The organism is Allosediminivita pacifica (genome assembly GCF_003054175.1).
GTDB lineage: Bacteria > Pseudomonadota > Alphaproteobacteria > Rhodobacterales > Rhodobacteraceae > Allosediminivita > Allosediminivita pacifica.
In genome coordinates, this window is sequence record NZ_QBKN01000031.1 from 1 (window position 1) to 51,239 (window position 51,239).

Genomic DNA, 51,239 nt, shown 5'->3' on the forward strand with positions numbered 1-51,239 from the left:
CGAAAACGACCACGACAGCCTCGGCGACACATCAACACTCGCCGACCCCTCCGTCGTCGACGACCTCATCGAACACCGCATGAACAAAGGCTGAGGCGCATCATCATTAACGGGGGCGGGCCAGAGGCCCGCCCCTTTTCGTTTCTAATCAACGCCGCACGGCCAGGCGGCGTTAACCAACAGCCCCGAAACCACCTTCACCGAACCGGCCCCGGGTGGCATCTTGATAAAGCAGAATACCCGATTCCGGTGGGGGCACTGGATGGAGCAGCGTCATGCTGACTGGTACGACCATGAGCTCTTCGCCGCTCTGGACGGGTCAACCTTTCGGCCCGCAGGCGGCACAGGAGCAGCCGAACCCCGATCAGTGGGTTCCGCCGATCACGCAGGCGCGCGACCCTGACGCGCAGCTCAATCACGGCCAGCCGCCCACGCGGTTCTGGCGCCTTGTCGGTGGCGGCCCCGATCCCGCGACCCATATCGCCCCGCCGTCGATCGTCCAGATCCGCATCACGCAGCTCCTGAACGACCAGGTCCCCGCGAACGAGAACGCACGCACGGAGGAGGCCGAGGCCCGCGCCGAAGCCGCCGAGGCCCGGGCCGAGGCCGCCGAGAGCGAGGCCGAGGTGGCCCGCGGCGAGACCACGCGTCCCGCCACCGAGGACACACCGCGCGGCGAAGCCGCAACCCGCACCGACGCCGCCAGCGCCGCTGTCGCCGCACTCGAGGATCGCGCCGCAATCGCCGCCGTCGTCCCTGCCCTGCCGGAAACCCGGGTCCAGCTCTGAATTTTAAGGCGATGCGATGTGCGGATTGTCGCAGCCCATCGCTTTTCTCTCTCCGCGGCTTGCCCTATAACCGCGCCGAAACGGGCGGGATCCCAGATCCCGCACCGCTGCAACTTCCGGCGAGGATCGCATGAGCAACGACAGGCATGACGCGGACGTGGCCTTCATCAAGGCACTGGCAGAACTTCTCCGTGAGAACGACCTCACGGAACTCAGGGTCAAACGCGACTTCGGTGAGGACGACAGCCTCGATGTGCAGGTAAGCCGCAACCAGCCCGTCGCAGCCCCCGCGCCCGTCGCAGCCCCGGCCCCTGCCCCGGTCGCCGCCGCACCGGCCGCTCCGGCCGCCGCCTCTGAGCCCGAGATGCCCGAGGATCCCGCCGCCCATCCCGGCGCGGTCACCTCGCCCATGGTCGGCACGGTCTACATGCAGCCCGAACCCGGCACGCCGTCCTTCATCGCGGTCGGCTCCACCGTCTCCGAAGGCGATACGCTGCTGATCGTCGAGGCGATGAAGACCATGAACCACATCCCCGCCCCCCGCGCGGGCACCGTCAAGCGCATCCTCGTCGAGGACGGCGCTCCCGTCGAATACGGCGCGCCCCTGGTCATCCTCGAGTAAGGGCCCGTCATGTTCGACAAGATCCTCATCGCCAACCGCGGGGAAATCGCGCTTCGCGTCATCCGCGCCTGCCGCGAGATGGGCATCGCCAGTGTCGCGGTCCATTCCACCGCCGACGCCGACGCCATGCACGTGCGCATGGCGGACGAGACCATCTGCATCGGGCCCGCTTCCTCCACCGACAGCTACCTTTCGATCCCGGCCATCATCTCGGCCTGCGAGGTCACCGGTGCCGAAGCGATCCACCCCGGCTACGGCTTTCTCTCGGAAAACGCCCGCTTCGTGCAGGTGGTCGAGGACCACGGCCTGACCTTCATCGGCCCCCGTGCCGAACACATCCGGGTCATGGGCGACAAGATCTCGGCCAAGGAGACCATGAAGAAGCTCGGCGTGCCCTGCGTGCCCGGCTCCGAGGGCGGCGTGCCCGACCTGGAGACGGCCATGCAGCTCGGTGCCGAGATGGGCTACCCGGTCATCGTCAAGGCCACCGCCGGCGGCGGCGGCCGTGGCATGAAGGTCGCCCAGAGCGCCGAGGACATGCAGCGCGCCTTCCAGACCGCGCGTGCCGAGGCCAAGGCCGCCTTCGGCAACGACGAGGTCTACATCGAGAAGTACCTGCAAAAGCCGCGCCACATCGAGATCCAGGTCTTCGGTGACGGCAAGGGCAACGCGGTGCACCTAGGCGAGCGCGACTGCTCGCTCCAGCGCCGCCACCAGAAGGTCTTCGAAGAGGCCCCCGGCCCCGAGATCACCCCCGAGAACCGCGCCCGCATCGGCAAGATCTGCGCCGACGCCGTGGCCGAGCTCGGCTACGCCGGTGCCGGCACCATCGAATTCCTCTATGAGGACGGCGAGTTCTATTTCATCGAGATGAACACGCGCCTGCAGGTGGAACACCCGGTGACCGAGGCCATCTTCGGCGTCGATCTCGTCCGCGAACAGATCCGCGTCGCCGCAGGTCAGCCGCTCTCGTTCACGCAGGACGATCTGCAGATCCTCGGCCATGCCATCGAAGTGCGCATCAACGCCGAGAAACTGCCGAACTTCTCGCCCTCGCCGGGGCAGATCACGCAGTACCACGCACCGGGCGGCCTTGGCGTGCGCATGGACAGCGCCCTCTATCAGGGCTACAAGATCCCGCCCTACTACGACAGCCTCATCGGCAAGCTCATCGTGCACGGCCGTGACCGGCCCGAGGCGCTCGCGCGCCTGCACCGTGCGCTTGGCGAGCTGATCGTGGACGGCGTCGACACCACGGTGCCGCTCTTCCACGCGCTTCTGGCCGAGCGCGACATCCTGACCGGGGATTACAACATCCACTGGCTCGAAAAGTGGCTGGAGCGCACCTTCGAGCAGGGGTAGCGTGCCGCGCATGACCTGCGCGTTTTGCCCCCTCTCATCGGACGACTGGCCCGCTCAGGGCCCGTCCGCGCCGGGGGCAGCGCCATGAGCATGACCCCCGAGCTGCTCCTGCACGCCTATCGCAGCGGCATCTTTCCCATGGCCGAAACCCGCGACGACCCGGACATCTTCTGGGTCGATCCGCGGTGGCGCGGGATCTTCCCTCTGGACGGCTTCCATATCTCTCGCAGTCTTGCCCGGCGCCTGCGGCGCGACGACTACGAGGTCACCCTGAACCGGGCCTTCGAACGCGTGATCGACGGCTGCGCCGACCGCGACGAAACCTGGATCAACGCCGAGATCCGGGCGCTCTACACCGAGCTTCACCGCGATGGGCAGGCCCACTCGATCGAGGTCTGGATGGAGGGCGACCTTGTCGGCGGTGTCTACGGTGTGGTCATCGGCAGCGCCTTCTGCGGCGAGTCGATGTTCTCGACCCGCACCGACGCTTCAAAGATCGCGCTGGCCTGGCTGGTGGACCTGCTGCGCCGGGCGGGCTTCACCCTCTTCGATACGCAGTTCGTGACGCCGCACCTCGCCTCGCTGGGCGGGATCGAGATCAGCCGCACCGCCTATCGCACGCTGCTGGCCGAGGCGCTGGAGCGGCGGGCGGATCTGGCCGCCACACCGCTTGCCGCGTCAGGTCAGGAGGTGGTGCAGCGCAGCACCCAGACGTCGTAGCGTGGGTGATCCATGGGGTTGAGCGCCGGCGATGCGGCAACCATCCAGCCGCGAAAGACCGGCTCGGGCACCCCCGCCTCGCGCACCGTCAGAAACGCATAGGCATTGCCCGAGGGATCGCCCGTCGGGTAGCGGCAGTCGCTCAGTTCGATGTCGATGCGCCCTGTTGTGGCATGACTGCCGGTCTCGAGCGTGACGTCGTTCACCTTGGCGTTGAGCTTGTCCAGCGCACGCAGCACGGCACCCGTGCCGCTTGTGACTTGCTCGCGCTGTCCCGCGGGGGGACGGTTGCGCAGGGCATCCTCGGTCGGCACCCACTGCTCCTGCGGGGCCTGCTGCTCCTGCTCCGGCGCCGGATCGAGCGGAATGACCTCCACCTCGCCCTGCGCCAGCGCGCCGACTGGAAGGGCGCACAACAGCGCCATCGCCATCCATCGCATCAGGAGCCGCCCTCGCCACCCACGAATTTCATGAGAAGGGAAATCAGGCTGACCGCCCCCTGCGTGTCCTGAATCTGGTCGCCCGGGCCATAGTAGAAGGGCGACCCGCCCGGATTGATCTCGACGAAGCTCCCCCCCAGCAGCCCTTCGGAGGCCACCACGATCGCGCTGTCGTCGGGAATCTCGATACCGTCGCGGATCGTCACCGTCGTCTCGGCCCGGTATGTTTCCGGGTCGAGGGCCACGCCCGAGACCGAACCGATCTTCACGCCCGCGAGCCGCACGTCCGTGCCCACGCCGACACCCTCGGCCGACCGGAACGATGCGCTCAGTTGATAGCCATCGCCCGCGCCGCCGAACTCCAGTCCCGTGACCTGAACGGTATACAGTCCGAAAGCCAACGCACCGGCCAGCACGACACCGCCGACCACGACCTCACCGGCCGAATGACTCATTCGGGGCTCCAGGCCTCGTAGTCACGCCGCTCGGCAGGATGCTCCCGCCGGATCGACCCTGCCGGGGCATAGGCCAGCGCCGTGCCGGTCAGGTTTTCCTGGTGCGGTTTCTCCCAGGCGCGATGCGGCAGCGGCTTCTCGGTCGGCGGCTCCTTGTAGGTGTAATGCAGCCAGCCGTGCCAGTCCGCGCTCACCCGGGTCGCCTCGGCCTCGCCGTTGAAGATCACCCAGCGACGCTTGCCGTCCTTGGTCTGGTAGAAGACGTTGCCCTGCTCGTCCTCGCCCACCTTGGTTCCGTGCCGCCACGTGTGCAGCATCGTGCTCAGCGTCGCACCGTTCCACCACGTGACCGCGCGGATGAGATAGTCGATGAACTTCATGGACGACTCCTGTCTGCCTCGGCCTCGTTATGGCGAAACGCCGGCCAAAGGTCCAGTGGTCGGGCTGCCGCATCCCCCTACCCCGCTTCCGAAAATTCGACGCGTTCGCTGGGCGGGCAGGATGTTCTGGCAGCCACCCCGGCCTCATTCATGTGCCACGCTCATGAGTAAATGCAAGTCGGGCTCAGTTATCAGAGATGGGACCCCGCACTACGTTATTTCGCGACGGACCGGCGGCGTCGGCCCGGGTCTCCGACCTGCCGCGGCTGACGCGGCGCGCATGGAACCTCGCAGCGCCGCGAAACGCTGGTCCGGCAACAAGATCGGCTCTTCGGAGCCTTTGAAGAAAGGCAAAACCAATGATCCTTGAAGAGACCTACACACTCTCCAACGGCGTCGAAATCCCAAAGCTGGGCCTCGGCACCTGGATGATCGAGGACGGAGACGTCGCCAATGCGGTCAAGACCGCCGTGGAAATGGGCTACCGCCACATCGATACCGCGCAGGCCTACATGAACGAACGTGGCGTCGGCGAAGGCGTGCGCAACTGCGGCATCGCCCGTGACAACCTCTTCGTGACCACCAAGCTCGATGCCTCGCACAAGAGCTACGAGGACGCCAAGGCGGCCATCGACGGGTCGCTCGAGGAACTCGGCCTCGACTACATTGACCTTCTGATCATCCACAGCCCGCAGCCCTGGGGCGATTTCGGCGGCGACGAGCGCTACTTCGAAGGCAACCTCGCCGCATGGCGCGCCATGGAAGAGGCCTATAACGCAGGCAAGCTGCGCGCGATCGGCGTTTCGAACTTCAAGAAACCCGACCTGCAGAACCTGCTCGACAACGCCACGGTGAAGCCGATGCTGAACCAGGTGCTCGCGCACGTGAGCAACACGCCGTTCGAGCTGATCGACTTCTGCAAGGAAAACGGCATGCTCGTCGAGGCCTACTCGCCCGTCGGCCACGGCAAGATCCTCAACAACGAGGAAATCTCCTCGATGGCCGACAAGTACGGCGTCAGCGTTCCGCAACTCTGCATCCGCTACTGCCTCGAGCTTGGCCTGCTGCCGCTGCCGAAGACCGCGAACCCCGACCACATGCGCAACAACGCCGACGTGGACTTCGCGATTTCGGCAGAGGACATGGAGACGCTCAAGAACGCCGAGCCGATCAAGGACTACGGCGACGCGAGCGAATTCCCGGTCTACGCCCACGCGTGAGCACCGGCGCCAGGACGGCGGCCCCGCCGCCACCCTGATCGATACGAACGCCCGGCTCTCCCGAGGGAGCCGGGCGTTTTCATGTGCGGGACAACCATGAGCCCGGGCCGCCCGCGGTACCGCCAAGTCTGCGGCGACGACCGGGTGCGCTTCCTGACATGCTCTTCCCGATCTGCGACGACCCATGGGGGCCAGCCGTCAGGATGTCCCCCCGTGGCTGCCATGCGCAGCTCTGCGGAGGGCCCTCGAAAGACAACCTGCCCGCCCCGCCGCCATGGCACGACCTCTCGGCACGGCCACTAAAAAGGGGCGGACCCTCACGGATCCGCCCCCGTATTTCGCGATGGAAACCGCCTCAGCTGGCAGAGGCGCCCTCCTTTTTCTGGTCCGCGTAGATCATGAGCGGCTTGGCGTCGGACGTGACGGCCTCCTCGTTCACGACGACCTCGGTCACCTCGGACATGCCCGGCAGCTCGAACATGGTGTCGAGGAGGATGCCTTCGAGGATCGACCGCAGGCCCCGGGCCCCGGTCTTGCGCGCAATGGCCTTCTTGGCGATCGCGCTCAGCGCGTCGTCGGTGAAGGTCAGCTCGGTGTCTTCCATCTCGAAGAGCCGCTGGTACTGCTTGACCAGCGCGTTCTTCGGCTGGGTCAGGATCGTGACCAGCGCTTCCTCGTCGAGGTCCTCGAGCGTGGCGACGACCGGCAGGCGGCCGACGAACTCGGGGATCAGGCCGAACTTCAGCAGGTCCTCGGGTTCGAGATCCTGGAAGACCTCGCCGATGTTGCGCGATTCCTCGTCCCGCACGTCGGCGCCAAAGCCCATGGCGCTCCCCTTGCCGCGCTGCGCGATGATCCGGTCGAGCCCGGCAAAGGCGCCACCGCAGATGAACAGGATGTTGGTCGTGTCCACCTGCAGGAATTCCTGCTGCGGATGCTTGCGCCCGCCCTGCGGCGGCACGGAAGCTACCGTACCTTCCATCAGCTTCAGCAGCGCCTGCTGAACGCCCTCGCCCGACACGTCGCGCGTTATGGACGGGTTCTCGGACTTGCGGGTGATCTTGTCGACCTCGTCGATGTAGACGATACCGCGTTGCGCCCGCTCAACGTTGTACTCGGATGCCTGAAGCAACTTGAGTATAATGTTCTCGACGTCCTCGCCCACGTAGCCCGCTTCAGTCAGCGTGGTCGCGTCCGCCATGGTGAACGGCACGTCGAGGATGCGCGCCAGCGTCTGTGCCAGCAGCGTCTTGCCGCAGCCCGTCGGGCCGATCAGCATAATGTTGGATTTCGCCAGCTCGATGTCGCTGCTCTTGGCCGCGTGGTTGAGGCGCTTGTAGTGGTTGTGCACCGCCACCGAAAGCACCCGCTTCGCCTTTGCCTGCCCGATCACGTAGTCATCGAGCACCTCGGCGATCTCACGCGGCGAAGGCACCCCGTCCGAGGACTTCAGGCCGGCGCCTTTCGTCTCCTCGCGGATGATGTCCATGCACAGCTCGACGCATTCGTCGCAGATGAACACCGTTGGGCCGGCGATCAGCTTGCGCACCTCGTGCTGGCTTTTGCCGCAGAAACTGCAGTAGAGCGTGTTCTTGCTGTCGCTGCCTGAAGTCGTCGCCATATCGTACCTTTCCCGGCCGTGTCGTCGATTTCGGCGCCGTGCCCGGCGCACCTGGCCGCCAAGTTCCGGACAGCTTAGGACACGGGTTTCGCCTCGACAATCCGAAATTTGGCCTCACGCCCGAAGGCGTGAAGCCGGACGTTCACTTGTCGCCCTTGTCGTCTTCCGGGGAGACCCGGCTCGTCACGATCTCGTCGACGTGGCCCCAGTCCACCGCCTCTTCGGGCGTCATCCACTTGTCGCGGTCCAGCGCCTCGCGGACGGTATCGTAGTCCTGGCCGGAATGCTTCATGTAGAGCTTGTACATCCGCTCGCGCGTCTGCTCGATGTGCTTGGCCGAGATCAGGATGTCCGCCGCAGTGCCCTGCGCGCCGCCGGAGGGCTGGTGCACCAGGAACTCCGCGTTCGGAAGCGAAAAGCGCAGGCCTTTTTCGCCGCCGATCGCGATGACCGACCCCATCGAGGCCGCCATGCCGCAGACCAGGGTGGAAACCTTGGGCTTGATGTACTGCATGGTGTCGTAGATCGACAGGCCCGCCACGACCGACCCGCCGGGCGAGTTGATGTACATGCTGATTTCCTTGGACGGGTTCTCCGCCTCGAGGTGCAGCAGCTGGGCAACGATCAGGCTCGACATGCCGTCGTGAACCGGGCCGTTCACGAAGATGATCCGCTCTTTCAGAAGGCGCGAGAAGATGTCGTAGGCGCGCTCGCCGCGGCTGGTCTGCTCCACCACCATGGGCACCAGCGTGTTCATGTATGTGTCTAAGGGATCCTGCATCGCCCACCTGCCGTTTTGCTGAGGATCGGGCCTAAGCCCGAAAAGTTGCTAGAGTCTTAGTTGTGCCCCGGAGCCCCCGCAAGGGGCGGGGGCAAAATCGGCCCGCGCGCGACCGCCCCGGAAACCCTTCAAAACACCGCGAATCGCGCTTGCCAACCGGGGCCTTTCCGGTTAGCAGGCAGGCCTTCACGCGGGGTGACAGCCTTGGAGGCACCCCGCCACATCTTAGGAGTTCTACAATGGCTGACGAGATTCCCGATCTCATCGCCCAGGAACGGACGGGGACAGGCAAGGGCGCCGCTCGTCAGGTTCGCCGCGAAGGCAACGTTCCGGGCATCGTATTCGGTGGCGAGAAGGATCCCCTTCCGATCCAGCTGCCCTTCAACGAGCTGATGAAGCGCCTGAAGGCCGGCCGCTTCAAGTCCACCCTCTTCAACCTCAAGGTCGAGGGCCAGGAAGACGTCCGCGTGATCTGCCGCGACGTCCAGCGCGACATCGTGAAGGACCTGCCGACGCACGTCGATTTCATGCGCCTGCGCCGTGCCTCGAAGATCAACCTCTTCATCCCCGTCGAATTCGTCGGTGAAGACGTTGCTCCCGGCATCAAGCGCGGCGGCGTGATGACCTACGTCCGCCCCGAGGTCGAACTGATCGTGACCGCAGGCGACATCCCCGAGAAGATCGTCGCGGACGTCAGCAAGATGAAGATCGGCGACACGCTGACCATCTCCTCGGTCGACCTGCCGGCCGGCGTCAAGCCGACCATCGACCGCGACTTCGTGATCTGCAACATCACCGCGCCCTCCGGTCTTGCCGCGTCGGATGACGACGAGGACGAGGGTGAGGTCGCAGCCGACGAAGTGCCCGCAGGCGCAGTCGACCAGTCCGAAGAAGCGACCGCAGACGAGTGATCTGCCGCGCCCCGGCGCGACGCTCTCGGACACGCATCAAGGCCCCCGCCATTCCCCGGCGGGGGCCTTTCTCGTTCAGGGGTCTCCGGCACGTCGAGCGCAGCCCGCTACGTTTCCAGCGCCTGCACCGTCTCGAAGACCTCCAGTTCCGGCGGCCCGAGGTACATGCCGGACGAACTGCGTGCCCCGCTGTGCGCCGCGCGAAAGGCCTCTGACTTGGTCCAGGCGACAAAGCTCTCCTCGTCGGCCCACACCGTGTGCGAGGCATAGAGGATGTGGTCCTCCCGCTCCGGCCCCTTCACGAGGTGGAAGCTCTTGAAGCCCGGCACCTCGGTCAGGTGGCTGTCGCGGCTCTTCCACATTTCCTCGAACGCCGCGGCCTGCTCTTTCACCACCTTGAAGCGGTTCATCGTGAGGTACATCTCGTCTCTCCTGCTCTGCTTGGTTGTGAAGCGCCCCGTGGCTGGCCTAGATAGGGGGGCAAGGCCGCTTCGGAGGGCAACGTGCAGATTTTCGTGGGTCTCGGCAATCCCGGGGGCAAATACGCGCAGACGCGTCACAACATCGGCTTCATGGCGGTCGACCGCATCGCCGAGGAGAACGGCTTCGGCCCGTGGAAGGCCAAGTTCCAGGGCCAGCTGACCGAAGGCCGCCTGGGCGGCGACAAGGTCGTGCTGCTCAAGCCCGAGACCTTCATGAACCTTTCGGGCCAAAGCGTGGGCGAGGCCATGCGCTTCTACAAGCTGACGCCCGAGGACGTGACCGTCTTTCACGACGAACTCGACCTCGCCCCCGGCAAGGTCAAGCTCAAGACCGGTGGCGGCCACGCGGGCCACAACGGCCTGCGCTCGATCCACGCCCACATCGGCGAGGCCTACCACCGCGTGCGCCTCGGCATCGGCCATCCGGGCCGCAAGGAGCTGGTCTCGGGCTACGTGCTGCACGATTTCGCCCGCGCCGACGCCGAGTGGCTCGACGACCTCATGCGCGGGCTTGCCGACGGGGCGCCCTACCTCGCCGACGGCGACCGCTCGCGCTTCCAGAACGCCATCGCCCAGCGCATGGGCACCGGCAAACCGGAAAAGCCCGCCCCCAAGCCAAAGGCCGAAGCGGCCCCGAAGGCTGACAGCACGCCCGATCCCGAACCGCAGGACGACCGCAGCCCTCTCCAGAAACTCGCCGACCGCTTTCGCTGAACTTGCCAGTCCGCGCCCGGCGTGAAAGCGTTGCGCGCATGGGGGAAGACACCATGCCACGAGTCCTGCGTATCACGGCGATCGTCCTTGCCGTGCTCATCGGCGCCATCGCCCTGGGCGCCGCATGGAACTGGCAGCAGGTCAAGCGTCTGCACGCGGTCGTGACGCTTTTCGATCCCGAGCGCATCGTCCATAACTTCAGCCACATGGACGAGCTTTTCGCCTCCGTCCCGGTGCTGCGTGGCGACGGCCCCTCCACCCCACTGCCCCCGGGCCGCGACCTCGTGCTGCCCGAAGGCTGGGAGGACTGGCTCGAAGAGCGCAGCGTGACCTCGGTCGTCGTGCTGCACGACGGGACACTGGTGCACGAAAGCTACGAACTCGGCACCGGCGAGAACGACCTGCGGATCTCGTGGTCGGTGGCCAAGTCCTTCCTGTCGCTGCTCTTCGGCGTTGTCCTCGAACAGGGCCGCATCGACAGCCTCGACGACCCGGTGACGAAATACGCCCCCGAGCTCGAAGGCAGCGCCTATGACGGTGCGACCATCCGCAACGTGCTGCAGATGTCCACCGGCGTGGTCTTCGACGAGGACTACATGGATTTCTGGAGCGATATCAACCGCATGGGCCGCGTTCTCGCGCTCGGGCGGTCGATGGACGGTTTCGCCGCGAGCCTCGACGAGACCGACATGGAGCCGGGCAGCGAATGGCGCTACGTCTCGATCGACACCCACGTGCTGGGCATGGTGCTGCGCGGCGCCACCCGGCGCAGCATCCCCGACCTCATGTCCGAATACATCATCCAGCCGCTCGGGGTGGAGCGCGAACCCTACTACGTCACCGACGGCGAGGGCGTGGCCTTCGTGCTCGGCGGGCTCAACATGATGACCCGCGACTATGCCCGCATGGGGCAGATGGTCCTGCGGGACGGCCGGGTCGAGGGCGAACAGGTGGTGCCCGAGGCCTGGATCCGCGAAAGCACGACCGCCTCCGCCAGCACAGCGCCCGGCGCCCTGCGCTACGGCTACCAGTGGTGGATGCCCGCCGATGCCGAGGGCGGCGAACTGCTTGCCCGCGGCGTCTATGGCCAATACGTCTACATTGACCCGGCAAGTGACGTGGTCATCGCCACGACGGGCGCCGACCGGGATTTCCGCAAGGACGGCGCCTTCGATCAGTCACTCGGGATGTTCCGGCAGGTCGCCGATCAGTTGAGCGAGGCGCCATGATACAGAAAGATCCCGAAATCAACGTGCTGGGTGACGCGCTTCATCCCTGCTCGACCGAGCCGATGACCGGTTTCTTCCGCGACGGCCACTGCAACACCTGCGTGCAGGACCAGGGCAGCCACACGGTCTGCGCCGTGATGACCGCCGAGTTCCTCGCCTTCTCGGCCTACGTGGGCAACGACCTCAGCACCCCGCGCCCCGAGTTCGGCTTTGCCGGCCTGAAGCCCGGCGACAGCTGGTGCCTCTGCGCCAGCCGGTTTCTGCAAGCCCACGATGAGGGTTGCGCCCCGAAGGTGAACCTCGACGCCACGCACCGGCGCGCGCTCGACGTCGTTCCCCTGCGCGTGCTTCAGGCGCACTGCGCCGAAGGCTGAGGATCAGGCGCCAAGCCGTTGGCGCCAGACCGGTATTAGGTTCCCCCGTCCCGGAGGATGAGCGCACCCCGCGCCATGGCTCGCGCCGACGCTTTCCTTATTGCAACTTTTAGCGTCATGTTCGGCGACCTATCGGCACTTCCCTGACCTAAATCGAACCTTTGCGCGATTGGGCCCAGAATCTGGCAGCACTGAAGCAGGGCTACACAGCAGCACGGGCAGGACCCGCATGACCGACGAAAGTTTCAGGCAATGGCCGAAGCGTTGGCCCGGCGAGGCTGCCGCCCCTCGTTCCGGGCCAGGCGGAGCGCCGACCAGAGAAGCCCTCTACCAAAAAAAAGAAGAGCGGCCCGCCAAGGCCGCTCCTCCAATCCTGCAAAGGTCCCGAAGGAACTCAGCCCATGTCGAAGCCCAAGTGCTTGGCCACGGCGTAGATGTCCTTGTCGCCCCGACCGCACATGTTCATGCAGATCACGTGGTCCTTCGGCAGCTCCGGCGCGATCTTCATGACATGCGCCAGCGCGTGGCTCGGCTCCAGCGCCGGGATGATGCCCTCCAGCGCGCAGGACAGCTGGAACGCCTCCAGCGCCTCCTTGTCGGTGATCGAGACATACTCGGCCCGGCCCACGTCCTTCAGCCAGGCGTGCTCGGGCCCGATGCCCGGGTAATCCAGCCCCGCCGAGATCGAGAAGCCTTCGAGGATCTGCCCGTCGTCGTCCTGCAGCAGGTAGGTCCGGTTGCCGTGCAGCACGCCTGGGCGCCCGCCCGTCAGCGAGGCACAGTGCTCCATCTTGTCGTCGACACCCTTGCCGCCGGCCTCGACCCCGATGATACGCACATCTGGATCGTCGAGGAACGGGTGGAACAACCCCATGGCGTTCGACCCGCCGCCGATCGCCGCGATGACCGTGTCGGGCAGCCGGCCCTCGGCCTCGTGCATCTGCTCGCGCACTTCCTTGCCGATGATCGACTGGAAATCGCGCACCATCGCCGGATACGGATGCGGCCCCGCCACCGTGCCGATGCAGTAGAAGGTGTCGCGCACGTTGGTCACCCAGTCGCGCAGCGCGTCGTTCATCGCGTCCTTCAGCGTGCCCCTGCCCGAGGTCACCGGCACCACCTCGGCGCCCAGCAGCTTCATGCGGAACACGTTGGGCTGCTGGCGCTCCACGTCGTGGGCACCCATGTAGACCACGCACTTCAGACCGAACTTGGCGCAGACCGTGGCGGTGGCCACGCCGTGCTGCCCGGCGCCGGTCTCGGCGATGATCCGGTCCTTGCCCATGCGCTTGGCCAGGATGATCTGCCCCAGCACGTTGTTGATCTTGTGCGCGCCCGTGTGGTTCAGCTCGTCGCGCTTCATGTAGATCTTGGCACCGCCCAGGTGCTCGCTCAGCCGCTCGGCATGATAAAGCGGCGAGGGCCGGCCGACGTAGTGCTTCCAGAGGAAGTCCATCTCGTCCCAGAAGCTCTGGTCGGTCTTGGCGTGCTCGTACTGTTCCTCGAGTTCGAGGATCAGCGGCATGAGCGTTTCCGACACGAACCGCCCGCCGTAGAGGCCGAAGCGCCCCTTGTCGTCCGGACCGGTCATGAAGCTGTTGACGAGGTCGTCCATCTGCCCTCTCCCACTGCGATGCTGCCGGTCTCTCTACGCCAGCAGACGCCCCGGTGACCAGAGGCAAATCGCGCCTCTGCTCAGGCCGCGGCCCGCTCCAATGCCGGGTAGCGCAGCGCCAGCGTCACCCCCCGCACCACGAAGCAGATCATGAGCGACGCCCAGAGCCCGTGGTTGCCCATCAGCGGCAGCAGCACCGCGACCGAGGCGACGTAGACCGCGAAGGACACCAGCATCATGTTCCGCATGTCGCCGGTGCGCGTCGCGCCGATGAAGATCCCGTCCAGCATCCAGGCCGCCAGCCCCAGCAGCGGCGCCGCCGCCATCCACGGCAGGTAGACCCGCGCCTCCGCCTGCACCTCGGGCGCCTTGGCCAGCAGGTCGATCACCCAGGGGCCTCCGAACCAGAAGCCCAGCGCCAGCCCGATCACCAGCCCCAGCCCCCAGAGCGACGACACCCAGGCCGCCCGGCGCAACGTGGCCAGCGCCCGCGCGCCGATCGCATGGCCCACCAGCGCCTCGGCGGCAAAGGCAAACCCGTCGAGCGCAAAGGCCGTGATCTCGAGGAACTGCAACAGCACCTGGTTCGCCGCCAGCGTCACGTCCCCAAAGTCCGAGGCCAGGAACAGGAAGGACACGAAGACCGCCTGCAGCAGCGCCGAGCGGATCAGGATGTCCGAGTTGACCCGCGCCATGTTCACCAGCCGCGCCCGGTCGAAGACCCGCGCCCAGTCGCGCCAGTCCGGCACACGGAACGCCGCCCGGCACAGCCACAGCCCCATGGCCAGCCCCGACCACTCGGCGATGAAGGTCGCCACGGCCACCCCGCGCACGCCCCAGTCGAAGCCCAGCACGAACAGCAGGTCGAGCGCGATGTTCACCCCGTTCATCCAGACTTGCAGCATCAGCACGCCCCGCGTCCGCTCGGCCGCGATCAGCCAGCCGATGATGCCGTAGATCGCGATGGCCGCCGGCGCCGACCAGACCCGGATCGCCATGTAGCCGCGCGCCAGATCCTCGACCTCTTCGCTCGCGGGCGCCAGCCGGAAGGCCCCCCAGAACAGCGGCACCTGGCACAGGATCATCACCGCCCCGGCGCCCAGCCCGATCATCAGCGCGCGGGTCAGCAGCGCCGCCACCTCCGGCCCGTTGCCCTGCCCCCGCGCCTGCGCGGCAAGCCCCGTGGTCCCCATCCGCAGGAACCCGAAGATCCAGTAGACCGCCGTCAGCACCATGGCCCCGATGCCCACCGCACCGATCGGCGCCGCCTCGCCGATCTGGCCCACCACGCCCGTGTCCACCAGCCCCAGGAGCGGTACCGTCGCGTTCGAGATCACGATGGGCACGGCGATGCGCAGCACCCGGCCATGCGTGATCTGGCCCGGGTCGCGAACGGGGGTCTCGGCAAGGCTCATGAACGGGCTCCGGGCAATCACAAACCCCGCTGTCCTGCGCCGCGCGGGACCGGTTTGCAAGGCCCCGCCCCCGCCAAGAGAGGAACTTCCGTTTTCGCGACCGCGTTGCCCGTGAACCGCAGGAGGATCAGCAGATGGCCGCGACGAAGACGCGCAACGGCAAGACGACCGGCACCGGCAGCAAACAGACGTCCGGCACCAGCAGGAGGGCAAGCCAGGCCTCCGGCAAGGCGAAATCCGCCAACACCGGAACCAACGGCAAGTCCAATGCCAAGGCCTCCCCCGGCGTCGGCACCGAGAAAGCGACCAAGGCCGAAATCGTCCAGCCGGTCGTGAAATCGGAGGGCCGGGTCGAGGCCTTCCGCGATCTGGCCCGCCGCGTCGCGGCGGGCGACGTGATCATCCCGCCGCGCCTCTTCACCGGGCTAGACCGGCGCAACCATGTCCGCGCCACCCTGCGCGAGGATCACCAGACCCGGATCGAGGACCAGTCCCACGGCGCCAAGCAGAAGTTCGAAAAGCTTGCGGGCTCCCGCTTTGCCTTCTTCCGCGGCACGCAGCTGCTCTTCTACCGCGACATGGTGGGCACCGATGGCCACATGCCCACGGTCCTCGCCCTCGGCGACGTGCACCCGGAAAACTTCGGCGTCATGCCCAACAAGGACGGCGTGCCGATCTTCTCGGTCAACGACTTCGACGAAGCGATCTACGCCCCCTTCACCTGGGACATCAAGCGCGCCGCGGTGGGCTTCTGGATCGCCGCCAAGGAGGAAGGCGACCTCGGTCGCGGCCAGCGGCGCAAGGTGGTGCGCGCCTTCGTCAACGGCTACCTTGACGCCATCGAGGGCTACGCCTCGCACGAGACGGAAAAATCCGACGCGTTCCGCATGGACAACTCTCCCAAGGTGATCCGGCGCCTCTTCGAGGAAGCCTGGGAAGAGCGCGAGGAGTGGCTCTGGGACGACTACCTCAAGCCATCGGGCAAGGGCTTCCGCGCCGATGACGAACTTCAGCCCATCTCCTCCCAGATCGAGACCTTCCAGAAGGCGGTGAACGACCTCGCGAAGGCCAACAAGCTCGACGTACCCGACCGCTCGCCCGAGCTGAAGGTCAAGGACGTCTGCGTCCGCCACGGTCAGGGCACCTCCTCGCTCGGTCTGCCGCGCTACTACGTGCTGCTCGAGGGGCCGTCGAAGAACGCCACCGACGACGTCATCGTCGAGTTCAAGAAGGCCCGCCGCTCGGCGCTCGACGGGCTCACGCCCCCCAGCGACTTCCACGCCGGCGACAAGGGCGACCGCATCGCCCACGGCCAGCAGGTCCAGCTCGCCCACGGCGACGTCTTCTTCGGCGCGGTCGAGATCAACGGCGAAAGCTACATGAGCCGCGAACGCGCGCCCTTCCGCGACGACATCGACCTCGACGAGCTCTCCAAGAAGACCTGGCGCAAGTATGCCCATGTCTGCGGCCAGGCCCTGGCACAGGCGCACGCGCTTTCCGACGATCTCGGCCAGGTCGACTACGACGTCGAACCCTCGATCATCGCCGCCTGCCAGCCACGCAAGCTCTTCGTGGAAGACCTGCTGCGCTTCACAGTGGAAACCGCGGACCGGCTCAAGCAGGACCACAAGGCTTTCATCGAGGACTTCGAGGCCGGCGCCTTCGACAGCATCGACATGATCTACCGCTGACCCGTGCCGCACCCCCGGGCTTCTTCTTGGCATAAATATTCCGGGGGAGGCCCGCAGGGCCGGGGGCAGAGCCCCCTCTTTCCCCGGCCATCCAAGGAAAACCACTTAAGCCCCGGTTAACGCGATCGGCCAAGCCCTTGATTCAAAACGGCGCGCCTAACCGTCCCTGCCCGGGACAGGCCTTTCAGCCCTCGTCGCGCGGCATCAGGAAATGCGCCGTCGCCTCGGCGATGGGGCGTGCCCGGTTGTCCTGCCAGGCCATGGCCCGGACCGAGGCATAGCGCCGCCCGGCGCGGGTCACCTGGGCGCGCGCATAGGCATCCCGTGGCAGGCCGGAACGCAGGAAGTCCACGGTGAAATCGATGGTCTTGGGCAGCCGCGGCAGGCTCTCGGGACCAAGGCTCGCGGGATCGAGCGCGCCGGATTCGATGTCCTCCCAGAGCCAGGACCAGCTCAGCGAGATCATCGCCGTCACCTCGAGGAAGGCCGCCGTCACGCCCCCGTGCAGCGCCGGCAGCACCGGGTTACCGATCAGCTTCTCGTCGTAGGGCAAAAGCGCCGTCAGCTCGTCGCCGCGCCGGTCGAAGCGGATGCCGAGGTACTGGATGTAGGGCACGCCCTCCACCAGCGCCGCGAGCGCCGCGTCGCGCCGCTGCTTGACCACCTGCACGGGATCGGGGGCCGGTCGGGACATCACGCGCCCTCCACGGTGAAGACGCCCGTCGCCGCGGCCACCGGCCGCTCGCGATCCTCGTCGAAGGCCTGCGCCCGCACGAACGCCACCGAGCGGGTCACGTGATGACAGGTGGCCCGTGCCACGATCGCCTGCCCCGGCGTCGCGGTCCGCATGTAGTCGATCCGCAGGTCGATCGTCGCCGTGGTCGCCGGTGCCGAGGGGTGGCACATGACCGCCGCCCCGCCGCAGGTGTCCATCAGGGCCGAAACCGCGCCGCCGTGCATGACCCCGCTCGCCGGGTCGCCGACGAAGCGCGCGTCGTATGGCATGCGAATCTCCGCCACCCCCTGGCCAATCTCGGTGATCACCATCCCCAGCGCCCTGGCGTGGGGAATCGTCTCGACGAACTGGCGCGCGATCCGCGTCTCGTCGGCCCTGCGGCTGTCATCACTCATCGGCTGCTCCCTCTGCCCCGGTTATCGCGCTCCCCAAACGACATCGCAAGGCCGCCGCATATTGCCCTTCGCCCTGTGGTTGCCTAGGTTTCCGGCGAGGGGGAAAGGAATGTCCGAGACACGGCTCAGTTTCAAGGAAATGTGCGCACGCTTCGACGTGACGCCGAGGACTCTGCGCTACTACGAATACATCGAGCTGCTGAACCCGGAACGCGAAGGCCGCTCGCGCTACTACGGCCCGCGCGAGATCGCCCGCATGAAGCTCATCCTGCGCGGTCGGCGCTGGGGCTTCCAGCTCGAGGATATCCGCCAGTGGCTGATGATCTACGAGGAACAGGGCAACGAGGCCCAGATGCAGGCCTGGCTCGAACTCTCGGCCCGCCAGCTCGAGACCCTGAAGGAAGAGCAGCGTCAGCTCGCCACCGCCATCGACGAACTCCAGGCCACGCGCGAGGATGTCGAGCGGCAGATCCGAGATGGCCGCAAGCACGAAGGCTAGGCGGGAACCCGCGCCCGGGAAGTGACGCGGCGGCATGGTCGCGCCGTTTTTACCGGCCGGTCAAATTTCCCTCTCGAATCTTGGGACCCCAAGGTATATCCGGCGCGTTACCCGAACAAGTAACCCTGTGACTTCCATCGGAAATCCACCGCTGCGAGATGCTCTTGGCGCTAACAATGTTACCGGCAACACGGCATGACCTTGCCTGATCTTACGTCAGCCCAAAAGTGACGCAGCGTCCCGGTTACGTCAACCACGACCGGCATTGTAAGGAGGTGCGAGAAGCTGCACCTCCGCCGGCCAGCCGACCGACGCGAGGACCCACCAAATGAAAGACGACCAGGTGATGACGATCCGTGAAATGTGCGACGCCTTCGGCGTAACACCCCGGACGTTGCGCTTTTACGAGCAGAAGGAACTGCTGTTCCCGATCCGCGAGGGCCAGAAGCGGCTCTTCACGCGACGCGACCGGGCACGGCTCAAGCTGATCCTGCGCGGCAAGCGCTTCGGGTTCAGCCTCGAGGAAATCCGGCAGCTGCTGGACCTCTACCACCAGGGCGACGAGCAGAAGACTCAGCTCGAACGCACCTACGAAGTCGCCAAGGAGCGCCTCGCGGATCTCGTCCGCCAGCGCGACGAACTCAACGCCGCCATCGGCGAGCTCGACGACCAGATGAAATGGGCGGAACGCATGCTCGCGTCGATGGACAACCAAAAGCGCGCGGTGGGCTGAGGAGGCCGCCGCCGACCACCGCAGGGAGAGAGACCACCATGCCCGTCTACAAGGCCCCCGTCACGGACCAGATGTTCGTGCTGCACGACGTGCTCAGGATCGCGGAGCAGGAAATCCCCGGCTACGCCGATCTCGACCGCGACACGACACAGGCCATCCTGGACGAGGCCGCGAAGCTCTCCGAAAACGTGCTCGCCCCCCTCAACCCGGTGGGCGACGCGCAGGGGTGCAAGCTGGAAAACGGCGTCGTCCGCACGCCCGACGGCTTCAAAGACGCTTTTGACCAGGTGCGCGACGGCGGCTGGACGGCGCTGGACTGCGATCCCGACTACGGCGGCCAAGGTCTGCCCTACGTGGTCGCCACGGCGGTGGGCGAGATGTTCTCGTCCGCCAACATGGCCTTCAACATGTACCAGGGCCTGACCCACGGCGCCTACAACGCCATCCACGCCCACGGCAGCGAAGACCAGAAACGCACCTACCTGCCGAAGATGGTCAGTTGCGAATGGGGCGGCACCATGAACCTGACCGAGCCGCACTGCGGCACGGACCTCGGGCTCATCCGCACCAAGGCGGTGCCTCAGGATGACGACACCTACAGCATCACCGGCCAGAAGATCTGGATCTCGGCCGGCGAGCACGACATGTGCGACAACATCATCCACCTGGTGCTCGCCAAGCTGCCCGACGCGCCCGAGGGCACCAAGGGCATCTCCCTCTTCATCGTGCCCAAGTTCATGGTGAACGAGGACGGCAGCCTCGGCGACCGCAACAGCCTCTCCTGCGGCGGTCTCGAGGAGAAGATGGGCATCCACGGCAACGCCACCTGCGTGATGAACTACGACGGGGCCAAGGGCTTCCTCGTGGGCGAGCCGCATAAGGGCATGCGCGCCATGTTCACAATGATGAACGAGGCCCGCCTCGGCGTGGGCCTGCAGGGCTACGCCCAGGGCGCGGTCGCCTACCAGAACGCGCTGGCCTTCGCCCAGGACCGCCTGCAGGGCCGCGACGTGACCGGCACCAAGAACCCGGAAGGACCCGCCGATCCCATCATCGTGCACCCCGACGTGCGCCGGAACCTGATGGACCAGAAAAGCTTCATCGAGGGCGCCCGCGCCTTCACCTACTGGGGCGCCGAGATGATCGACCGCTCGCATCTGGCCGGTGACGCCGATGCCGAGGGCATGATCTCGCTGCTCACCCCGGTCATCAAGGGCTTCCTCACCGACAAGGGCTTCGAGACCACGGTGCTCGCGCAGCAGACGCTGGGCGGCTCGGGCTTCACCCGCGAATGGGGTCTGGAACAGTTCGTCCGCGACGCCCGCATCACCATGATCTACGAGGGCACCAACGGCATCCAGTCGCTCGACCTCGTGGGGCGCAAGCTGGCGCAGGACGGCGGCAAGCACGTCATGGCCTTCTTCGACATGGTCAAGGGCTTCATCGCCGAGAACAAGGGCACCGACGCCGACATCGACGCGCAGTTCCTCGAGCCGCTCAAGAAGGCCAGCAAGGACCTCCAGGCCGCCGGCATGTACTTCATGCAGAACGGCATGAAGACCCCCAACAACGCGCTCTCGGGCTCCTACGACTTCATGCACCTCTTCGGGCACGTCTGCCTCGGGTTCATGTGGTCCAAGATGGCGCTTGCCGCCAAGGCAGGCCTCGCCTCGGGCAGCGGCGACGCCGCGTTCTACGAGACGAAACTGGCCACGGGGCGGTATTACATGGCCCGTCAGCTGCCCATGACCGGCACGCACCTGGCCCGGATCGAGACCGGCGCGGACACGGTCATGGCGCTCGACGCCGCCAGCTTCTGAGCCCGCGGGGCCCGCGCCCCGCCCGGAAGCAGAACGATCAGCATCGTCCGTCGCATGCGCGACGGGCGGGCACTTCGGAGGGAGGACCGGATGCCGCGCGACTGGAGGACCGACGAGCACGAGATGCTCGCCGAAATGACAGCCAAGTTCATCGAGACCGAATGGACGCCGCTCTTCGACAAGTGGCGCCGGCAGGGCATGATGGACCGCGAGACCTGGCAGCAGGCGGGCGCGCTCGGCCTGCTCTGCCCCTCGATCCCCGAGGAATACGGCGGCGCCGGCGGCGACTTCGGCCACGAGGCGGTGATCCTCGCGGAAGGCTCCCGCGCCAACCTCGCCTCCTGGGGCCACGGCATCCACTCCGGCATCGTCGCCCACTACATCCTCGCCTACGGCACCGAGGACCAGAAAGCCCGCTGGCTGCCCAAGATGGTCAGCGGAGAGCTCGTGGGCGCGCTCGCCATGACCGAGCCGTCCACTGGCTCGGACGTGCAGGCCATCCGCACGCGGGCCCTGCGCGAGGGCAACGCCTACCGGCTCAGCGGCCAGAAGACCTTCATCACCAACGGCCAGCACGCCAACCTGATCGTGGTCGCCTGCAAGACCGATCCCGAAGCGGGCGCGAAGGGTATCTCGCTCGCCGTGGTTGAAACCGACGGCGCCAGCGGTTTCCAGCGCGGCCGCAACCTCGAGAAGATCGGCTGCCACGCCTCCGATACCTCCGAGCTCTTCTTCGACAATGTCGAGATCCCGCCCGAGAACATCCTCGGCCAGCAGGAAAGCCAGGGCTTCTACCAGATGATGCAGCAGCTGCCCCAGGAGCGCCTCATCATCGCCTGCGGCGCGGTGGGTGCCATGGAAGGCGCGCTCGATCGCACCCTGGCCTACTGCAAGGAACGCGAAGCCTTCGGCGGCCCGCTCACACAATTCCAGAACACCCGCTTCAAGCTGGCGGAGTGCAAGACCAAGGTGACCATCGCCCGCAGCTTCCTCGACGAATGCATCGGCGAGCTGATCGACGGCAGCCTCAGCGTCGAAAAGGCCGCCATGGCGAAGTACTGGATCACCGAGATGCAGGCCGAGGTGCTCGACGACTGCGTCCAGCTGCACGGCGGCTACGGCTTCATGCAGGAATACGTGGTCGGCGAGATGTGGACCGACGCCCGGGTGCAACGCATCTACGGCGGCACCAACGAGATCATGAAGGAACTGATTGCGAGGTCGCTCTGATGATGGCGACCGACAGCTCGATCCCGACCGGCGGACGCCTCCGGCGGGAGTATTTTCGCCAAGAAGAAACAGAGGGGCCGCGCATCGGACCCTGTGCAGGCGGGCTGCATGCCGACCCCTCTGATGCCCGCGCCGTTCGACCGGCCCGGGGCTTCTCCTTGGGCGGTCATCGGCTCTCCAGCCTGTCCCGCACCGCCGAGAAAAAGACATTAACGTTAATCCAGCGTTACTTCCGCGCGGCTTCTTCTTGGTCAAAATACTCCGGGGGGAGTCGCGGCAGCGACGGGGGGCAGCGCCCCCCTACCCCGTCCACGCCCAAAGCCACCGGAGACACAGCGCGATGACCATGAAACTTTACTGCTTCGGCGAGTCCGGCAACGCCTACAAGGCCGCCCTGCCGCTCGAGCTTTCGGGCCTCGACTGGGAGCCGGTCAAGGTCGACTTCTTCGGCGGCGAGACCCGCTCCGAGGCCTACCGCGAAAGCATCAACCCCATGGGCGAGGCGCCGGTGCTGGTGGACGGAGACGAGCGCATCACGCAGTCCGGCGTGATCCAGACCTATATCACCGAGAAGTCGGGCAAGTTCGGCGGCGAGACCCCGCGCGAGGCGCGCGAGGTGCTGCGCTGGGTCTTCTGGGACAACCACAAGCTCAGCAGCCAGGCGGGCGCGGCGCGCTTCATGCTGAACTTCCTGCCCGCCGACAAGCGCCCCGAGGCCGTCACCGACTGGCTCCAGGGCCGGCTCAACGCCGCCTACGCCGTGCTCAACGCCCACCTGCAGGGCCGCGACTGGGTGGTGGGCGATGGCCCCACCAACGCCGACTTCTCCTGCTGCGGCTATCTCTTCTACCCCGAGCCCTTCGGCTTCGCGCGCTCGGACTGGCCCGAGATCGACCGCTGGCTTCGCAACATCCAGTCGCTCGACGGCTGGAAACACCCCTACGACCTGATGCCCGGCTCCCCCGCGGACCGGGCGTGACCTGGAGGCAGACCATGCAAGACGCTTACATCTACGACGCCGTTCGCAGCCCCCGCGGCAAGGGCCGCAAGGACGGCAGCCTGCACGAGGTGACCTCGCTGCGGCTTTCCGCGCAGGTGCTCAACGCCGTGAAGGACCGCAGCGGGCTCGAAGGCGCCGCGGTCGAGGACGTGATCTGGGGCAACGTCACCCAGGTGGCCGAACAGGGCGGCTGCCTCGCCCGTTCCGCCGTGCTGGCCTCGGACCTCGACGAGGGCATCCCCGGCCTCTCCATCAACCGCTTCTGCGCGTCGGGACTCGAGGCGGTGAACCTCGCGGCCAACCAGGTCAAGGCCGGCGCAGGCCACGGCTACATCGCCGGCGGGGTCGAGATGATGGGCCGCGTGGCCATGGGCAGCGACGGCGCCGCCATCGCCGTGGACCCCAGCCTCGCCATGGAATCCTACTTCGTCCCGCAGGGCATCTCGGCCGACATCATCGCGACCGAGTACGGCTTCTCGCGCGATGACGCCGACGCCTTTGCCGTGGAAAGCCAGAAGCGCGCCGCCAAGGCTTGGGAGGAGGGCCGCTTCGCCAAGTCGGTCATCGAGGTGAAGGATCAGAACGGCCTGCCGATCCTCGACCACGACGAATACATGCGCCCCGGCACCGACATGCAGTCGCTCGGCAGCCTCAAGCCCTCGTTCAAGGAAATGGGCGAGGTCATGCCCGGCTTCGACCAGATCGCGATGATGAAGTACCCGCACCTCGAGCGGATCAACCACATCCACCACGCCGGCAACAGCTCGGGCATCGTGGACGGCGCGGCGGCGCTGCTGATCGGCGACAAGGAATTCGGCGAAAAGCACGGGCTCAAGCCCCGCGCCCGCATCCGCGCCAACGCCAAGATCGGCACCGATCCCACCATCATGCTCACCGGTCCCGTGCCGGTCACGGAAAAGATCCTGCGCGAAAACGGCATGTCCATCAGCGACATCGACCTCTTCGAGGTGAACGAGGCATTTTCCTCGGTCGTGCTGCGCTTCATGCAGGCCTTCGATGTGGATCATGCCAAGCTCAACGTGAACGGCGGCGCCATCGCCATGGGCCACCCGCTGGGCGCCACCGGCGCGATCATCCTCGGCACCCTGCTGGACGAGCTCGAACGCTCGGACAAGGAGGTGGGCCTCGCCACGCTCTGCATCGCCTCGGGCATGGGCGCTGCCACGGTGATCGAAAGGGTCTGATGACCATGCGCCGAGCGCAAGCAGAGGCAATCTTGATGCCGGGGCGGGCCGGTCCCTGCCCCGCAGTACGGAGCGCCGCGCGATGAGCGGGCACACCGGCACCCCGGCGCAGGGGAAGGGCGCACCTGCTGCCGGCCGGCGCGATGCCGTCGCCGCGGTCCGTGCCCAGTACCAGGCCGTGCTGGACGACATGAGGACCGCGCTCGAGGCCGGGGACACCGCGGCCTACGCGCGTCATTTCTCACTTCCGCTGGTGACCTCGAACATGGACGGCTCCGTGCGGACCGAAACCGCCGAGGAACTCAGCGAGGTCGTGGCAGACTACCTCGACATCTACGCCCGGCGGGGCATCGCGCGGGTCGAACAGCGTTGCGAAGCCGCGCGCATCGACCCGTCGGGCTGCCTCGAGGGCTACCACCTCACCCGCTTCTTCGGCGAGGGCGCCAACGGCACCGAGGTGGCACACAGCCGCTTCGTCATGACCCGCGAGGATGATGCCTGGAAGGTGATCCGCCTCGAGACCGGTCTTGAACGCAGCATGTGGCCGATGCGGCCGGACCGCTTCGAGCCGATCCCGGGCCGCGACCTAACGGACGACCAGTTCACCGCCTACTCGATCGTTCAGGCGATGCTCAACATTACCACGCTGCACGTGCTCAACGGCGATGCCGAGGGCTTTGCCCAGGGCGCGCTCTTCCCGATTTTCGTGCAGTCCCGGCAGGGCCGCTACACGATCGACGACATCGAGGCGCTTCGGAAAGACATGGCGCTCTATCGCGAGGAGTTCCAGATCCACGGGGTCGACGACGTCTATCGCCCGCTGAAAAGCGCCGAATTCGTCGGCCCAGACAAGATCACCGGGACCTACCGGACCTACATCCTCAGCCGCGGGGGGCTGGTGGTCGAACCCTACGAGAGCGCGCTGACGCTTCAGCGCTGCGAGGACGGACGGTGGCGCACGACCAGCATCATGCACGGGCTGGGGCACCTGAACTGGAGATAGATACCCCGGCGCCGGCTGGTCCGCGCGCCGGAACCGTTTCGCCCGCCCGAGGGGCGCGGCACCAACCTTGAACCTGACGGGAGACAGGACATGAGCGATTTCACGATGGAAACCGGCGCCGACGGCGTCGCGGTCATCACCTGGGACGTGGCCGGCAAGTCGATGAACGTGCTGAGCCTCGAGGGCCTGAAGACCCTCGACGCGCTGGTGGACGAGGCGCTGGCGGACGAGGCCGTGAAGGGCATCGTCATCACCAGCGCCAAGGACAGCTTCGCCGGCGGCATGGATCTCAACATCATCGCCAAGATGAAGGACGACGCGGGCGACGAACCGGCGCGCGGGCTCTTCGAGGGCATCATGCAGATGCACACCGTGCTGCGTAAGATCGAGCGCGCGGGAATGGACCCCAAGACGCTGAAAGGCGCGAAACCCGTGGCCGCCGCCCTGCCCGGCACTGCGCTCGGCATCGGGCTGGAAATCCCGCTCGCCTGCCACCGCATCTTCGCGGCCGACAACGCCAAGGCCAAGATCGGCCTGCCCGAGATCATGGTCGGCATCTTCCCGGGCGCGGGCGGCACCACGCGCCTGTCGCGCAAGCTCGGCGCCATGGGCGCCTCGCAGTACCTGCTCGAGGGCAAGCTGGTCGAACCCAAGAAGGCCAAGGGCGCGGGCATCATCGACGAGGTCGCCGAGGACCCGCTTGCCGCCGCCAAGGAGTGGGTGCTGAACGCCAAGGACGCCGACTGCGTGAAGCCCTGGGACCAGAAGGGCTGGAAGATGCCCGGCGGCGCGCCCTACCACCCCTCGGGCTTCATGACCTTCGTCGGCGCCTCGGCCATGGTCAACGGCAAGACCAAGGGCGTCTACCCCGCCGCCAAGGCGCTGCTCTCGGCGGTCTACGAAGGCGCGCTCGTGCCCTTCGACACGGCGCTGAAGATCGAGGCGCGCTGGTTCGTGAACGTGCTGATGAACCCCTCCTCCTCGGCCATGATCCGCTCGCTCTTCATCAACAAGGAAGCGCTCGAGAAGGGCGCCAACCGCCCCTCCGTTCCCGACGAGAAGGTGAAGAAGGTCGGCGTCATGGGCGCGGGCATGATGGGCGCGGGCATCACGCTTGTCTCGGCGCAGGCCGGCATCGAGGTCGTGCTCATCGACCAGAAGCAGGAGGCGGCGGACCGCGGCAAGGCCTACACCGCCGATTTCATGGACAAGGGCATCAAGCGCGGCAAGGCGACCGAGGCCAAGAAGGACGAGGTGCTCTCCCGCATCACCGCCACCACGGACTACGACGCCCTCAAGGGCTGCGACCTCATCATCGAGGCGGTATTCGAGGACCCCAAGATCAAGGCCGAGGTAACAAAGGCCGTCGACGCGGTGACCGGTGACGACTGCATCTTCGCCACCAACACCTCGACCCTGCCCATCACCGAGCTCGCCAAGGCCTCGAAGAATCCCGAGCAGTTCATCGGCATCCACTTCTTCTCGCCGGTCGAGAAGATGGCCCTGGTCGAGATCATCAAGGGCAAGCAGACCGGCGACCGGGCCGTGGCCAAGGCGCTCGACTACGTGCGCCAGATCCGCAAGACGCCCATCGTCGTCAACGACGCGCGCTTCTTCTACGCCAACCGATGCATCATCCCCTACATCAACGAAGGCATCCGCATGGTCTCCGAGGGCGTCTCGGCGCCCATGATCGAGCAGGCCGCCAAGATGGTCGGCATGCCGCTGGGGCCGCTGCAGCTCGTGGATGAAACTTCCATCGACCTCGGCGCCAAGATCGCCCGCGCCACCAAGGCCGCCATGGGCGACGCCTACCCCGACGAAGCCGTGGACGAGGTCATCTTCTGGATGGAGGGCGAAGGCCGGCTGGGCCGCAAGGCCAAGGCGGGCTTCTACGACTACGACGAGGCCGGCAAGCGGCAGGGCCTCTCGCCCGCCGTCTTCCAGCACTACCCCACCGCCGACACCCAGCCCGACCTCGCCGAGGTGCAGCACCGCCTGCTCTTCGCGCAGGTGCTCGAAGCCGTCCGCGCGCTCGAGGAAGGCGTGCTCGAGGATATCCGCGAAGGCGACGTGGGCGCCATTCTCGGCTGGGGCTTCGCCCCGTGGTCGGGCGGGCCGTTCTCCTGGCTCGACATGGTCGGCGCGCCCTGGGCCGCCGAGCAGTGCGATATCCTGACCGAGAAGTTCGGCCCCCGCTTCACCTGCCCCGCGCTCCTGCGCGAGATGGCCGAGAAGACCCAGAGCTTCTACGGCCGCTTCGGCCCCGAGGGCCAGAAGGCGGCCTGACGGTCGGCACTTGAAACGCGAAGGGGCGCGACCTGCGAGGGTCGCGCCCTTTTTGCAGGCGAGTGCGAGCCGCGCATAGCCCCCGCGCGCGGGGGCGATCCGAACCGCCGTTCCTCTCGCTTTATCTACGCACCCCCGAAAGACCTCGACACGAGGGACCCAGCCTCACCAAATCGCCGCCGCATGGGGGCGCGGTCATGCCGGAGGCATGCCTTCGGCATGACGATGCGCGGCGGGGCTGACACCCCTCGATTCCGCGCGGGGAGCTTCGCGCTCAGCCCTTGTTCCGGGCGGATCAGCGCACTGCATCGGAAGGACAACCCGCCGCTTCATCCCCCCGCCCCGACGCGCTACACTCCCCGCAACGAGGCAGGCAGAAAAACAGGAGCGGAAAATGAAACAGGCAGCCGCACTCGCACTCTCCGTCGCGACAGCCGTCACGGCACTCGCCACCCCGGCTTCGGCCGCGTGGCGCGACGTCTATGAAGTGGCCAACGTGGAAGGCGACGACCTGCTCAAGATGCGCGCCGGTCCCGGGACCGGCTACGTGGTGCTGCTGGGGCTGCCCAACGGCACGCCGCTGATCGTGCACGACTGCATGCAGACCGGCAGCACCCGCTGGTGCGACGTCTCGCTTGAACAGGCCCGCAACGTACGCGGCCATGTCTCCTGGGCCTACATGCGCAAGCGCTGACTCACTCCCCCTGACCGGCCAGCCGCTCCATGCGGTCGAACTGCGGCGCCATGGTGCACCAGCGGTCCTCGACCGCCACCCAGTGCACCTCCCGATCGGTGGCCTGCAGGATGAAGCGGCCCGGTTCGCTGGCGACCGCGCCGAGGGGCAACAGGTTGATGAAAAGCGCAAGCGCCTCCGCGCTGAGACACATGGGCCCTCTCCTTCCCCGGCCCCTGCGGGGCCGCCAGGGGAATCCTGACCGGTAAATAACCTAAGGTAAATCTGCATGCCTCCTCCTCACGCAGAGGTGTTGCGCATGCGGACCTTCCGCCAGCGGCCAGACCGCGCGACCGGTCAGGCGCTTGTCCGGCCAGTCACGGCGCCACCAGCACACCACAAGAAAAAAGGGCGCGCCGATCCCGGCACGCCCCTTCGCTCACCATCGGGCCTGTCAGCCCGCCGGATCAGAACTCGTATTTCACCGAGGCCTGCCAGCGGTTCGCGTCGAAGCTGTCGCCGTCGAACTCGCGGCGGGTGCCGTTGATGTACTCCACGCCCATCGTCACCGGCTCGACCGGCTTGTAGGTCGCGGTGATGTGCACCGTCTCCAGTTCCTCGGTGTCGTTGGCCGCACCGGCGTCGATCTCGCGGTAGCCCCAGGCGCCCGACAGCGTGATCTTGTCGGTCACCGCCTGGCTCAGCTGGATCTGCGCGGCATCGGTCTCGACCGCGTCCCCGTCGTAGATGTCGTCGGTCGGGAAGACCATGTAGCTGCCGATGCCCTCACCGTGGATGTAGTTGGCAACGACCGAGCCGCCCTGCCAGAGACCGGCCGCCCCCGAGAGCGCGATGCCGTAGCCGCTTTCGCCCTCGATCTCGCGCGACACGACGCCAAGCCGGACGGAGGTGTCATCGTTGAAGGTGTATTGCGCCGCCGCCGTCACCGCGAAGCGGTCGGACTCGCCGTTCGGGTCATCCTCGACCGAGACCGAGGCCTCGACCGCGTCCATCGGTTCGAAGGTGTAGCGCAGCTGGGTCTCGCGCGCGAAGGGAATGCCCGCGGGGCCCTGGAAATCCAGCGTCACCGGGTAGGTCGCCAGCGGCATCCAGTTGGTCCAGTTCTTACCGGCCTGTAGGCCCATGAACTCGCCGTAGGCCAGCCGCAGGCGGAACTCGCCGCCGCCGTCTCCGTAGAAGTCGCCCTCGATGGTCGCGCCCATGTCGCCCATTTCGGTGGGCAGCGTGGCGTTCAGGCCCAACCGCGTCTCGTAGGCGATGGCATCCTGCGTGCCCTCGTCCTCGGGCCCGTCCGGCAGGCCGGCCGATCCCAGCGAAAAGATCGTGTTGCCCAGATCATAGTCCTCGTCGGCAAAGAAGTCGGCCTTCGCGTAGCCGTAGAAGTCCAGCGTGGCGCCCGCGGGCGTTTGCACGGAAGTGGCGTCTCCCTGCTGCGACTCCAGTTGCGCGACACGACGCTCGAGTTGGGCGATGCGGCCCTGCGGGTTGGCCTCCTGTGCCATGGCAAGGCCGGGAAGGGTGGCTGCCAGCACGCCGCCGGCGAGCGCGGTGCGCGCTACGAGAGAGTTCTTCATGATGTGCTCCGCTCTGGGGATGATCGCTCCGTCCGTCCGCGACGCGACGGACACGCGACCTCAAGGAACCGCCGGTTCAGACAGTTCCGGGTTCCCGACGTTGCCTCAACGGAATCCGGAAAAGTGCCGTCATCCCCGTGTTACCTTTGCAACAACCCCTTGACAAGATTGCCATTATTTTCGGCAGAGCGTGAACAAGGACCCCATGGATCAGTCGGCGGACAGCGCCGCGAAGCGTTCCATCCGGTCGATCTGCGGCGCCATGGTGCACCACTTGTCCTCGTGCGCGACCCAATGCGCCTCGCGGGTCTCGGCGTGGATCACGACGCGGCCCGGCTCCGATCCGATGATCGCGGCGGGCAGCAGGTTGAGAAAGAGGGCGAAGGCCTCGGCGGAGATGCACATGGGACGGATCCTCGGCGGTTGCATGAAACCGCTGCGTCCTCCAGCACAGCGCGCCGGGACGATGATCTCCGGCGGCCCCATGATGCTGCGCTGCAGCATACCTCGCAAGCGATGCGCGCTGATATTGCTCTCGAACGTGCCAGGTTTCTGAAGGTTTGGTTAACGATTGCGCTGTCCAGGCCTGATGCCGAAGGTGGGACCGGTTTCAACCGGTCCTGCGGGCTTCAAGCCACGGGACAATCCTAACAAACGATGAATACGCTTGCTTAACCCATTGATTTCTATAAGGCGCCCAGATGTCCCGGCCCGGGACATGCGCCCACCGCCCCCCGATGACAGGCTGGTGAATGACCCACGCCGGTGATTGCGCACGGGCAGAATTTCGCGCAATATGATCCCCGAGCAGCACGTTGGCAGAGACGGGAAAACCCGCGGCTGGCGGAAAACGGCGGCGAATGCCGCGCAGAAGGACAGGTGACATGCGCAAAGCGGTGATCTTGATGACGGCCGGGCTGGCCCTTGCAGCCTGCGGCGGCGGCAACCGGGTCGATCGGTTCAACAGCGCCCCGAGGGTGCTCTACGCCAGCGGGCCGATCAAGTCGGCCTGCCAGAGCTCCGGACGCACCCAGGCCTCGAGCGCGCTCTGTGGCTGCATCCAGGCCGTGGCCGACACCACCCTCACCGGCGGCGACCAGCGCAAGGCCGTCCGATTCTTCCGCGAGCCGCACGAGGCGCAGGTCGTGAAGATGTCGAAGACCGCCTACGACGACGAGTTCTGGGACCGCTACGAAGATTTCGCCAACCGCGCCGAGCGCAGCTGCCGCGCCTGAGCGGCTCAGCCCGCAGCGACCCGTTTCGTCTTGGGTAGCCGCTCCTCCGCGGTCAGCGCGTGCCCGACCATGCCCTCGGCCCGGCTGATCGCCGCCGTGGCGCGTGCCAGCTCGGGCAGCGCCTCGGGATCGACCCGCTGCCAGGTCACCGTCTTCAGGAACTTGTGGACCGAGAGCCCGCCGGTATAGCGCGCCGCCCCGCCCGTGGGCAGCACGTGGTTCGTCCCCGACGCCTTGTCCCCGAAGGCGGTCGTGGCGTCATGGCCAAGGAATAGCGACCCGTAGGCCGTCAGGTTCTCCAGCCACCAGTCGGTGTCCTCGGCCATGACCTGCAGGTGCTCGGGCGCGTAGGCATCGGCAGTCTTCGCCATCTCCTGACGGTCCCGACACAGCAGCACCTCACCGCAGCCCTCCCACGCCGCCTCGGCCGCGCGGCGGTTCTCGTCCGGCAGCCGGGCGAAGGTTGCGGGCATGCGAAGCAGGACCTCGCGGGCGAGCGGCTCGTGATCGGTCAGCAGCCAGACCGGAGAGGTCGCGCCGTGCTCGGCCTGCCCGACCAGATCTAGTGCCACGCGGTCAGGATCGGCGCTCGCATCCGCGCAGATGAGCAGGTCCGTCGGCCCCGCCACCATGTCGATCCCGATCGGCCCGTAGAGTTGCCGCTTTGCCTCGGCCACGTAGGCGTTGCCCGGCCCGGCCAGCACGTCGGCGGGCGGCTGACCGAACAGTCCGAAGGCCAGCGCCCCGACGCCCTGCACGCCGCCGAGGCACAGGATGTCATCCGCCCCCGCCAGATCCATCGCGTAGAGCACCTCGGGCGCGATCCCCGCCCCGCCGCGCGGCGGCGCGCAGGCCGTGACATGCGTCACGCCCGCCGCCCGGGCGGTGGCGATGGTCATCAGCGCCGAGGCGATATGGGCGTAGCGCCCGCCCGGCACGTAGCAGCCCGCCGAATGCACCGGGATCTGCCGCTGTCCGGCGACCAGCCCGGGCCGAAGCTCCACCTGCATGTCCGCGGCACTGGCGCGCTGCGCCTCGGCAAAGCGGCGAATATTGTCGTGCGCATAGGCGATGGCCGCGCGCAGCCCCTCGGGCAGCGCCCGCGCCGCGGCGGCGCGGCGGCGCGGCGGCACCACGATCTCGCCCTGCCACCCGTCCAGCCGCATCGCATAATCGCGCGCGGCCTCGGCCCCGCCGGACCTGAGCCGCGCCAGCATGATGCGCACGGTATCCTCGATATCCACGCGCGCTTCGGGGGGGAGGGGGCGAGAGGCTTTGAGAACGGTCGGGGCCATTGAAGAAAATTCCTGTTCGGGGCAGTGATGGTTTAAGTTCTGCTTAATCGGAGGGGAACATGCTGACGAAGGGGCTGACACTGCGCGGGCTCGAGGTGTTCGAGGCGCTCGCCGCCACCGGATCGGTCGCGGCGGCAGCGGCTCAGACCGGGCTGAGCCAGCCGGCGGTCAGCCAGCAGATGCGCAACCTCGAAACCGCGCTCGGCACCGACCTTGTCGACCACGGGCGCAGGCCGATGATGCTGACCCCGGCGGGTCGCAGTTTCCTGGCCCGGACCCAGAGCATCCTGCAGCAGCTGCGCCTCGCGCAGAACGAGGTCACCGTGATGGACCTCAGCCACCTGTCCGCGCTCTCGATGGGCGTGATCGACGACTTCGACAACGACCTGACGCCCCGGCTGGTGACCATCCTGGCCGAGAACATGACCGGATGCCGGTTCAAGCTGATCACCGCCCCCAGCCACGAGATTTCCGAGGAGATGCGCGCGCGCCGTCTGCATCTGGCCATCGCCGCCTCGGGCGGCGAGGCGGTGAACGGCATCGTGGAACACCCGCTCGTCCGCGATCCCTTCATCTTCGTCTGCCCCGCAGGCGCGGTCAGCGGCGGGGCGGTCAGGGACGTCATGGGCAAGCTGCCGTTCCTGCGCCACGACCGCGCGCAGCTCATCGGCCGGCAGGTCGAGGCGCAGCTTGCCCGCAACATGATGACCTTCGGCGAACGTTTCGAGATCGGGCCGCACCTGTCGCTCATGGCGCTCGTCGCGCGCGGCGTCGGCTGGACCATCACGACCCCGCTCGGCTACATGCGCGCCGCCCGCTATCACGAGGAAATGGAAGTCCATCCCCTACCCTTCGCGCCTTTCGCACGCACCATATCGCTCTTTGCCGGGACCGACTGGGCCGACCGCGTGCCGCGCGACGTGGCCCAGACCATGCGGATGCTCGTGGCCGAGATGGTCATCGCGCCGGCGCTGACCCGCATCCCCTGGCTCGAAGGGGAACTGAAGGTTCTCGGGGGCTGAAAGGCCGTTGTCGCGCATTGTCGGATCTCCGGTGTTCCGGGTCACCTTGGTGGGCAACAGGACATGCGCAAGGGAGCGAGCCGCTCATTCAGGATCAGGGATCGGCAGATTTCGATAAGCTGAATCTGGCGGGCATTGACCAGGCGAGAGCGCCGGGACGGCATCCGCCATCACCATCCATGCCACCAGGACGGCACAAGTGCGCTAGAGGTCCATCTCCAGGAAGGCCCGCACCGATTGCTCGAAGGCGCGCGGCTCCTCGGCATGCAGCCAGTGCCCGGCGTCGGGCAGCTTGGCAAAACGCGCATGCGGAAAGAGGGCGCGGATCCGGTCGCGGTATTCCGGCAGCACGTAGTCGGACTTGCCGCCCGACAGGAAGAGCGCCGGCCCCTCGAAGCTTCCCTCGATCTCGGGAAATCCGACGATCTTGTCCATCTGGTCGTCGAGAACGTCCAGGTTCAGCTTCCACTGCTTCTCGGTGACGTCCAGCGACTGCGTGAAGAAGGACTGCAGCGTCTTTTCCGGCACCGTCTCGGCCAGTTGCGCCGCGGCGTCCGACCGCTTGAAAACACGCGAAAGATCGACACCGCGCATCGCCTCGATGAAACGAGCCTGGTCGTGGGAATAGGCCACGGGCGCGATGTCTGCGACCACCAGCCGCCGAACCAGCTCGGGCCGGGTCAGCGCGAGCACCATGGCCGCCTTGCCGCCCATGGAATGGCCGACCACGTCCGCCGGCCCACCGTAGTGCTCGATCACCTCGGCCAGGTCACCGGCAAGCGCCGGATAGCTGTGGTCGTCATCCTTGAGGCTGTCACCATGGTTCCGCATATCCGGGGCAAGGACGAGCCCGCGGTCCGAAAGGCGCTTGGCGATCACACCCCAGTTCCGCCCCGAGCCGAAAAGCCCGTGGACGATCAGAAGCGGAGGATTCTGGCCCGGCTGGCCATGCTCGATGGTGTTCAGCATGTCTTCCTCCTATGCCAGCGAACCGCCGTTGAAAAGCGCCTCAGTCACCGCCGCGCAGCCGCAGGAAAAGGCTCTCTTCGTCATCGTTCCGGAAGAAGGGCACATGCGCGGGCGGCCCGGGGTCGTGCAGGCGCGCAGTCACCTCTGCCAGCACGACCTCGGTGATGAACGGGAGATCGAACCGCCGCACCTCGGACAACGGAATCCATTGCAGCAGCGACAGTTCCTCGGACGCCGCCGAGAAATCGTCCGGGTCGGAGGCAAGATGATCCGCGTCGAGAAGGAAGAACCGCGCATCGAAGCGGCGGGGTCGCCCCGGTGGCGTGATGGCCCGGAACACGAACTGCAGTGCCGCGGCATCCGGGACATAGCCCATCGCCGCAAAAGCCTCCCATCCAGGCGGCACTTCTCCGCCCCACTCGCCACGCTGCCCGAGGATCTGTCCCGTCTCTTCGAAAAGCTCGCGGATGCCGGCAGCGGCAAGCGCCTCTGCCCGGCAGTCGGAATTCTCCTCGAGGCGCGCGTTGCACAGGTCACCGGGCGCACCGGCAAGCGTCACCTGCCTGTCGCCGGAATCGACGGCACCCCCGGGAAAGACGACCTTGCGCGGCATGAAGACGGCAGCATCACCGCGCTGCCCCATCAGAACGCGCGGCGCGGTGGCCCTGTCCCTGATCAGGATCAGCGTCGCCGCATCGCGGAGCCCCTGCACCTCGGCAGGTCTCTCGCGCCCGCCTGTCTGCGACCGGTCAGTTGCCTCCCGAGAAGCCATGCATGCCCCTTGCCCACTGGAAGCCCACCATGGCGCCCTTGAAACGGGGCAGAAGATAGAGAGACAACCCGATGGTGCCGACCGCGAAAAGGGTGAAAAGCGTGAGCGGTTCCGGCCGCCAGGTCACGAAGGCCACATGCAGCATCGGCGCCATGATATGCCCCACGACCAGGATCGTTAGGTACGCAGGCCCGTCGTCGGCGCGGTGGTGGAACAGCTCTTCCCGGCAGACGGGGCAGTGATCGCGCACCTTCAGATAGCCGGACAGCATCGGTCCTGAACCGCAGTTCGGACAGCGGCGGCGCCAGCCGTTGCGCACGGCAGGCCAAGTCGCACGATCCTCGTGCGTTTCCACCTCTTCGGTCATAGGGATTCCTCTTCGCTCGCGCGCTGGAGAATGGGGGCGCGAAAGGAAACGCAAAAGGCGGTGCGATGTCCTTGCGGCCGGATGTCACAGATCGAATTTCCACGGCGCAAGGAAAATAAAAGCGACGGAAGCTGCCTGCCCACCCGTGAAAGCTATCAGAGACGCGTTGCCGGACGCGACGCGGATCGCTTGAGTGCAGGAAGGAGAAAACCATGACACGCAAGGCAACCTACCTGGGCAGCGCCCTGATCTTCACGCTGGGACTGGGCCTCGCCGGCGCCGCGCAAGCGCAACGGGGCGACGGCCCGATGGGCCCGAATGTCGAGACCATGTTCCAGCAGTTCGACACGAACGGCGATGAAAACGTCAGCCGCGAAGAGATCGACGCGTTCATGGCGCGGCGCTTCGAGGACGCCGACACCGACGGCGACGGCGTGCTGAGCCCCGACGAGACCTTCGCCGCCGCCGAGGCCCGCCGCGCCGAACGCGAGGAAATGCGCCGCCGCGCCCGGTCGGACGCCATGTTCTCGCGCCTCGATGCGGATGGCAACGGCTCCCTGAGCGCCGAGGAACTCGCCAACCGGCCCGGGCCGGAACGGATGTTCGACAGGCTCGACACCGACGGCAATGGCGAGATCAGCGCCGTCGAGATGGAACAGATGAAGCAGCGCTTCGCCAACCACCGGGGCCGGGACGGTCGCGGCTGGCACCACGGCGGGGACCGCCGCGGCGACCACCAGGGACCGCGCTTCCACCAGCGTCCGCCTGCCGCACCGCAGGGTGACGCGCCCAAGCAGGACAATGACTGACAAGCCGTGGCGCGGGTGGCCTGCCGCCCGCGCCGTTGCGCAAAGGCCCGGGACGGGCTAGCGCAAACCCGAACGCGGAACCCGGATGCCTTATGACTCGATGACCGAGCGCAGCGACGAAGACCTGCTTGCCGCCTATGCCCGCGGCGAGGCAGAGGCCGCACGCGCGCTGACGCAACGCTTCGGCCCCCTCGCCTTCGGCCACGCGGCACGGATGCTGGGCGGGGACCGGGCCGAGGCCGAGGACGTCGCACAGGAAGCCCTGCTGCGGCTCTGGCGCGCGGCTCCGAGCTGGGAGCCCGGAAAGGCCAAGGTCTCGACCTGGCTTTACCGCGTCACGGCGAACCTTTGCATCGACAGGCTGCGCCGGGCGCGAAGCGCACCGCTCGAGGCCGCCCCCGAGCCCGAGGATCCGGCACCCGGCGCGGTGGCCGGACTGCAGCAGCAGGCGCGTGCCGATGCCCTGCAGGCGGCGCTGGACGATCTGCCCGAACGGCAGAAGCAGGCCGTGATCCTGCGCCACATTGAGGGGCTGGGAAACGAAGAGATCGCCGTGGTCATGGACATAGGGGCGCGTGCCGTCGAGAGTCTGACGGCGCGCGGGAAACGCAGGTTGACCGAGCTGCTCGGCGGACGCCGGGCCGAACTGGGATACGAAGACGATGAGTGAGCGCAAGGAAAGCGACGGGCTGGAAAGCTACTTCGAGGCCGCACGCGCCGATCCTCCCATGCCGGGTGGCGACTGGCTCGCACGGATGGAGGCCCGCGCCATCGCGGAGGCACCGCGGGCGCCTGCGCGCCTGCCAGAGCACCCCGGCCTGCTGGCACGGATCCGCGCAAGCCTGGGTGGCTGGCCTGGTATCACCGGGCTCGTCTCCGCCTCGGTCTTCGGTCTCTGGCTCGGCGTGACCGGAACACTGACGGCAGAGGACCTCTGGTCCGGTGAATCGCAACTGCTGGTGCTGGACCCGGTCACGGCCTACGACTTGGCCTGGGCAGAGGAATGATCCGATGAGCAAGCAATCGTCAGGCGTCCTGCGAGGGCGCGTTACCCGGGTCGTGCTGGTGATCTCCCTGGCCCTGAACCTCGCCGTCGTAGGCCTCTTGGGAGGGGCAATCCTGCGGGAGGGCCCGCCACGCCATCACCGGCCACCGCCGGACGTTGCCGGCGCCGCGCCCTATACCCTCGCGCTGGAACCCGACCAGCGACATGCGCTCTGGGGCGAGCTGCGCAGCGAATTCAGGCGTCCGCCGCGCGGCGGCATGTCCGAGACCTATGACCGCGCCGTCGCTCTTCTGAGGGAGGATCCCTTCGACGCAGCGGCATTTGCGGCGCTGCTCGAAGAGCAGGCCTCCGCGGCCGAGGCACGCCGCCAGACAGGTCAGCGGGCGCTGACCAACTACATCGCCGGCCTGCCGGCCGACGCGCGCCTGGCCTACGCCGATCGGCTCGAGGAAAAGCTCGCCACCATCGCGGACCGGTTTCGCGGGCGCCGGGGGGACTGACGCTCAGCTGGTGACGGCCCGGCGCAACGGTTCCACCTGGGCCGGTTCGTAGGGATCCTGGTCGAAGAAGCGCTGTTGCGCGTCGTCGTAGACGCAGGCGGTATTGCGGCCCGACTTCTTGGCCGAATAGAGCGCGCGGTCAGCCCGTTCGAGCAGTTTTTCCGGTGAAAGCCCATCGCGGGGGCCGGCAATGGCCGCGCCGACGCTGACCCCGATCCGGATCCGGGGAAGGCCCGGAAGACTGAACGGCGCCCCGCCGACCATGTCCCGGGCCCGCTCAGCTAGTTCGCGGGCCATGCCCTCGTCGGGAACAGAGTAGCCGAAGACGAACTCGTCTCCCCCGATCCTGGCAAGGAGATCGGCATCACATAGCTTGCGCCGGAAGCGCTCCCCCACCTCGGCCAGCAGGGCATCCCCGGCGGCGTGCCCATGGGTATCGTTCACCTGCTTGAACCCGTCGAGGTCAGCGAGGAACAGCGCGTAGGGGCTTGTGACACCGCCGCCGATACGCCTCGAGAGATGCGATAGCGCGAAACGCCGGTTGTTCAGATCGGTGAGCGAGTCCGTGATGGCTGCGCGCAGGCTGTCGCGCATCCCCGCCCGCAGCCTGTCCCGACGGCGCTTGCGGGCAACCTGTCGCCGGAGCCGCACGGCGAGTTCATCAAGCTCCGGCTCTCCGGAAATCACCTCGCAGGCCCCAAGGTCCAGGGCGCGGGCGGCAGCTGCGGACCGCGAGGGGCCGGCGATATAGATCAGTGACGAATGCCGGGTCGCGCGGTTGGCATGGAGCTGCGAAAGGAGCGCCTCGGCAATGGTGGCTCGCCCGGGATCCTCGGTGATCACATAGACATCCGCCGCACCACTCGCCGCGGTCAGCGCAGCTTCCGGAACCAGGACCTCCACATGGTCGTCAAGCCGGGCACCGAGTTCCTCTTGCAGTCGACCGAGGGCAATGTCGCCCCCACCGCTGACCAGCGCGATCCGCGCCGGACGGTGAAAGGGCGATGCGGGTTCGCAAAAGCCGGCCGCCGGGGGCTGCTCAAACTCGAGGCTCAGCTCGGCCTCGGCAGCCTGCTGGCGCAGAAGGGCGCGGACCCGTGCCAGGAAAAGCTGTTCGTCCAGTGGCCCGGTGAGAACTTCGTCCGCGCCCGCCGCGAGCCAATCCAGCCTGTGTGGCGCGTTCTGTTCGGCATGGCGCAAGATCAGCCGGACGTCGCGCCCCTGCGGCAGTGCGCGCAACCTCTTGCAGAACGTCAGCGCATCGAGATCGGGCAATTCCGACGAGACGACCAGCACGTCGGGGCAGTTCCAGGCGAGGGAGGCCAGCGCGGATTCACCGGTCAGTTCCTGACGCACGTTGTAGAAGGCCGAGGACAGCTTGACGCGCAAAACAATTGAGCTCGTCGGAACGGCATCGACGATAAGAATTGTCCCGCTCATCTGTGCTACGTCTCCTCAACACGTTGCGGTGGGGCCACGCGACGGCTAGGTCGCTTGGCAATCTTTGGAGAAGACTGGTTAACAAAGCATTTCAGGCTGAGGGAAACATGGCGTTGACACAAGATGCAGCAGAGATGATCGGCCTTCAGGCCGTGGCCTGGCTCGCCGGAGAGGACGAGCTCTTGCCGGTCTTCCTCGGCTCCACCGGTGCCTCCGAGCGGGAGTTCCGCGAGAACCTGCAGGACCCCGACTTCCAGGGGGCGGTTCTCGACTTCCTGATGATGGACGATGCCTGGATCAGTGCCTTCTGCGAAGCGGCGGGCCTCGACTACGACGCCCCGCGCCAGGCGCGGGTGATGCTGCCCGGCGGAGCGGAAACGCATTGGACATGAACAGCCCAGCCATCTCCGCGATCCTGTTCGACAAGGACGGCACGCTCTTCGATTTCGCGGCCACCTGGAACGGCTGGGCCGCCAACTTGATCACGCGCCTTTCCGAGGGTGACCCGGCATGCGCCCGGGCGCTTGCGACGGCGCTGCGTTTCGACCTCGCCAAGACAGCGTTCGAACCGGACAGCCCCGTCATCGCCGGCAGCGGCGCCGAAGTCGCCCGGCTGATTGCGGACGCACTCGCCGAAAGCGACACGCAGGCGATCGAGGAGATCCTCTCCGAAGAGGCCGAAACCGCCCCCCTGGCCGAACCGGTTCCCCTGGCGCCGCTGATGCTGCGGCTGCGCCGGAGTGGGCTGAAGCTCGGCGTCGCCACCAACGACTCCGAGGCCGCGGCGCGCTCACATCTATCGCGTGCGGGCATCGACGCGACGCTGCACTTCATTGCCGGATACGACAGCGGGCATGGCGCGAAACCGGACCCGGGGCCCCTGCTCGCCTTCGCCGATGCGATGGGACTGCCGCCGTCTGCCTGTGCCATGGTGGGCGACAGCACCCATGACCTCGCCGCGGCAAAAGCGGCCGGGTTCCGCGCCGTCGGCGTCCTGACGGGCCCCGCGCGGGCCGCCGAGCTAGCGCCCTTCGCGGAGGTCGTCTTCCCCGACATCGGGCACCTCGAGGACTGGCTCGTCCGGCAGCGCCCGCCCTCACCTCTCTGAAAACGACGCAATCCGTCGCGAAACGGCATTCAGCCTCCTCGGCTCGGCGTTCTCCTGAACGTCGGGTCAACAGCAGGGGGCGGCAATGGCACATTCAGAGGCGCAGGCGGCGAGGCGGAGGCGCAGCGGCGGTCGAGCGGGCCACGCCCAGCGGCGCGGTGTCGCCGCGATCGAACAGGCTCCCTGGCGCCAGCCGATCAACATCGACGCCCCGACCGAGCCCATGTCGCCCGAGGCTGTCGGCAGGATGCACGAGGCGGTCATGCGCATCCTCGAGGAAATCGGCATCGAATTCCTCCACCCCGAGGCCGCGCGCCTGCTGGCCGAAGCCGGGGCCGAGGTCACGGGCAGCAATGTCCGGATGGACCGCGGGATGGTCATGGAGCATCTCGCCACCGCCCCCGAATGCTTTACCATCACGCCGCGCAACCCGGACCGGATGATCACTGTCGGCGGCAGATCGCTGCTGTTCGGATGCGTCTCCTCGCCGCCGAACTACAGGGACATGGAAATCGGCCGCAAGGTCCCGGGCACCCGGCGGCACTGCCGCGAGCTGCTCATGCTCTCGCAGTATTTCAATTGCATCCATTTCCTGGGTGGCTATCCGGTCGAACCGGTGGACCTGCACCCCTCAACCCGTCATCTCGACGTGCTCTACGACAAGCTGACGCTAAGCGACAAGCCAATGCACGCCTACAGCCTCGGCCCCGAGCGGATCGAGGACGCAATGGAGATGGTGCGCATCGCGGGCGGCCTCAGCGAAGAGGATTTCGCCGCCACGCCGCGGATGTACACCAACATCAACTCCACCTCGCCGCTCAAGCACGACTGGCCGATGCTGGACGGTTGGATGCGCATGGCACGGCGCGGGCAGGCGCTGGTTGTGACCCCTTTCACGCTGGCCGGCGCCATGGCCCCGGTGACCATGGCCGGCGCCGTTGCCCAGTCGCTGGCCGAGGCTCTGTCGGCCGCGGTCCTCGCACAGGTGATCCGCCCCGGTGCCCCCACCGCCATCGGCACGTTTACCTCGAACGTCGACATGAAAAGCGGCGCCCCGGCCTTCGGCACGCCCGAATACATGCGCGCCACCCAGATGACCGGCCAGATGGCGCGGCACTACCGGCTCCCGATGCGGGCCAGCGGCGCCTGCACCGCCAACGTTCCCGACGCCCAGGCCATGTGGGAGACCGAGCACAGCCTTTGGTCGGCGATCCAGTCGGGCGCCCAGATGGTCTACCACGCGGCCGGCTGGCTCGAGGGCGGCCTCATCGCGAGCCCCGAAAAGTTCGTGATGGATTGCGAGGTGCTGGGGCAGCTCATCCGCTACATGGACACCGAGATATCCGAGGTGAACGATACGACACTGGCCCTCGACGCCATCGCCGAGGTCGGCCCCTCGGGCCATTTCTTCGGCTGCCAGCACACGCAGGACCGCTACACGACAGCATTCCACTCCCCCTTTCTGAGCGACTGGAAGAACCACGAGGCCTGGATGGCCGCGGGCGGCGTCTGGACAGCCGAACGTGCACACCTCGTCTTCCGGAGGATCGTCGAAAGCTTCGAGCCGCCCGCCATGGACATTGCCATCCGCGAAGAGCTCGACAGTTTCGTGGCCCGGCGAAAGGCAGAAGGCGGCGCCCCGACCGAATTCTGATCCCTCCCCTCACGTCTTCGGGATTTTTTGCATCGCTTTGAAGCTGTTGCGGTGATGTTAAGCTCCGTGGCCCAGCCTTGTGAGAAACAGCAGGGCAGAAACACTAACGATGCACGGACTGATCTTTCGAACGGTTCAGGTGTTCCTCCAGGACACCTACGGGGCACGCACATGGCAGGACGTCGTGCGCGCCGCCGCGCTCGACCTGACCGAGTTCGAGGCGATGCTTCACTACGACGACTGGCTCCTCGACGAGGTGCTGGAAGGCGCCGCCAGCGTTCTGGGCAAATCCCGCGCGGCCATTCTCGAGGATGTGGGCACCTACCTGATCTCGCATCCCAACCGCGAGGGGCTCCGGCGCCTGCTGCGCTTCGGTGGCGAGGATTTTACCGAATTCCTCTATTCGCTCAACGACCTGCCGGATCGCGCGCGTCTCGCCGTGTCCGACCTCGATCTACCCGACCTCGAACTCCGCGACTTCGGAAACGGCCGCTTCTGCCTGCAGGTCGCGGGACCCCACGAAGGCTTCAGCTGGGTCCTCATGGGTATTCTCAGGGCGATGGCCGACGACTACGGCACACTCGCCATGCTAGACCACCACGGCATGGCACGCGCCCGCGCGATGATCGATGTGGTAATCGTGCAGCAGGAATATGCGCGCGGGCGAAATTTCGAACTCGGAGCAATGCCCTACGACCAGTCGGCCGCATCATGATGGTCGATCCCGAAATCCTCATGCGGCTTCTGCCGATGCACGCCCGGCTTAATCCCACCGGCCACATCCTGCAGGCGGGCCCGACCCTGACCAAGCTCAGCGAAGGGCGCCGCCTCGTCGGCTGCCGCTTCCTCGAGGTGTTCGAGATCTGCCGCCCGCGGGCGATCAAGTCCATGGAGGCCCTCCTTGCGACCCCGGGACGCAAGCTGCACATGCGCCTCAGGGACAGGCGGCGCACGCAGCTCAAGGGATTTGCCGTCCCCGACGGATCGGGCGGGGCGGTGCTCGACCTCTCCTTCGGGATCTCGGTCGTGGACGCGGTGCGCGACTACGGGCTGACCTCGACCGACTTCTCCCCCACCGACCTCACGATCGAGATGCTCTACCTGGTCGAGGCGAAGTCCGCCGCAATGGAGGCATCGCGCACGCTGAACAAGCGGCTCGAGGGCGCCAAGATCGCCGCCGAGGAACGCGCCTTCACCGACACGCTCACCGGACTTCGGAACCGCCGCGCCTGCGATCACGTGCTCGACCGCCGCCTGCGCAACCGCGAACCCTTCGCGCTGATGCAGGTGGACCTCGACTTCTTCAAGCAGGTGAACGATTCCCTCGGTCACGCCGCGGGCGATCATGTCCTGCGGCAGGTCGCCGGGATCATGCTGAACGAGGTGCGCCAGATCGATACGGTGGCGCGCGTCGGGGGCGACGAGTTCCTCATCGTTCTCGATGGAATCACCGATCACGCCATCCTCTCCTCCATCGCCCGGCGCCTGATCGAACGGATCGAATCCCCGATCCCCTACGAAGGGGAGGAGTGCCGCATCTCGGCCAGCATCGGCATCGCGATAAACCGCGGTGACCAGGCGCGCGACAGCCTCTGTCAGCAGACCGACCTCGCCCTCTACGCCTCGAAGCGCGGGGGCCGTGGACGCCACCAATTCTACAATCGCACTGCCATCGGCGCGCCCGGCCTGCCCCGGGATCCGAGCCTGACCGCCGGTCACCCTGAAGAAGGGTGATTTTTCCGCGTATGGGTCTTGATCCCCCCGAAACAGCGCAGTAGATAGCGCGCCACGGTTGGGGTGTAGCCAAGTGGTAAGGCACCGGTTTTTGGTACCGCGCACCGCAGGTTCGAATCCTGCCACCCCAGCCAATGACCTCAGAGAACTCTATACCTCCCAATGGGATAGCCGTTGATCAAGCGGCCAGCCTCCCGTCTCCACATCGCGGTGGTTCACAAACTGGTTCACATCGGGCGGGGTGTAGACCGCGCGAACCGTCGAGAATGTGAGGCCCCATCTCGTTCAAAAAACGGGATCTTCTACTTCCGATGCCGCTGGCCCGAAAAAATACGCTGCTTCAGCGCGCTCGCGTTTCTGTCGGTTTCGCTACGCACACACCTCCTCGCCGAAGCGGTAAAGCGGTCGGCCGACATGCTCTCCTCGATCGAAGCAGAAGAGAAACACGTGCTCGAAGAACTTCAGGACAATCCCGTCGGCGAAGACCGCGTCCAGGCAATACTGAAAGAGATGGTACGGCGCGCCGTGGTCAGAGGTCGTCGAAGCCCCGGCGGTTGCCCGCCAAGTGCTCTCTTTCCTCAGTCGTCTTGACGACCTGAGGGCCCGCGTGGAGCGGGACTTCGACGACCCTCTCGATGTGGGGCGGGATCTGCTCACCGATCAGGATTGAAGCCGGCCCAGGATGCAATGAGGCCGCCCATGTTGCTGTCGGAGGCGCTCGAGCAAGCCTGCGCAGAGGCCCCCGCGAGACGTGGAGAACAAGATCCGGGACATCGGGAAACTCGCCATGGCGTATCTCGCCGACGTGGCTGTGGCTTCAATCGTGCTCGAGCAGTCCTTCGAGTTCCTGTTCAATGTATGGATGCTGCCAAAGGGCTGGAGAAAAGGTCACGGCCGGAACAGGCATGACAAAATCGGCAAAGACCTGTGTCCCTGAAGAGTTTCGCGACGCCGATACCCAAGACGCTCAGCTGCTCGGGACCATACGCGGAAATCGATGGCCCCGAGTGGTCGATCAGAGACCGCCGAAGTGGAACGCCTTGGTCTCGAGATATTCCTCGATTCCCTCCTGCGCCCCCTCACGTCCGAGGCCAGACGCCTTGACGCCACCGAAGGGGGCCTCGGCATGGCTCACCGCGCCGGTGTTGAGGCCAACAAGACCGACCTCGAGTGCTTCACCGAAGCGGAAGGCGCGGGCCATGTCGGTGGTGAAGAAATACGCCGCGAGGCCGAATGGCGTGCCGTTGGCGATCTTCAGAACCTCTTCCTCGGTTTCGAAGCGGAACACCGGGGCGACGGGCCCGAAGGTTTCCTCGCCCGCGAGCTGCATGTCGGTCGTCGCGCCGGTCAGCACCACCGGATCGGCGAATTGCGGCGCCAGATCGCGCGGCTGCGTCGCGCGGGTGGCGCCCTTCGACAAGGCATCCTCTACATGGGCGTTGATCTTGGTGATCGCGGCGGCGTTGATCATCGGGCCGATGGTGGTGCCGTCCTCGGTGCCCGCGCCGACCTTGAGCGCATCGACCTTTTCCGCCAGCTTCACGACGAAGGCGTCATGGATGCCCGATTGCACCAGCAGACGGTTGGCGCAGACGCAGGTCTGCCCGCCGTTGCGGAACTTGGAGGCCATCGCCCCTTCGACCGCCGCATCGAGATCGGCGTCGTCGAAGACGATGAACGGCGCGTTGCCGCCCAGCTCCAGCGACATCTTCTTGAGCGACGGGGCGCATTGTTCGGCCAGCAGGGCGCCGACGCGGGTCGAGCCGGTGAAGGACAGCTTACGCACCACCGGCGACGAGGTCAGCGCGCCGCCGATGGCCTCGGGGCGGCCCGTCACGCAGTTCAGGACGCCCGCAGGGATGCCCGCCCGCTCGGCAAGAACGCAGAGCGCCAGCGCCGAATAGGGCGTGAAATCCGACGGCTTGATGACCATCGTGCAGCCCGCCGCGAGGCCAGGCGCGACCTTGCGAGTGATCATCGCGTTGGGGAAGTTCCACGGCGTGATGATGGCGCAGACGCCCACCGGCTCCTTCATGGCAAAGATCTTCTTGCCCGGCACCGGCGAGGGGATGATGTGGCCGTTGATGCGGCGCGCTTCCTCGGCGAACCATCGCACGAAGGAGGCACCGTAGAGGATCTCGCCCTTCGCCTCGGCCAGCGGCTTGCCCTGCTCCGTGGTCAGGATCAGCGCCAGGTCGTCCGCATGGGCGACCATCAACTCGTACCATTTCATCAGAAGGTCGGCGCGCTCCAGGTGCGTGCGCGCCTTCCACGCGACCATCGCTTCTTCGGCGGCGGCGATGGCGGCATCGGTTTCCGCAGCGGTGCAATCGGGCATGTGGCCCATCGGCGCGCCGGTCGCCGGGTCGATAACGGCCATGTCGTCGCGGGAGATCCATTCGCCGCCGACCAGCGCCGCCTGACGGAACAGGTCGTTGTCCTTGAGGTTCATCTTATGCTTCCAGTGCGGTTAGAATAGCCGAGGTGATCTCTTCGGTGGTGCTGGCGCCCGGGCGGGTGCCGACGCCCTTGGCGGTCGCGGCCTCGATGGCGGTCAGCACGGCGCTCGCGGCCTCGCTCTCGCCGAGGTGCTCCAGCATCATCGCGCCGGACCAGATCGCGGCGATCGGGTTGGCGATGTTCTTGCCCGCGATGTCGGGGGCCGAGCCGTGCACCGGCTCAAACATCGAGGGCGTACCCTCATCGGGGCAGATGTTGGCGGAGGCGGCAAAGCCGAGGCCCCCTTGAATGGCGGCCCCCAGGTCGGTGAGGATGTCGCCGAAGAGGTTCGACGCCACGATCACGTCCAGATCGGCGGGGTTCATCACCATCTTGGCGCACATGGCGTCGATGTGCATGTGCCGCGGTCCGACGCCCCTCGGTTCGATGCCATCGACGCGCTGTTCGGCCAGATTGGCGAAGTCTACAACTCGATGGGGAGCGAACGGACCTCCCTGCTGACCGCACTGTCCCATGCCGTCATGCTGTCTCTGATCGAGGAACTGCGCCGCTTCACCGGCACCGATACCAATCCGGCGAGTGACCAGCTGAACCGTCATGAACAACAGGCGCAGGCCTTCTGCGAGCTGGTCGAGGCGCACTTCGGCGAGGCCAAGTCCATTCCGGACTACGCGCGGGCCCTGGCCGTTTCACCGCCTCACCTGACGCGCATCTGCAAGCGTATCCTCGGCACCTCGCCGAATGAACTGGTCCGGAAACGCAGGATGCTGGAGGCAACACGCCTACTGACCTACACCAGACTTTCGGTGCAGGATGTGGCCTTGCGCTCGGGTTTCTCCGACGTGACCTACTTCAGCCGGACGTTCCGCGCCGAGACGGGCACGACACCGAGCGCCTTTCGCCAGGCGCGGGATAATTGAATTTGCAAACCCGCGTTCAGAACGGGGATTTCCCTATTGATGGGAATGGGGACAGGCCGTGGCACTGCCCGGCGCTTTCGCTGCCGGTCTCCTCTGTGCCAGACGGGGATCTTCGCGGAACGGTACTCGCCGGCAATTGCTCAGCCCGACGCGCGGCGGGCTGGGCTCTTGCAAGGCTCTGCGCGTCCCGAAGGGAGATCGGTGACTTCCGGGCCATATGTCAGGCCTCCGAATTGGCTCCGCCCGCGGCAAGCACGGTATCCAGCGCATCAAGAAAGCCGGCCCGCTCGGCCTCGCCCAGCGGGAACGAGAGCGCGATCAACCCGCGCGGGGCGAAATAGTAGCCGCGCTCCATCATGCGCAGGTGCAGCAGGCGCAGGCGATCGCGACGCACCTCCGCATCCTCTGCCACCGCGTGGATGTTCATGATCGATCCCATGCCCGTGACGTGGAAGGCGCCACCCCGCGCGGCGAACCGCGCGTTAAGCGCCTCGCGGAAGGCCTCACCGCGGGCGAACAGCGCCTGAAGCGCCTCGGGCGTCAGGTGACGGCGCACCGCCTCCAGCCCCGCAGCCATGGTCAGGCGGTTGTTGTTGAAGGTGCCCGCGTGGGGGATCGCGTCGGGATGGGACGGATCGAAACGCCCCATCACAGCGGCGCTACCGCCGAACGCCCCGAAGGCGAGGCCCCCGCCGAAGATCTTGCCGAGCGTCGTCATGTCCGGCGTGATGCCCAGGCGTTCCTGCGCACCGCCGGGCGCCATGCGGGCGGTCTGCACTTCGTCGAAGATGAGCAGTGCGCCGCTCTCGTTGCAAAGCGAATGCAGCCCCTGCAGGAAGTCCGGCGTGCCGACGACGCAGCCCCCCGCCCCCTGCATGGGCTCGACCAGCACCGCAGCAATGCGATCGCCGGAAGCGGTGAATTCCCGCTCCGCGGCCCGCAGGTCGTTGTAGGGCAGCACGGCGAACTCGAAGGGCATGTTGACCGGGGAATTGCCGCTACCGAAGGTCAGGACCCCGCCGTGGTAGCCCCCGGCAAAGACCACGATCCGCTCGCGCCCGGTCACCAGCCGCGCCGCCGTCAGCGCCATGATGTTCGCTTCGGTCCCCGAATTGGCAAAGCGCAACAGGTCGATGGACGGAAAACGCGCCGCCAGCTCCTCGGCCAGCTCCGCCTCGTAGGGCGTGTGCGACGACAGGCCGAAACCGCCGCGATGCGCCTCGGTCAGGGCCTGTTCCAGCTCCGAGCAGGTGTGCCCGTAGATACCGGCGGTGAACTCGCCGAGGAAATCGACATACTCGTGCCCGTCGGCGTCGGTGATCCGGCAGCCAGACCCTCCGGTGATCGACAGGGGATAGGGCGCGGCCCAGAGCGAACTGCGGGTGTTTCCCCCGGGCAGGACCCGCGCGGCGCGCGCCTGCGCCGCGGCACTTCGCGGCGTACGGTCGAGATAGTCCTGCTCGGCGCGGGCCAGCTCGGCGCTCAGTGTGCCGGCGTGAAACATCATCGTTGCAGCCGTCCCGCGGGAAGCAGGGCGCCGAAGCCGCCCGGTGTCTCTCCGGCAACCATCTGCGCCAGCAGGCTGCCGGTCGTCGGCCCGAGGGTGAAGCCCTGGTGGCCGTGACCAAAGTTCATCCAGAGCCCCGCGTGGCGCGGCGCCGGCCCGACCATGGGCAGCATGTCGGGCAGACAGGGCCGCGCACCGGACCACTGTGGCTCGCGGATGCGCTCGCCGACCTCGATGAGGTCCGAAATCCCCTCTCGCCCACGGTCGAGCTGCCGCGGATCGGGGGCGCTCTGCCGCGTCACCAGCGCAGCGCCCGTGGCAAGGCGCAGCCCGCCGGTCATCGGTGCCGCGACAATGCCGTTGGCCACGTCGAGGAAAGGCCGCAGGGGGGACCGTGGCGCAGCGAAATGCCCGTGATAGCCGCGCTTGTAGATCATGGGGATGCGATAGCCGAACCGCGACAGCACCCGCGGCGACCAAGGGCCCAGCGCGATCACCGCCTGTTCCGCCACGACGGCTCCATCCGCGGTCTCGACCTGCCAGCCCGAGCCCGCCTGCTGCAGGCTGGCCGCATCGCCGGTCAGGATCCGCCCGCCGCGTCGGGCGAAAAGAGCCGCATACCCTTCGGTGAGCGCGCCCGGCGAGGCGCAGCTCCAGCTGTCCGTCCAATGGATGACCCCCGCAGGCGCCTTGAGCAGCGCGGGGTCTTCGCGCGCATAATCCGCGCCATCGACGGCGCGAAAGCGCGTGCCGTAGCTCGCGCTCACCCGCTCGGCATCGGCGACCGCCGCGCCATATTCGGCGGCGTCGCGGTAGAGGGTAGCCAGCCCCTCGCGCGCCATCAGGTTCTCGAGCCCCGCATCCGCGATCAGCGGCGCATGGTCCCGCGTCGACCGCTCGGTGAGCCGGACATAGGTGCGTGAGATCTCGGCATGACGAGCGGGCGTGGAGTTACGGAAATAGCGCCAGAGCGCGGGCAGCATCTCGGCCACGCCGCCCATGGACCAAGTCACGTCGTTGCTCCGTCCCAGCGCGAAGCGCAGCAACGTCAGCGGATCACGCGGCAGGGCATAGGGTTCGGCCGCTTCGGCCTGGATGATGCCCGCGTTGCCAAAGGACGTCTCGCGTCCCGGCGCCTTGCGATCGACAAGGGTGACGGCATGGCCCTCCCCCTGCAGCGCAAGGGCGGTGGAAACGCCGACCATACCGGCACCGAGAACGAGAAAGTCTGCCATGGGAAATTCCGAAACTGTTCAGGGAGCGCCGACACCCGCGGATATCATGCCGGGGCCCGGGGCGTGCGACGCCCCCCCGCGCCGGGGCGCCGCGAAGCGGTATCACGCCTCGGCGATGACCGTGATCTCGACCTTCGCGTCGATCATCAGGCCGCTCTGCACGGTGGTGCGCACCGGCAGCGGGTCCGAGAAGTACTCGGCATAGACCCGGTTGAACTCGGCGAAGTCGCTGGTGTCCGTCAGGTAGCAGGTCGCCGACACCACGTTGGCAAGACCCATGCCCTCGGTTTCCAGCGTCACCTTGAGACGCTCGAAGATGTTGCGCGTCTGAGCCTCGATGCCCGCCGGCACGGTGCCGTCGGCATCAAAGCCGATCTCGCCGGAGAGGTAGAGGGTCGAGCCGATGCGACGGGTCTTGGAGAAGGGGAGATTCATCAGAGGTTCCTTGTGTTCTGAAGGTTGGCGAACCTGCCGGTTCATGTCGGTTCGGTCGGCGCGCGGGCTTTCAGCCCCTCGATCAGCAGGTCGAGCAGCAACTCGAAACTGTCGCCGTAAGGGATATCCGCGCCATTCTGCCAGCGCAGGACGAAGATGCGATTGGAAATGTCGGGCAGCGCGCGTGCGGTCAGCGGATAGCGCTGCGGGTCGATCTGGCCGACGCGCTCGGCAAAGAGCGCCTGCCACTTTCCGCTGTCGCTGCCGGGCCTGGTCACCGGGGCCGGCGCCAGTTCCATGGTGACGAAGCCCGCTAGCCCGCCGACGAGCACGTTGAAGGCCGGGCGCAGGGCATCCCCGCGATACCCGCCTTCCTCCAGGGCCGTCAGGATCGTTTCGACCCAGTCGAGGTTGGCGACGCCGTTGGACTTCATCTGGGCGCCCAGCAACGGCGCGACGGCGGGATGGCGATGCACCAGCGTGCGGTAGTTGCGAAACACCTGCCTGAGCCTGGAATCCCATGGCATGCCGTCATCCAGGCTGGCGGACAGCGAGCCGGTGATCGAGGCCGATATCTCGGCGAACAGGTCTTCCTTCGTGCCACCGACGTGCCAGTAGATCACCGCCGGCGAGACACCCAGCGTGCGCGCCAGTTCCCGCAGCGAGAAGGCCGCAAGCCGGCTTTGATGCTGTAACCGCCCCCCGACGGCATCGCTGTGCCAAGGTGGGATCGCAACAATCCTTAATGGGAGGCGGTCATGTCAAAGATTACC

At 66.8% G+C, this 51,239-nt stretch carries 56 protein-coding genes and 1 tRNA gene; 33 read left to right on the plus strand and 24 right to left on the minus strand.

What is annotated here, in order from left to right; genetic code table 11:
• The first annotated feature begins 275 nt into the window (after nucleotides 1-275).
• The 4 genes from C8N44_RS19115 to aat all read left to right on the plus strand — a co-directional run bounded on the left by C8N44_RS19115 (nucleotide 276) and on the right by aat (nucleotide 3,492).
• Nucleotides 276-788: a hypothetical protein gene (locus C8N44_RS19115; protein ID WP_107978367.1), complete on the plus strand. Its 513-nt coding sequence runs from the start codon at nucleotides 276-278 to the stop codon at nucleotides 786-788.
• A gap of 130 nt (nucleotides 789-918) precedes the next feature.
• On the plus strand, nucleotides 919-1,410 hold the full coding sequence (gene accB / locus C8N44_RS19120) for an acetyl-CoA carboxylase biotin carboxyl carrier protein (protein ID WP_107978368.1): 492 nt from the start codon (nucleotides 919-921) through the stop codon (nucleotides 1,408-1,410).
• Nucleotides 1,411-1,419: 9 nt separating this feature from the next.
• The gene (gene accC, locus C8N44_RS19125) at nucleotides 1,420-2,772 is read left to right on the plus strand and encodes an acetyl-CoA carboxylase biotin carboxylase subunit (RefSeq protein WP_107978369.1); all 1,353 of its coding nucleotides are present in this window, start codon (nucleotides 1,420-1,422) and stop codon (nucleotides 2,770-2,772) included.
• Nucleotides 2,773-2,856: 84 nt separating this feature from the next.
• Nucleotides 2,857-3,492: a leucyl/phenylalanyl-tRNA--protein transferase gene (aat, locus tag C8N44_RS19130; RefSeq protein WP_107978370.1), complete on the plus strand. Its 636-nt coding sequence runs from the start codon at nucleotides 2,857-2,859 to the stop codon at nucleotides 3,490-3,492.
• Here aat and C8N44_RS19135 read toward each other — a convergent pair.
• The 3 genes from C8N44_RS19135 to C8N44_RS19145 form a co-directional block, all read right to left on the minus strand.
• Nucleotides 3,456-3,806 (minus strand): DUF2155 domain-containing protein, encoded by a 351-nt coding sequence (locus tag C8N44_RS19135; RefSeq protein WP_373282733.1) that lies wholly within the window; start codon nucleotides 3,804-3,806, stop codon nucleotides 3,456-3,458. The two genes, aat and C8N44_RS19135, sit on opposite strands and share 37 nt — an antisense overlap.
• 125 nt (nucleotides 3,807-3,931) lie before the next feature.
• Nucleotides 3,932-4,387: an outer membrane lipid asymmetry maintenance protein MlaD gene (mlaD, locus tag C8N44_RS19140; RefSeq protein WP_107978371.1), complete on the minus strand. Its 456-nt coding sequence runs from the start codon at nucleotides 4,385-4,387 to the stop codon at nucleotides 3,932-3,934.
• Nucleotides 4,384-4,767 carry an NADH:ubiquinone oxidoreductase subunit NDUFA12 gene (locus tag C8N44_RS19145; protein ID WP_107978372.1) on the minus strand — a complete coding sequence of 128 codons (384 nt, stop codon included), beginning with the start codon at nucleotides 4,765-4,767 and terminating at the stop codon, nucleotides 4,384-4,386. The genes mlaD and C8N44_RS19145 overlap by 4 nt, the downstream gene beginning before the upstream one ends.
• Before the next feature lie 359 nt (nucleotides 4,768-5,126).
• Between C8N44_RS19145 and C8N44_RS19150 the strand changes: the two genes are divergently transcribed.
• Complete coding sequence (locus C8N44_RS19150) at nucleotides 5,127-5,987, plus strand: aldo/keto reductase (protein ID WP_107978373.1); 861 nt, start codon at nucleotides 5,127-5,129, stop codon at nucleotides 5,985-5,987.
• Nucleotides 5,988-6,342: 355 nt separating this feature from the next.
• Here C8N44_RS19150 and clpX read toward each other — a convergent pair whose 3' ends face one another.
• Both clpX and C8N44_RS19160 read right to left on the minus strand, forming a co-directional pair.
• Nucleotides 6,343-7,608: an ATP-dependent Clp protease ATP-binding subunit ClpX gene (gene clpX, locus C8N44_RS19155; protein ID WP_107978374.1), complete on the minus strand. Its 1,266-nt coding sequence runs from the start codon at nucleotides 7,606-7,608 to the stop codon at nucleotides 6,343-6,345.
• 142 nt (nucleotides 7,609-7,750) lie between these two features.
• Nucleotides 7,751-8,389, minus strand: a complete 639-nt coding sequence (locus tag C8N44_RS19160; protein ID WP_107978375.1) for an ATP-dependent Clp protease proteolytic subunit — start codon at nucleotides 8,387-8,389, stop codon at nucleotides 7,751-7,753.
• A gap of 239 nt (nucleotides 8,390-8,628) precedes the next feature.
• Between C8N44_RS19160 and C8N44_RS19165 the strand changes: the two genes are divergently transcribed.
• Entirely contained in the window at nucleotides 8,629-9,300 is a 672-nt protein-coding gene (locus C8N44_RS19165) for a 50S ribosomal protein L25/general stress protein Ctc (RefSeq protein WP_107978376.1), read from the plus strand.
• 107 nt (nucleotides 9,301-9,407) lie between these two features.
• Here C8N44_RS19165 and hmuQ read toward each other — a convergent pair whose 3' ends face one another.
• Nucleotides 9,408-9,722, minus strand: coding sequence for a heme-degrading protein HmuQ (gene hmuQ, locus C8N44_RS19170; protein ID WP_107978377.1), 315 nt, complete (start codon nucleotides 9,720-9,722; stop codon nucleotides 9,408-9,410).
• A gap of 81 nt (nucleotides 9,723-9,803) precedes the next feature.
• Between hmuQ and pth the strand changes: the two genes are divergently transcribed.
• From pth to C8N44_RS19185, 3 genes are read left to right on the plus strand one after another with little or no spacing between them, the layout of a single operon-like run.
• Complete coding sequence (gene pth, locus C8N44_RS19175; protein ID WP_107978378.1) at nucleotides 9,804-10,496, plus strand: aminoacyl-tRNA hydrolase; 693 nt, start codon at nucleotides 9,804-9,806, stop codon at nucleotides 10,494-10,496.
• Nucleotides 10,497-10,549: 53 nt separating this feature from the next.
• Nucleotides 10,550-11,725, plus strand: a complete 1,176-nt coding sequence (locus C8N44_RS19180; protein ID WP_107978418.1) for a serine hydrolase domain-containing protein — start codon at nucleotides 10,550-10,552, stop codon at nucleotides 11,723-11,725.
• Entirely contained in the window at nucleotides 11,722-12,099 is a 378-nt protein-coding gene (locus C8N44_RS19185) for a DUF2237 family protein (RefSeq protein ID WP_107978379.1), read from the plus strand. The genes C8N44_RS19180 and C8N44_RS19185 overlap by 4 nt, the downstream gene beginning before the upstream one ends.
• A gap of 394 nt (nucleotides 12,100-12,493) precedes the next feature.
• On the opposite strand, the gene trpB is transcribed toward C8N44_RS19185, so the two are convergent.
• On the minus strand, nucleotides 12,494-13,714 hold the full coding sequence (gene trpB, locus C8N44_RS19190; RefSeq protein WP_107978380.1) for a tryptophan synthase subunit beta: 1,221 nt from the start codon (nucleotides 13,712-13,714) through the stop codon (nucleotides 12,494-12,496).
• Between the two features lie 80 nt (nucleotides 13,715-13,794).
• Nucleotides 13,795-15,129 (minus strand): MATE family efflux transporter, encoded by a 1,335-nt coding sequence (locus tag C8N44_RS19195; RefSeq protein WP_107978381.1) that lies wholly within the window; start codon nucleotides 15,127-15,129, stop codon nucleotides 13,795-13,797.
• 134 nt (nucleotides 15,130-15,263) lie between these two features.
• Here C8N44_RS19195 and C8N44_RS19200 point away from each other — a divergent pair, with 134 nt between their 5' ends.
• The gene (locus tag C8N44_RS19200) at nucleotides 15,264-16,820 is read left to right on the plus strand and encodes a DUF2252 domain-containing protein (protein WP_107978382.1); all 1,557 of its coding nucleotides are present in this window, start codon (nucleotides 15,264-15,266) and stop codon (nucleotides 16,818-16,820) included.
• Between the two features lie 184 nt (nucleotides 16,821-17,004).
• Here the strand turns inward: C8N44_RS19200 and C8N44_RS19205 are convergent, their stop codons facing one another.
• On the minus strand, nucleotides 17,005-17,514 hold the full coding sequence (locus tag C8N44_RS19205; RefSeq protein ID WP_107978383.1) for a PaaI family thioesterase: 510 nt from the start codon (nucleotides 17,512-17,514) through the stop codon (nucleotides 17,005-17,007).
• Nucleotides 17,514-17,951 carry a PaaI family thioesterase gene (locus C8N44_RS19210; protein ID WP_107978384.1) on the minus strand — a complete coding sequence of 146 codons (438 nt, stop codon included), beginning with the start codon at nucleotides 17,949-17,951 and terminating at the stop codon, nucleotides 17,514-17,516. Before C8N44_RS19210 ends, C8N44_RS19205 begins: the two co-directional genes overlap by 1 nt.
• A 109-nt stretch (nucleotides 17,952-18,060) precedes the next feature.
• On the opposite strand from C8N44_RS19210, the gene C8N44_RS19215 reads away from it, so the two are divergent.
• The 9 genes from C8N44_RS19215 to C8N44_RS19255 all read left to right on the plus strand — a co-directional run bounded on the left by C8N44_RS19215 (nucleotide 18,061) and on the right by C8N44_RS19255 (nucleotide 28,424).
• Nucleotides 18,061-18,450 carry a MerR family transcriptional regulator gene (locus tag C8N44_RS19215; RefSeq protein ID WP_107978385.1) on the plus strand — a complete coding sequence of 130 codons (390 nt, stop codon included), beginning with the start codon at nucleotides 18,061-18,063 and terminating at the stop codon, nucleotides 18,448-18,450.
• Nucleotides 18,451-18,778: 328 nt separating this feature from the next.
• Nucleotides 18,779-19,183, plus strand: coding sequence for a MerR family transcriptional regulator (locus C8N44_RS19220; RefSeq protein ID WP_107978386.1), 405 nt, complete (start codon nucleotides 18,779-18,781; stop codon nucleotides 19,181-19,183).
• Between the two features lie 38 nt (nucleotides 19,184-19,221).
• Nucleotides 19,222-21,003, plus strand: a complete 1,782-nt coding sequence (locus tag C8N44_RS19225; protein WP_107978387.1) for an acyl-CoA dehydrogenase C-terminal domain-containing protein — start codon at nucleotides 19,222-19,224, stop codon at nucleotides 21,001-21,003.
• A gap of 90 nt (nucleotides 21,004-21,093) precedes the next feature.
• Nucleotides 21,094-22,233, plus strand: a complete 1,140-nt coding sequence (locus C8N44_RS19230; protein ID WP_107978388.1) for an acyl-CoA dehydrogenase family protein — start codon at nucleotides 21,094-21,096, stop codon at nucleotides 22,231-22,233.
• Nucleotides 22,234-22,573: 340 nt separating this feature from the next.
• A complete protein-coding gene (locus C8N44_RS19235) occupies nucleotides 22,574-23,212 on the plus strand; it encodes a glutathione S-transferase family protein (protein ID WP_107978389.1) in 639 nt (212 codons plus the stop codon).
• A 14-nt stretch (nucleotides 23,213-23,226) separates the two neighbouring features.
• Nucleotides 23,227-24,438 (plus strand): acetyl-CoA C-acetyltransferase, encoded by a 1,212-nt coding sequence (locus tag C8N44_RS19240; protein ID WP_107978419.1) that lies wholly within the window; start codon nucleotides 23,227-23,229, stop codon nucleotides 24,436-24,438.
• A gap of 82 nt (nucleotides 24,439-24,520) precedes the next feature.
• The gene (locus C8N44_RS19245; protein ID WP_107978390.1) at nucleotides 24,521-25,441 is read left to right on the plus strand and encodes a nuclear transport factor 2 family protein; all 921 of its coding nucleotides are present in this window, start codon (nucleotides 24,521-24,523) and stop codon (nucleotides 25,439-25,441) included.
• A gap of 90 nt (nucleotides 25,442-25,531) precedes the next feature.
• Nucleotides 25,532-27,730, plus strand: a complete 2,199-nt coding sequence (locus tag C8N44_RS19250; protein WP_107978391.1) for a 3-hydroxyacyl-CoA dehydrogenase NAD-binding domain-containing protein — start codon at nucleotides 25,532-25,534, stop codon at nucleotides 27,728-27,730.
• 394 nt (nucleotides 27,731-28,124) lie between these two features.
• Complete coding sequence (locus C8N44_RS19255; RefSeq protein WP_107978392.1) at nucleotides 28,125-28,424, plus strand: SH3 domain-containing protein; 300 nt, start codon at nucleotides 28,125-28,127, stop codon at nucleotides 28,422-28,424.
• A gap of 1 nt (nucleotide 28,425) precedes the next feature.
• Here C8N44_RS19255 and C8N44_RS19260 read toward each other — a convergent pair whose 3' ends face one another.
• From C8N44_RS19260 to C8N44_RS19270, 3 genes are all read right to left on the minus strand, one after another.
• Nucleotides 28,426-28,617 (minus strand): hypothetical protein, encoded by a 192-nt coding sequence (locus tag C8N44_RS19260; RefSeq protein ID WP_107978393.1) that lies wholly within the window; start codon nucleotides 28,615-28,617, stop codon nucleotides 28,426-28,428.
• Between the two features lie 253 nt (nucleotides 28,618-28,870).
• Nucleotides 28,871-29,998: a DcaP family trimeric outer membrane transporter gene (locus tag C8N44_RS19265; protein ID WP_107978394.1), complete on the minus strand. Its 1,128-nt coding sequence runs from the start codon at nucleotides 29,996-29,998 to the stop codon at nucleotides 28,871-28,873.
• A gap of 210 nt (nucleotides 29,999-30,208) precedes the next feature.
• Nucleotides 30,209-30,403: a hypothetical protein gene (locus C8N44_RS19270; RefSeq protein WP_107978395.1), complete on the minus strand. Its 195-nt coding sequence runs from the start codon at nucleotides 30,401-30,403 to the stop codon at nucleotides 30,209-30,211.
• 479 nt (nucleotides 30,404-30,882) lie between these two features.
• Between C8N44_RS19270 and C8N44_RS19275 the strand changes: the two genes are divergently transcribed.
• Nucleotides 30,883-31,233, plus strand: a complete 351-nt coding sequence (locus C8N44_RS19275; protein ID WP_244641131.1) for a hypothetical protein — start codon at nucleotides 30,883-30,885, stop codon at nucleotides 31,231-31,233.
• 5 nt (nucleotides 31,234-31,238) lie between these two features.
• Here the strand turns inward: C8N44_RS19275 and hisD are convergent, their stop codons facing one another.
• Nucleotides 31,239-32,528 (minus strand): histidinol dehydrogenase, encoded by a 1,290-nt coding sequence (gene hisD, locus C8N44_RS19280; protein WP_107978396.1) that lies wholly within the window; start codon nucleotides 32,526-32,528, stop codon nucleotides 31,239-31,241.
• Nucleotides 32,529-32,587: 59 nt separating this feature from the next.
• On the opposite strand from hisD, the gene C8N44_RS19285 reads away from it, so the two are divergent.
• Nucleotides 32,588-33,550: a LysR family transcriptional regulator gene (locus C8N44_RS19285; RefSeq protein WP_107978397.1), complete on the plus strand. Its 963-nt coding sequence runs from the start codon at nucleotides 32,588-32,590 to the stop codon at nucleotides 33,548-33,550.
• Nucleotides 33,551-33,754: 204 nt separating this feature from the next.
• Here the strand turns inward: C8N44_RS19285 and C8N44_RS19290 are convergent, their stop codons facing one another.
• From C8N44_RS19290 to C8N44_RS19300, 3 genes are read right to left on the minus strand one after another with little or no spacing between them, the layout of a single operon-like run.
• Nucleotides 33,755-34,519 (minus strand): alpha/beta fold hydrolase, encoded by a 765-nt coding sequence (locus tag C8N44_RS19290; protein WP_107978398.1) that lies wholly within the window; start codon nucleotides 34,517-34,519, stop codon nucleotides 33,755-33,757.
• 40 nt (nucleotides 34,520-34,559) lie between these two features.
• On the minus strand, nucleotides 34,560-35,291 hold the full coding sequence (locus C8N44_RS19295; protein WP_158274096.1) for an NUDIX hydrolase: 732 nt from the start codon (nucleotides 35,289-35,291) through the stop codon (nucleotides 34,560-34,562).
• Nucleotides 35,269-35,658 carry a DUF983 domain-containing protein gene (locus tag C8N44_RS19300; protein ID WP_107978400.1) on the minus strand — a complete coding sequence of 130 codons (390 nt, stop codon included), beginning with the start codon at nucleotides 35,656-35,658 and terminating at the stop codon, nucleotides 35,269-35,271. Before C8N44_RS19300 ends, C8N44_RS19295 begins: the two co-directional genes overlap by 23 nt.
• 212 nt (nucleotides 35,659-35,870) lie before the next feature.
• On the opposite strand from C8N44_RS19300, the gene C8N44_RS19305 reads away from it, so the two are divergent.
• From C8N44_RS19305 to C8N44_RS19320, 4 genes are all read left to right on the plus strand, one after another.
• Nucleotides 35,871-36,467, plus strand: a complete 597-nt coding sequence (locus tag C8N44_RS19305; RefSeq protein ID WP_107978401.1) for an EF-hand domain-containing protein — start codon at nucleotides 35,871-35,873, stop codon at nucleotides 36,465-36,467.
• Between the two features lie 85 nt (nucleotides 36,468-36,552).
• Nucleotides 36,553-37,137: an RNA polymerase sigma factor gene (locus C8N44_RS19310; RefSeq protein ID WP_107978402.1), complete on the plus strand. Its 585-nt coding sequence runs from the start codon at nucleotides 36,553-36,555 to the stop codon at nucleotides 37,135-37,137.
• A complete protein-coding gene (locus tag C8N44_RS19315) occupies nucleotides 37,130-37,474 on the plus strand; it encodes a hypothetical protein (protein WP_107978403.1) in 345 nt (114 codons plus the stop codon). Before C8N44_RS19310 ends, C8N44_RS19315 begins: the two co-directional genes overlap by 8 nt.
• A 4-nt stretch (nucleotides 37,475-37,478) precedes the next feature.
• A complete protein-coding gene (locus C8N44_RS19320) occupies nucleotides 37,479-37,973 on the plus strand; it encodes a periplasmic heavy metal sensor (protein WP_107978404.1) in 495 nt (164 codons plus the stop codon).
• Between the two features lie 3 nt (nucleotides 37,974-37,976).
• Here the strand turns inward: C8N44_RS19320 and C8N44_RS19325 are convergent, their stop codons facing one another.
• The gene (locus tag C8N44_RS19325) at nucleotides 37,977-39,413 is read right to left on the minus strand and encodes a diguanylate cyclase domain-containing protein (RefSeq protein ID WP_107978405.1); all 1,437 of its coding nucleotides are present in this window, start codon (nucleotides 39,411-39,413) and stop codon (nucleotides 37,977-37,979) included.
• Nucleotides 39,414-39,520: 107 nt separating this feature from the next.
• Here C8N44_RS19325 and C8N44_RS19330 point away from each other — a divergent pair, with 107 nt between their 5' ends.
• The 7 genes from C8N44_RS19330 to C8N44_RS19360 all read left to right on the plus strand — a co-directional run bounded on the left by C8N44_RS19330 (nucleotide 39,521) and on the right by C8N44_RS19360 (nucleotide 44,846).
• Nucleotides 39,521-39,805 (plus strand): DUF3572 domain-containing protein, encoded by a 285-nt coding sequence (locus C8N44_RS19330; protein ID WP_107978406.1) that lies wholly within the window; start codon nucleotides 39,521-39,523, stop codon nucleotides 39,803-39,805.
• The gene (locus C8N44_RS19335; protein WP_107978407.1) at nucleotides 39,802-40,521 is read left to right on the plus strand and encodes an HAD family hydrolase; all 720 of its coding nucleotides are present in this window, start codon (nucleotides 39,802-39,804) and stop codon (nucleotides 40,519-40,521) included. Before C8N44_RS19330 ends, C8N44_RS19335 begins: the two co-directional genes overlap by 4 nt.
• A gap of 85 nt (nucleotides 40,522-40,606) precedes the next feature.
• On the plus strand, nucleotides 40,607-42,175 hold the full coding sequence (locus tag C8N44_RS19340; protein ID WP_107978408.1) for a trimethylamine methyltransferase family protein: 1,569 nt from the start codon (nucleotides 40,607-40,609) through the stop codon (nucleotides 42,173-42,175).
• A 109-nt stretch (nucleotides 42,176-42,284) separates the two neighbouring features.
• Nucleotides 42,285-42,890 carry a heme NO-binding domain-containing protein gene (locus tag C8N44_RS19345; protein ID WP_107978409.1) on the plus strand — a complete coding sequence of 202 codons (606 nt, stop codon included), beginning with the start codon at nucleotides 42,285-42,287 and terminating at the stop codon, nucleotides 42,888-42,890.
• Nucleotides 42,887-43,909: a diguanylate cyclase domain-containing protein gene (locus C8N44_RS19350; protein WP_308421243.1), complete on the plus strand. Its 1,023-nt coding sequence runs from the start codon at nucleotides 42,887-42,889 to the stop codon at nucleotides 43,907-43,909. The genes C8N44_RS19345 and C8N44_RS19350 overlap by 4 nt, the downstream gene beginning before the upstream one ends.
• Nucleotides 43,910-43,968: 59 nt before the next feature.
• Nucleotides 43,969-44,043, plus strand: a tRNA-Gln gene (locus C8N44_RS19355).
• A 617-nt stretch (nucleotides 44,044-44,660) separates the two neighbouring features.
• Nucleotides 44,661-44,846, plus strand: a complete 186-nt coding sequence (locus C8N44_RS19360) for a hypothetical protein (protein WP_107978410.1) — start codon at nucleotides 44,661-44,663, stop codon at nucleotides 44,844-44,846.
• A gap of 78 nt (nucleotides 44,847-44,924) precedes the next feature.
• Here C8N44_RS19360 and C8N44_RS19365 read toward each other — a convergent pair whose 3' ends face one another.
• Nucleotides 44,925-46,361 carry an NAD-dependent succinate-semialdehyde dehydrogenase gene (locus tag C8N44_RS19365; RefSeq protein ID WP_107978411.1) on the minus strand — a complete coding sequence of 479 codons (1,437 nt, stop codon included), beginning with the start codon at nucleotides 46,359-46,361 and terminating at the stop codon, nucleotides 44,925-44,927.
• A gap of 1 nt (nucleotide 46,362) precedes the next feature.
• On the minus strand, nucleotides 46,363-46,767 hold the full coding sequence (locus C8N44_RS19370) for an isocitrate/isopropylmalate family dehydrogenase (protein ID WP_373282731.1): 405 nt from the start codon (nucleotides 46,765-46,767) through the stop codon (nucleotides 46,363-46,365).
• Between C8N44_RS19370 and C8N44_RS19375 the strand changes: the two genes are divergently transcribed.
• Nucleotides 46,768-47,289 (plus strand): helix-turn-helix transcriptional regulator, encoded by a 522-nt coding sequence (locus tag C8N44_RS19375; protein ID WP_146178878.1) that lies wholly within the window; start codon nucleotides 46,768-46,770, stop codon nucleotides 47,287-47,289.
• Between the two features lie 220 nt (nucleotides 47,290-47,509).
• Here the strand turns inward: C8N44_RS19375 and C8N44_RS19380 are convergent, their stop codons facing one another.
• The 4 genes from C8N44_RS19380 to C8N44_RS19395 form a co-directional block, all read right to left on the minus strand.
• Nucleotides 47,510-48,796, minus strand: coding sequence for an aminotransferase class III-fold pyridoxal phosphate-dependent enzyme (locus tag C8N44_RS19380; protein ID WP_107978413.1), 1,287 nt, complete (start codon nucleotides 48,794-48,796; stop codon nucleotides 47,510-47,512).
• Nucleotides 48,793-50,031, minus strand: coding sequence for an NAD(P)/FAD-dependent oxidoreductase (locus C8N44_RS19385; RefSeq protein ID WP_107978414.1), 1,239 nt, complete (start codon nucleotides 50,029-50,031; stop codon nucleotides 48,793-48,795). Before C8N44_RS19385 ends, C8N44_RS19380 begins: the two co-directional genes overlap by 4 nt.
• 102 nt (nucleotides 50,032-50,133) lie before the next feature.
• A complete protein-coding gene (locus C8N44_RS19390; RefSeq protein ID WP_107978415.1) occupies nucleotides 50,134-50,466 on the minus strand; it encodes a RidA family protein in 333 nt (110 codons plus the stop codon).
• 41 nt (nucleotides 50,467-50,507) lie between these two features.
• Nucleotides 50,508-51,206 (minus strand): TetR/AcrR family transcriptional regulator C-terminal domain-containing protein, encoded by a 699-nt coding sequence (locus C8N44_RS19395; protein ID WP_107978416.1) that lies wholly within the window; start codon nucleotides 51,204-51,206, stop codon nucleotides 50,508-50,510.
• Between the last annotated feature and the right edge of the window lie 33 nt (nucleotides 51,207-51,239).

Bases quoted from the DNA above. Each gene is read 5' to 3' on its own strand.
- C8N44_RS19115 (WP_107978367.1), top strand. From the start codon at position 276: ATGCTGACTGGTACGACCATGAGCTCTTCGCCGCTCTGGACGGGTCAA.
- accB (WP_107978368.1), top strand. From the start codon at position 919: ATGAGCAACGACAGGCATGACGCGGACGTGGCCTTCATCAAGGCACTG.
- accC (WP_107978369.1), top strand. From the start codon at position 1,420: ATGTTCGACAAGATCCTCATCGCCAACCGCGGGGAAATCGCGCTTCGC.
- aat (WP_107978370.1), top strand. From the start codon at position 2,857: ATGAGCATGACCCCCGAGCTGCTCCTGCACGCCTATCGCAGCGGCATC.
- mlaD (WP_107978371.1), bottom strand. From the start codon at position 4,387: ATGAGTCATTCGGCCGGTGAGGTCGTGGTCGGCGGTGTCGTGCTGGCC.
- C8N44_RS19145 (WP_107978372.1), bottom strand. From the start codon at position 4,767: ATGAAGTTCATCGACTATCTCATCCGCGCGGTCACGTGGTGGAACGGT.
- C8N44_RS19150 (WP_107978373.1), top strand. From the start codon at position 5,127: ATGATCCTTGAAGAGACCTACACACTCTCCAACGGCGTCGAAATCCCA.
- clpX (WP_107978374.1), bottom strand. From the start codon at position 7,608: ATGGCGACGACTTCAGGCAGCGACAGCAAGAACACGCTCTACTGCAGT.
- C8N44_RS19160 (WP_107978375.1), bottom strand. From the start codon at position 8,389: ATGCAGGATCCCTTAGACACATACATGAACACGCTGGTGCCCATGGTG.
- C8N44_RS19165 (WP_107978376.1), top strand. From the start codon at position 8,629: ATGGCTGACGAGATTCCCGATCTCATCGCCCAGGAACGGACGGGGACA.
- hmuQ (WP_107978377.1), bottom strand. From the start codon at position 9,722: ATGTACCTCACGATGAACCGCTTCAAGGTGGTGAAAGAGCAGGCCGCG.
- C8N44_RS19180 (WP_107978418.1), top strand. From the start codon at position 10,550: ATGCCACGAGTCCTGCGTATCACGGCGATCGTCCTTGCCGTGCTCATC.
- C8N44_RS19185 (WP_107978379.1), top strand. From the start codon at position 11,722: ATGATACAGAAAGATCCCGAAATCAACGTGCTGGGTGACGCGCTTCAT.
- trpB (WP_107978380.1), bottom strand. From the start codon at position 13,714: ATGGACGACCTCGTCAACAGCTTCATGACCGGTCCGGACGACAAGGGG.
- C8N44_RS19195 (WP_107978381.1), bottom strand. From the start codon at position 15,129: ATGAGCCTTGCCGAGACCCCCGTTCGCGACCCGGGCCAGATCACGCAT.
- C8N44_RS19200 (WP_107978382.1), top strand. From the start codon at position 15,264: ATGGCCGCGACGAAGACGCGCAACGGCAAGACGACCGGCACCGGCAGC.
- C8N44_RS19205 (WP_107978383.1), bottom strand. From the start codon at position 17,514: ATGTCCCGACCGGCCCCCGATCCCGTGCAGGTGGTCAAGCAGCGGCGC.
- C8N44_RS19210 (WP_107978384.1), bottom strand. From the start codon at position 17,951: ATGAGTGATGACAGCCGCAGGGCCGACGAGACGCGGATCGCGCGCCAG.
- C8N44_RS19215 (WP_107978385.1), top strand. From the start codon at position 18,061: ATGTCCGAGACACGGCTCAGTTTCAAGGAAATGTGCGCACGCTTCGAC.
- C8N44_RS19220 (WP_107978386.1), top strand. From the start codon at position 18,779: ATGAAAGACGACCAGGTGATGACGATCCGTGAAATGTGCGACGCCTTC.
- C8N44_RS19225 (WP_107978387.1), top strand. From the start codon at position 19,222: ATGCCCGTCTACAAGGCCCCCGTCACGGACCAGATGTTCGTGCTGCAC.
- C8N44_RS19230 (WP_107978388.1), top strand. From the start codon at position 21,094: ATGCCGCGCGACTGGAGGACCGACGAGCACGAGATGCTCGCCGAAATG.
- C8N44_RS19235 (WP_107978389.1), top strand. From the start codon at position 22,574: ATGACCATGAAACTTTACTGCTTCGGCGAGTCCGGCAACGCCTACAAG.
- C8N44_RS19240 (WP_107978419.1), top strand. From the start codon at position 23,227: ATGCAAGACGCTTACATCTACGACGCCGTTCGCAGCCCCCGCGGCAAG.
- C8N44_RS19245 (WP_107978390.1), top strand. From the start codon at position 24,521: ATGAGCGGGCACACCGGCACCCCGGCGCAGGGGAAGGGCGCACCTGCT.
- C8N44_RS19250 (WP_107978391.1), top strand. From the start codon at position 25,532: ATGAGCGATTTCACGATGGAAACCGGCGCCGACGGCGTCGCGGTCATC.
- C8N44_RS19255 (WP_107978392.1), top strand. From the start codon at position 28,125: ATGAAACAGGCAGCCGCACTCGCACTCTCCGTCGCGACAGCCGTCACG.
- C8N44_RS19260 (WP_107978393.1), bottom strand. From the start codon at position 28,617: ATGTGTCTCAGCGCGGAGGCGCTTGCGCTTTTCATCAACCTGTTGCCC.
- C8N44_RS19265 (WP_107978394.1), bottom strand. From the start codon at position 29,998: ATGAAGAACTCTCTCGTAGCGCGCACCGCGCTCGCCGGCGGCGTGCTG.
- C8N44_RS19270 (WP_107978395.1), bottom strand. From the start codon at position 30,403: ATGTGCATCTCCGCCGAGGCCTTCGCCCTCTTTCTCAACCTGCTGCCC.
- C8N44_RS19275 (WP_244641131.1), top strand. From the start codon at position 30,883: ATGCGCAAAGCGGTGATCTTGATGACGGCCGGGCTGGCCCTTGCAGCC.
- hisD (WP_107978396.1), bottom strand. From the start codon at position 32,528: ATGGCCCCGACCGTTCTCAAAGCCTCTCGCCCCCTCCCCCCCGAAGCG.
- C8N44_RS19285 (WP_107978397.1), top strand. From the start codon at position 32,588: ATGCTGACGAAGGGGCTGACACTGCGCGGGCTCGAGGTGTTCGAGGCG.
- C8N44_RS19290 (WP_107978398.1), bottom strand. From the start codon at position 34,519: ATGCTGAACACCATCGAGCATGGCCAGCCGGGCCAGAATCCTCCGCTT.
- C8N44_RS19295 (WP_158274096.1), bottom strand. From the start codon at position 35,291: ATGGCTTCTCGGGAGGCAACTGACCGGTCGCAGACAGGCGGGCGCGAG.
- C8N44_RS19300 (WP_107978400.1), bottom strand. From the start codon at position 35,658: ATGACCGAAGAGGTGGAAACGCACGAGGATCGTGCGACTTGGCCTGCC.
- C8N44_RS19305 (WP_107978401.1), top strand. From the start codon at position 35,871: ATGACACGCAAGGCAACCTACCTGGGCAGCGCCCTGATCTTCACGCTG.
- C8N44_RS19310 (WP_107978402.1), top strand. From the start codon at position 36,553: ATGCCTTATGACTCGATGACCGAGCGCAGCGACGAAGACCTGCTTGCC.
- C8N44_RS19315 (WP_107978403.1), top strand. From the start codon at position 37,130: ATGAGTGAGCGCAAGGAAAGCGACGGGCTGGAAAGCTACTTCGAGGCC.
- C8N44_RS19320 (WP_107978404.1), top strand. From the start codon at position 37,479: ATGAGCAAGCAATCGTCAGGCGTCCTGCGAGGGCGCGTTACCCGGGTC.
- C8N44_RS19325 (WP_107978405.1), bottom strand. From the start codon at position 39,413: ATGAGCGGGACAATTCTTATCGTCGATGCCGTTCCGACGAGCTCAATT.
- C8N44_RS19330 (WP_107978406.1), top strand. From the start codon at position 39,521: ATGGCGTTGACACAAGATGCAGCAGAGATGATCGGCCTTCAGGCCGTG.
- C8N44_RS19335 (WP_107978407.1), top strand. From the start codon at position 39,802: ATGAACAGCCCAGCCATCTCCGCGATCCTGTTCGACAAGGACGGCACG.
- C8N44_RS19340 (WP_107978408.1), top strand. From the start codon at position 40,607: ATGGCACATTCAGAGGCGCAGGCGGCGAGGCGGAGGCGCAGCGGCGGT.
- C8N44_RS19345 (WP_107978409.1), top strand. From the start codon at position 42,285: ATGCACGGACTGATCTTTCGAACGGTTCAGGTGTTCCTCCAGGACACC.
- C8N44_RS19350 (WP_308421243.1), top strand. From the start codon at position 42,887: ATGATGGTCGATCCCGAAATCCTCATGCGGCTTCTGCCGATGCACGCC.
- C8N44_RS19365 (WP_107978411.1), bottom strand. From the start codon at position 46,361: ATGAACCTCAAGGACAACGACCTGTTCCGTCAGGCGGCGCTGGTCGGC.
- C8N44_RS19370 (WP_373282731.1), bottom strand. From the start codon at position 46,767: ATGCACATCGACGCCATGTGCGCCAAGATGGTGATGAACCCCGCCGAT.
- C8N44_RS19380 (WP_107978413.1), bottom strand. From the start codon at position 48,796: ATGATGTTTCACGCCGGCACACTGAGCGCCGAGCTGGCCCGCGCCGAG.
- C8N44_RS19385 (WP_107978414.1), bottom strand. From the start codon at position 50,031: ATGGCAGACTTTCTCGTTCTCGGTGCCGGTATGGTCGGCGTTTCCACC.
- C8N44_RS19390 (WP_107978415.1), bottom strand. From the start codon at position 50,466: ATGAATCTCCCCTTCTCCAAGACCCGTCGCATCGGCTCGACCCTCTAC.